At 68.9% G+C, this 56798-nt stretch carries 53 protein-coding genes and 1 pseudogene (1 of these 54 running past the window's edge); 37 read left to right on the top strand and 17 right to left on the bottom strand.

Going from position 1 to position 56798, the window contains the following annotated elements; all coding sequences use genetic code 11:
- The 3 genes from ABZX92_RS12905 to ABZX92_RS12915 form a co-directional block, all read left to right on the top strand.
- The coding region (locus ABZX92_RS12905) for a biotin/lipoyl-containing protein (RefSeq protein WP_355557524.1) at window positions 1-875 on the top strand (875 nt) is incomplete at its 5' end.
- Window positions 872-2011 (top strand): acyl-CoA dehydrogenase family protein, encoded by a 1140-nt coding sequence (locus ABZX92_RS12910; protein WP_355557527.1) that lies wholly within the window; start codon window positions 872-874, stop codon window positions 2009-2011. The genes ABZX92_RS12905 and ABZX92_RS12910, both read left to right, overlap by 4 nt.
- 12 nt (window positions 2012-2023) lie before the next feature.
- A complete protein-coding gene (locus ABZX92_RS12915; RefSeq protein ID WP_355557530.1) occupies window positions 2024-2839 on the top strand; it encodes an alpha/beta fold hydrolase in 816 nt (271 codons plus the stop codon).
- On the opposite strand, the gene ABZX92_RS12920 is transcribed toward ABZX92_RS12915, so the two are convergent.
- The gene (locus ABZX92_RS12920) at window positions 2779-3699 is read right to left on the bottom strand and encodes a hypothetical protein (protein WP_355557533.1); all 921 of its coding nucleotides are present in this window, start codon (window positions 3697-3699) and stop codon (window positions 2779-2781) included. The genes ABZX92_RS12915 and ABZX92_RS12920 overlap by 61 nt on opposite strands.
- 178 nt (window positions 3700-3877) lie before the next feature.
- On the opposite strand from ABZX92_RS12920, the gene ABZX92_RS12925 reads away from it, so the two are divergent.
- The 5 genes from ABZX92_RS12925 (at window position 3878) to ABZX92_RS12945 (ending at window position 9573) form a co-directional block, all read left to right on the top strand.
- Window positions 3878-5041 (top strand): S8 family peptidase, encoded by a 1164-nt coding sequence (locus ABZX92_RS12925; RefSeq protein ID WP_355557535.1) that lies wholly within the window; start codon window positions 3878-3880, stop codon window positions 5039-5041.
- 75 nt (window positions 5042-5116) lie between these two features.
- The gene (locus ABZX92_RS12930) at window positions 5117-6190 is read left to right on the top strand and encodes a S8 family peptidase (RefSeq protein ID WP_355557538.1); all 1074 of its coding nucleotides are present in this window, start codon (window positions 5117-5119) and stop codon (window positions 6188-6190) included.
- Window positions 6191-6299: 109 nt separating this feature from the next.
- Window positions 6300-7478 carry a S8 family peptidase gene (locus tag ABZX92_RS12935; RefSeq protein ID WP_355557541.1) on the top strand — a complete coding sequence of 393 codons (1179 nt, stop codon included), beginning with the start codon at window positions 6300-6302 and terminating at the stop codon, window positions 7476-7478.
- A gap of 60 nt (window positions 7479-7538) precedes the next feature.
- Window positions 7539-9203, top strand: a complete 1665-nt coding sequence (locus ABZX92_RS12940) for a hypothetical protein (protein ID WP_355557544.1) — start codon at window positions 7539-7541, stop codon at window positions 9201-9203.
- Between the two features lie 7 nt (window positions 9204-9210).
- Window positions 9211-9573: a hypothetical protein gene (locus tag ABZX92_RS12945; protein ID WP_355557547.1), complete on the top strand. Its 363-nt coding sequence runs from the start codon at window positions 9211-9213 to the stop codon at window positions 9571-9573.
- Here ABZX92_RS12945 and ABZX92_RS12950 read toward each other — a convergent pair.
- Window positions 9550-9837: a hypothetical protein gene (locus ABZX92_RS12950; RefSeq protein WP_355557550.1), complete on the bottom strand. Its 288-nt coding sequence runs from the start codon at window positions 9835-9837 to the stop codon at window positions 9550-9552. The genes ABZX92_RS12945 and ABZX92_RS12950 overlap by 24 nt on opposite strands.
- Before the next feature lie 118 nt (window positions 9838-9955).
- On the opposite strand from ABZX92_RS12950, the gene aspS reads away from it, so the two are divergent.
- From aspS to ABZX92_RS12970, 4 genes and pseudogenes are all read left to right on the top strand, one after another.
- On the top strand, window positions 9956-11743 hold the full coding sequence (gene aspS / locus ABZX92_RS12955) for an aspartate--tRNA ligase (protein WP_355557553.1): 1788 nt from the start codon (window positions 9956-9958) through the stop codon (window positions 11741-11743).
- Window positions 11744-12685 carry a DUF389 domain-containing protein gene (locus ABZX92_RS12960; protein ID WP_355557555.1) on the top strand — a complete coding sequence of 314 codons (942 nt, stop codon included), beginning with the start codon at window positions 11744-11746 and terminating at the stop codon, window positions 12683-12685.
- Window positions 12686-12787: 102 nt separating this feature from the next.
- Entirely contained in the window at window positions 12788-13960 is a 1173-nt protein-coding gene (locus ABZX92_RS12965) for a hypothetical protein (RefSeq protein WP_355557557.1), read from the top strand.
- 41 nt (window positions 13961-14001) lie between these two features.
- A pseudogene (locus tag ABZX92_RS12970) lies at window positions 14002-14544 on the top strand (SGNH/GDSL hydrolase family protein); the annotation flags it as partial.
- 180 nt (window positions 14545-14724) lie between these two features.
- Here ABZX92_RS12970 and ABZX92_RS12975 read toward each other — a convergent pair.
- On the bottom strand, window positions 14725-16074 hold the full coding sequence (locus tag ABZX92_RS12975; RefSeq protein WP_355557559.1) for an ATP-binding protein: 1350 nt from the start codon (window positions 16072-16074) through the stop codon (window positions 14725-14727).
- A complete protein-coding gene (locus ABZX92_RS12980) occupies window positions 16052-16777 on the bottom strand; it encodes a response regulator transcription factor (RefSeq protein ID WP_355557562.1) in 726 nt (241 codons plus the stop codon). The genes ABZX92_RS12975 and ABZX92_RS12980 overlap by 23 nt, the downstream gene beginning before the upstream one ends.
- A gap of 155 nt (window positions 16778-16932) precedes the next feature.
- On the opposite strand from ABZX92_RS12980, the gene ABZX92_RS12985 reads away from it, so the two are divergent.
- The 3 genes from ABZX92_RS12985 (at window position 16933) to ABZX92_RS12995 (ending at window position 19440) form a co-directional block, all read left to right on the top strand.
- Entirely contained in the window at window positions 16933-18582 is a 1650-nt protein-coding gene (locus ABZX92_RS12985) for a 5'-nucleotidase C-terminal domain-containing protein (protein WP_355557564.1), read from the top strand.
- 74 nt (window positions 18583-18656) lie between these two features.
- Window positions 18657-19112, top strand: coding sequence for a hypothetical protein (locus tag ABZX92_RS12990; RefSeq protein ID WP_355557567.1), 456 nt, complete (start codon window positions 18657-18659; stop codon window positions 19110-19112).
- 7 nt (window positions 19113-19119) lie between these two features.
- Window positions 19120-19440 (top strand): hypothetical protein, encoded by a 321-nt coding sequence (locus ABZX92_RS12995; RefSeq protein WP_355557569.1) that lies wholly within the window; start codon window positions 19120-19122, stop codon window positions 19438-19440.
- Here ABZX92_RS12995 and ABZX92_RS13000 read toward each other — a convergent pair.
- Window positions 19437-19880 (bottom strand): HAD domain-containing protein, encoded by a 444-nt coding sequence (locus ABZX92_RS13000; protein WP_355557572.1) that lies wholly within the window; start codon window positions 19878-19880, stop codon window positions 19437-19439. The genes ABZX92_RS12995 and ABZX92_RS13000 overlap by 4 nt on opposite strands.
- Before the next feature lie 23 nt (window positions 19881-19903).
- On the opposite strand from ABZX92_RS13000, the gene mug reads away from it, so the two are divergent.
- Both mug and ABZX92_RS13010 read left to right on the top strand, forming a co-directional pair.
- Window positions 19904-20398 (top strand): G/U mismatch-specific DNA glycosylase, encoded by a 495-nt coding sequence (gene mug, locus ABZX92_RS13005; protein ID WP_355557575.1) that lies wholly within the window; start codon window positions 19904-19906, stop codon window positions 20396-20398.
- A gap of 185 nt (window positions 20399-20583) precedes the next feature.
- Complete coding sequence (locus tag ABZX92_RS13010; protein WP_355557578.1) at window positions 20584-23424, top strand: BTAD domain-containing putative transcriptional regulator; 2841 nt, start codon at window positions 20584-20586, stop codon at window positions 23422-23424.
- A gap of 10 nt (window positions 23425-23434) precedes the next feature.
- On the opposite strand, the gene ABZX92_RS13015 is transcribed toward ABZX92_RS13010, so the two are convergent.
- On the bottom strand, window positions 23435-23989 hold the full coding sequence (locus ABZX92_RS13015) for a hypothetical protein (protein ID WP_355557581.1): 555 nt from the start codon (window positions 23987-23989) through the stop codon (window positions 23435-23437).
- 142 nt (window positions 23990-24131) lie between these two features.
- Here ABZX92_RS13015 and ABZX92_RS13020 point away from each other — a divergent pair, with 142 nt between their 5' ends.
- The 8 genes from ABZX92_RS13020 (at window position 24132) to ABZX92_RS13055 (ending at window position 29592) form a co-directional block, all read left to right on the top strand.
- The gene (locus tag ABZX92_RS13020) at window positions 24132-24602 is read left to right on the top strand and encodes a hypothetical protein (RefSeq protein ID WP_355557584.1); all 471 of its coding nucleotides are present in this window, start codon (window positions 24132-24134) and stop codon (window positions 24600-24602) included.
- A gap of 30 nt (window positions 24603-24632) precedes the next feature.
- A complete protein-coding gene (locus ABZX92_RS13025) occupies window positions 24633-25391 on the top strand; it encodes an LLM class flavin-dependent oxidoreductase (RefSeq protein WP_355557586.1) in 759 nt (252 codons plus the stop codon).
- A gap of 75 nt (window positions 25392-25466) precedes the next feature.
- Window positions 25467-26096 (top strand): DUF4041 domain-containing protein, encoded by a 630-nt coding sequence (locus ABZX92_RS13030; RefSeq protein WP_355557589.1) that lies wholly within the window; start codon window positions 25467-25469, stop codon window positions 26094-26096.
- A gap of 21 nt (window positions 26097-26117) precedes the next feature.
- Complete coding sequence (locus tag ABZX92_RS13035; RefSeq protein WP_355557592.1) at window positions 26118-26567, top strand: SRPBCC family protein; 450 nt, start codon at window positions 26118-26120, stop codon at window positions 26565-26567.
- A gap of 32 nt (window positions 26568-26599) precedes the next feature.
- A complete protein-coding gene (locus tag ABZX92_RS13040; protein WP_355557595.1) occupies window positions 26600-27331 on the top strand; it encodes an ABC transporter ATP-binding protein in 732 nt (243 codons plus the stop codon).
- Window positions 27328-28299, top strand: a complete 972-nt coding sequence (locus tag ABZX92_RS13045; protein ID WP_355557598.1) for a hypothetical protein — start codon at window positions 27328-27330, stop codon at window positions 28297-28299. Before ABZX92_RS13040 ends, ABZX92_RS13045 begins: the two co-directional genes overlap by 4 nt.
- A 26-nt stretch (window positions 28300-28325) precedes the next feature.
- Window positions 28326-28697, top strand: coding sequence for a GntR family transcriptional regulator (locus tag ABZX92_RS13050; RefSeq protein ID WP_355557602.1), 372 nt, complete (start codon window positions 28326-28328; stop codon window positions 28695-28697).
- 31 nt (window positions 28698-28728) lie between these two features.
- On the top strand, window positions 28729-29592 hold the full coding sequence (locus ABZX92_RS13055; RefSeq protein WP_355557605.1) for an ABC transporter ATP-binding protein: 864 nt from the start codon (window positions 28729-28731) through the stop codon (window positions 29590-29592).
- Here the strand turns inward: ABZX92_RS13055 and ABZX92_RS13060 are convergent.
- Genes ABZX92_RS13060 through ABZX92_RS13070 form a run of 3 tightly spaced genes read right to left on the bottom strand, consistent with a single transcriptional unit; the run spans window position 29586 to window position 32528 of the window.
- On the bottom strand, window positions 29586-31172 hold the full coding sequence (locus ABZX92_RS13060; RefSeq protein WP_355557608.1) for an NAD(P)/FAD-dependent oxidoreductase: 1587 nt from the start codon (window positions 31170-31172) through the stop codon (window positions 29586-29588). The two genes, ABZX92_RS13055 and ABZX92_RS13060, sit on opposite strands and share 7 nt — an antisense overlap.
- Complete coding sequence (locus ABZX92_RS13065; RefSeq protein WP_355557610.1) at window positions 31120-31992, bottom strand: NAD-dependent epimerase/dehydratase family protein; 873 nt, start codon at window positions 31990-31992, stop codon at window positions 31120-31122. The genes ABZX92_RS13060 and ABZX92_RS13065 overlap by 53 nt, the downstream gene beginning before the upstream one ends.
- Window positions 31989-32528, bottom strand: a complete 540-nt coding sequence (locus tag ABZX92_RS13070) for a hemerythrin domain-containing protein (RefSeq protein ID WP_355557612.1) — start codon at window positions 32526-32528, stop codon at window positions 31989-31991. Before ABZX92_RS13070 ends, ABZX92_RS13065 begins: the two co-directional genes overlap by 4 nt.
- A gap of 210 nt (window positions 32529-32738) precedes the next feature.
- Between ABZX92_RS13070 and ABZX92_RS13075 the strand changes: the two genes are divergently transcribed.
- Entirely contained in the window at window positions 32739-33977 is a 1239-nt protein-coding gene (locus ABZX92_RS13075) for an ABC transporter substrate-binding protein (RefSeq protein WP_355557614.1), read from the top strand.
- 51 nt (window positions 33978-34028) lie between these two features.
- On the opposite strand, the gene ABZX92_RS13080 is transcribed toward ABZX92_RS13075, so the two are convergent.
- A complete protein-coding gene (locus ABZX92_RS13080; RefSeq protein WP_355557617.1) occupies window positions 34029-36362 on the bottom strand; it encodes a Tex family protein in 2334 nt (777 codons plus the stop codon).
- A gap of 48 nt (window positions 36363-36410) precedes the next feature.
- Between ABZX92_RS13080 and ABZX92_RS13085 the strand changes: the two genes are divergently transcribed.
- The 4 genes from ABZX92_RS13085 (at window position 36411) to ABZX92_RS13100 (ending at window position 43782) form a co-directional block, all read left to right on the top strand.
- Window positions 36411-37499 (top strand): alkaline phosphatase family protein, encoded by a 1089-nt coding sequence (locus ABZX92_RS13085; RefSeq protein WP_355557620.1) that lies wholly within the window; start codon window positions 36411-36413, stop codon window positions 37497-37499.
- Between the two features lie 47 nt (window positions 37500-37546).
- The gene (locus ABZX92_RS13090) at window positions 37547-40615 is read left to right on the top strand and encodes a BTAD domain-containing putative transcriptional regulator (protein ID WP_355557623.1); all 3069 of its coding nucleotides are present in this window, start codon (window positions 37547-37549) and stop codon (window positions 40613-40615) included.
- Complete coding sequence (locus ABZX92_RS13095) at window positions 40606-41472, top strand: patatin-like phospholipase family protein (RefSeq protein ID WP_355557710.1); 867 nt, start codon at window positions 40606-40608, stop codon at window positions 41470-41472. The genes ABZX92_RS13090 and ABZX92_RS13095 overlap by 10 nt, the downstream gene beginning before the upstream one ends.
- Window positions 41473-41679: 207 nt before the next feature.
- On the top strand, window positions 41680-43782 hold the full coding sequence (locus ABZX92_RS13100; RefSeq protein WP_355557713.1) for a discoidin domain-containing protein: 2103 nt from the start codon (window positions 41680-41682) through the stop codon (window positions 43780-43782).
- 500 nt (window positions 43783-44282) lie between these two features.
- Here the strand turns inward: ABZX92_RS13100 and ABZX92_RS13105 are convergent, their stop codons facing one another.
- The gene (locus ABZX92_RS13105) at window positions 44283-44579 is read right to left on the bottom strand and encodes a hypothetical protein (RefSeq protein WP_355557626.1); all 297 of its coding nucleotides are present in this window, start codon (window positions 44577-44579) and stop codon (window positions 44283-44285) included.
- 158 nt (window positions 44580-44737) lie between these two features.
- On the opposite strand from ABZX92_RS13105, the gene ABZX92_RS13110 reads away from it, so the two are divergent.
- From ABZX92_RS13110 to ABZX92_RS13120, 3 genes are read left to right on the top strand one after another with little or no spacing between them, the layout of a single operon-like run.
- Window positions 44738-45319 (top strand): RNA polymerase sigma factor, encoded by a 582-nt coding sequence (locus ABZX92_RS13110; RefSeq protein ID WP_355557629.1) that lies wholly within the window; start codon window positions 44738-44740, stop codon window positions 45317-45319.
- Window positions 45316-46158, top strand: a complete 843-nt coding sequence (locus tag ABZX92_RS13115) for a hypothetical protein (protein ID WP_355557632.1) — start codon at window positions 45316-45318, stop codon at window positions 46156-46158. The genes ABZX92_RS13110 and ABZX92_RS13115 overlap by 4 nt, the downstream gene beginning before the upstream one ends.
- Before the next feature lie 52 nt (window positions 46159-46210).
- Entirely contained in the window at window positions 46211-47125 is a 915-nt protein-coding gene (locus tag ABZX92_RS13120; protein WP_355557634.1) for an alpha/beta hydrolase, read from the top strand.
- Here ABZX92_RS13120 and ABZX92_RS13125 read toward each other — a convergent pair.
- Together ABZX92_RS13125 and ABZX92_RS13130 are read right to left on the bottom strand one after the other, a co-directional pair.
- Window positions 47035-47460 carry a hypothetical protein gene (locus ABZX92_RS13125; RefSeq protein ID WP_355557637.1) on the bottom strand — a complete coding sequence of 142 codons (426 nt, stop codon included), beginning with the start codon at window positions 47458-47460 and terminating at the stop codon, window positions 47035-47037. The genes ABZX92_RS13120 and ABZX92_RS13125 overlap by 91 nt on opposite strands.
- A gap of 128 nt (window positions 47461-47588) precedes the next feature.
- A complete protein-coding gene (locus ABZX92_RS13130) occupies window positions 47589-49103 on the bottom strand; it encodes a wax ester/triacylglycerol synthase family O-acyltransferase (protein WP_355557716.1) in 1515 nt (504 codons plus the stop codon).
- Between the two features lie 221 nt (window positions 49104-49324).
- Here ABZX92_RS13130 and ABZX92_RS13135 point away from each other — a divergent pair, with 221 nt between their 5' ends.
- Window positions 49325-50146 (top strand): alpha/beta fold hydrolase, encoded by an 822-nt coding sequence (locus ABZX92_RS13135; protein ID WP_355557640.1) that lies wholly within the window; start codon window positions 49325-49327, stop codon window positions 50144-50146.
- A 68-nt stretch (window positions 50147-50214) separates the two neighbouring features.
- Here the strand turns inward: ABZX92_RS13135 and ABZX92_RS13140 are convergent, their stop codons facing one another.
- Both ABZX92_RS13140 and ABZX92_RS13145 read right to left on the bottom strand, forming a co-directional pair.
- Complete coding sequence (locus tag ABZX92_RS13140) at window positions 50215-51597, bottom strand: glycoside hydrolase family 28 protein (RefSeq protein WP_355557643.1); 1383 nt, start codon at window positions 51595-51597, stop codon at window positions 50215-50217.
- Between the two features lie 79 nt (window positions 51598-51676).
- Window positions 51677-52678, bottom strand: coding sequence for a helix-turn-helix domain-containing protein (locus tag ABZX92_RS13145; RefSeq protein WP_355557645.1), 1002 nt, complete (start codon window positions 52676-52678; stop codon window positions 51677-51679).
- Between the two features lie 95 nt (window positions 52679-52773).
- Between ABZX92_RS13145 and ABZX92_RS13150 the strand changes: the two genes are divergently transcribed.
- Both ABZX92_RS13150 and ABZX92_RS13155 read left to right on the top strand, forming a co-directional pair.
- Entirely contained in the window at window positions 52774-53643 is an 870-nt protein-coding gene (locus tag ABZX92_RS13150) for an alpha/beta hydrolase (RefSeq protein WP_355557647.1), read from the top strand.
- On the top strand, window positions 53640-54596 hold the full coding sequence (locus tag ABZX92_RS13155; RefSeq protein WP_355557650.1) for a serine hydrolase domain-containing protein: 957 nt from the start codon (window positions 53640-53642) through the stop codon (window positions 54594-54596). Before ABZX92_RS13150 ends, ABZX92_RS13155 begins: the two co-directional genes overlap by 4 nt.
- Here ABZX92_RS13155 and ABZX92_RS13160 read toward each other — a convergent pair.
- Together ABZX92_RS13160 and ABZX92_RS13165 are read right to left on the bottom strand one after the other, a co-directional pair.
- Window positions 54572-55483 carry a hypothetical protein gene (locus tag ABZX92_RS13160; RefSeq protein ID WP_355557653.1) on the bottom strand — a complete coding sequence of 304 codons (912 nt, stop codon included), beginning with the start codon at window positions 55481-55483 and terminating at the stop codon, window positions 54572-54574. The genes ABZX92_RS13155 and ABZX92_RS13160 overlap by 25 nt on opposite strands.
- Window positions 55484-55494: 11 nt before the next feature.
- Window positions 55495-56463: a DUF2332 family protein gene (locus ABZX92_RS13165; protein ID WP_355557656.1), complete on the bottom strand. Its 969-nt coding sequence runs from the start codon at window positions 56461-56463 to the stop codon at window positions 55495-55497.
- A 103-nt stretch (window positions 56464-56566) separates the two neighbouring features.
- Between ABZX92_RS13165 and ABZX92_RS13170 the strand changes: the two genes are divergently transcribed.
- Window positions 56567-56798: the beginning of an enoyl-CoA hydratase-related protein gene (locus tag ABZX92_RS13170; RefSeq protein WP_355557659.1), read on the top strand. The gene runs 527 nt beyond the window's last position; 232 of the gene's 759 nt are visible here — the first part of the coding sequence; the start codon lies at window positions 56567-56569; its stop codon lies beyond the right edge, outside the window.

A 56798-nucleotide genomic window follows, 5' to 3' on the forward strand; every position in this document is an offset into this window, starting at 1 on the left:
GCTCGCACAGGTCGTCGATCTCCTCCGCGACCGGCGCGTCCAGCCGCCAGGCCAGCGGCACGTTGCACCGGTTCGAGGTCCCCGGCGACATCAGGCTGGACAGCGGCGTCGAGGACGGCTCGGAGGTCTCGGTCTTCTACGACCCCATGCTGGCCAAGGTGATCGCCTGCGCACCAACGCGCGCAGCCGCCGCCCGCAAGCTCGCGACCGCACTGGAGAGCGCGCGGATCCACGGCCTGATCACGAACCGTCAGCTGCTCGTGGACATCCTGCGCAGCGACGCTTTCCTCAACGGCGACACGCACACCGGGTTCCTCGCCGAGCACGACTTCACCCGAACCGTTGACCCGCAACCGTTTGCGCTCGCCGCGGCGCTGGCTCAGGCGGCCACGCGCAAGGTCGGGCACCTGCCGCTCGGCTGGCGCAACGTCCGCTCGCAGCAGCCGAAGGCGAAGTTCCTGTTCGAGGACACCGAGATCGAGGTCGAGTACGACCCGAAGCTGGCCACCGAGAACACCGTCACGCTCGACCTGGACGGTGTCAGAACACCGTTCCAGGTAGCGAGGTACGGCGATCTCATCGAGGTCGACTCACCGCGCGGCTCGGTCAGCCTCAAGGCGGTGCCGCGCTTCCCCGAGCCGGAGACCAAGCTCGCACCGGGCGCGACCATCGCCCCGATGCCCGGCACGGTCGTGCGGGTGTCAGTCAGTCAGGGCGACCACGTCGAAGCCGGGGCCGAGCTCCTCGTGCTGGAAGCCATGAAGATGGAACACCGCGTGCTCGCGACCAACGCGGGCACCGTCACCGAACTGCTCGTCGAGAAGGCCCAGCAGGTCAACGCGGGCGATGTCCTGGCCGTAGTGGAGGAACAGTGAGCTTCGTCGAGTCCGAAGAGCGGATCGCGCTCCGCAAGGCCGTGTCCGAGCTGGGTGCCAAGTACGGCAACGAGTACTTCCTCGCCAAGGCCAAGTCGGGGGAGAAGGCCACCGAGCTGTGGGAAGAGGCCGGCAAGCTCGGCTACCTCGGCGTGGCCGTGCCCGAGGAGTACGGCGGCGGTGGCGGCGGCATCGGCGACCTCGCGGCGGTGTGCGAGGAGCTGGCCGCGGCGGGATGTCCGTTGCTGCTCATGGTGGTCTCCCCGGCGATCTGCGCCACGGTGATCGCGCGGTTCGGCACCGACGAGCAGAAGTCCAAGTGGCTGCCCGGTTTCGCGGACGGCACGCTGAAGATGGCGTTCGCGATCACCGAGCCGGACGCGGGATCCAACTCGCACCAGCTGAAGACGCACGTCCGCCGCGACGGGGACGACTGGATCCTCAAGGGCAGCAAGACCTTCATCTCCGGCATCGACGAGGTCGACGCCGTGCTCGTGGTCGCGATCCAGAAGACCGGGCCGGTGCTCGTGGTCGTGCCGACGAACACGGAGGGCTTCAGCTGGCACCAGATCGAGATGGACCTGGTCGTGCCGGAGAAGCAGTTCACGCTGTTCTTCGACGACGTCAGGCTGCCGTCCGACGCGGTCGTGGGCTCGCCGGACCAGGGCCTGCTGCAGGTGTTCGCGGGCCTCAACCCCGAACGGATCATGGGCGCGAGCATGGCCACCGGCTCGGCGCGGCTCGCGATGAACAAGGCCGTCACCTACGCCCAGCAGCGCAAGGTGTGGGAGAACCCGATCGGTTCGCACCAGGGCCTCGCACACCCGCTCGCGAAGATCCACATCGAGATCGAGCTGGCCAGGCTGATGACGCAGAAGGCCGCCGCGCTCTACGACTCCGGCCGTGACAGGGAAGCCGGCGAGTCCGCGAACATGGCCAAGTACGCGGCGGGCGAGGCCATCGCGGCGGCCGTCGACCAGGCGATCCAGACCCACGGCGGCAACGGGCTGACCACCGAGTTCGGGCTGGCGTCGATGCTCGGCATGTCCCGCCTGTCCCGCATCGCACCCGTCAGCCGGGAGATGGTCCTCAACTTCGTCGCCCAGAACTCGCTGAAGCTGCCCCGGTCCTACTGAGAGACTTCCCGCATGGGGACTTTCAGCTCGTACGACGGCACGAAACTCGCGTATCACGGCCCGTCCGGAGCAGATCCGCTGATCTGCCTGCCGGGCGGGCCGATGACCGCGTCGTCCTACCTCGCGGTGCTTCCGCTCGAGAACATGCTCAGGCTCGACCTGCGCGGCACCGGCGAGTCAGAGCAGGCGCCGCTGGAGACCTACCGGGTGGATCGCCAGGTCGAGGACGTGGAAGCGCTCCGGCGGCACCTCGGCCTCGACCGGATCAGGCTGCTCGGCCACTCCGCCGGCGGCACCCTCGCGATCCTCTACGCGACGCGTTATCCGCAGCACGTCGAGGAACTCGTGCTCGTCGCGCCGAGTGCGCGTGCCGTCGGCATCGACATCACGAACGACGACCGGCGCGTGATCGCGCACAGCCGCGGCGAAGAACCCTGGTACGCCGAGGCCATCACGTGGTTCGAGGAGATCTGGGCGGGCAACGAGACGCCAGAGGCGTGGGAGAAGGTCGCCCCGTTCTGGCACGGCCGCTGGGACGACGAGATCAGCAAGCTCGACGACGAGCACGCGAACAACGAAGCGGCGGCCGCGCAGTACTACGCCGAGGGCGCACTCGACCTCGAGGCCATCCGCGCGGCACTCGAAACCTTCGACGCGCCAACGCTTCTGCTCGTCGGTGAGGTGGACATCGCGCTCCCGCTCAACCGCGCGCGGGAGTACGCGGACCTGTTCCCCCACGCGCGGTTCGTCATCCAGGAGGCAGCCGGTCACGCCCCCTGGCTGGACGACTCCGAGGCGTTCGCCGCGGCCGTCCAGCGCATCCCGTAGATGCCCGGACCGAAGTCGATCGCGGCGGCGTGCGCGTAGCCCCAGGTGTCGACCGGGGCCGGGCGTCCGCCGCCGAACATTTCCGCGCCCGCCGGACCGGACGCGAATTGCTCGCAGGAAGCGGGCGGGGAGCCGGCCGGGAATTTGATCTCCAGCACGTAGTCGTGCACGCGTTCGGCGAACCGGCGGAAATGCGTGTGCTCGACCGTCGGATGTGGATAGATCAATTCGTACTCGATCGCGATCGAGTCGCCGGGGGAGAGCGGTTCCTCGAACAACAGCTCGGCGACGAGCACGCCGTTGGTGCGTTCCCGCGCGACCCTGCCGACCCGGCACGAGCGAACGGCGGTCAGTGCCGGCAGTGCTGATCCGTTCTGGGCGGATCCCGTCTCGTGACAAAGGATCCAGCGGTCCACGCCGGCCGACGTCGCCTGCATCACCTGACGCGACCGGATGCCGCGCACCCCGCCGCACGGCGCGACGTCCACCCGGTCGTGCTGAGCGGTGAGGATCAGCCCGGAGCCGTCCCACGGCGCCCGCGCCGACAGCTCCCGCCTGCGCGAACGCCCACGCGGCCGGGGTGGGCCGAGCAGCCGGGACAGCGAAGTTCCCGGCAGCCCGAGCACGTCCTCCAGATGGGCGAGCGCCATCAGCGACTCCGGCCGTTCGGGTCTGCGGCGACCCGACTGCCAGTAGCTCAGCGCCGTCACGCTGATCGGCGCGCCGCGCACTCGCAGGCGGTGCTGCAGCCGTTCCAGACTGAGACCCCGCACCTGGATCGCGACCCGCAAGGCGTCCGCGAACGGACCCGTCACCAACAGGTCGGCGAGCTCCTCGCGCGGTGGGTAAATCGTGAGCATGACACCTCCGTTCCCGGAGTCAAGTTCGGAAGGCTATCGGCAGCAAAGACAACGCGGTACAGCCGATCGGCGGTTTCGGGCCACTGGGAAACCCGGAAAGTTCAGATCTCGGGCCTATTAAGCCGCCAATAGTCCCGATTGGGTTCCTGAGCATCCCTGCGACGAACAGGACTACGCAATGCGCAAGACAGCAACCCTGCTGGGTGCGGCGGTCATGATCGCTGCCTTCGCGTCGCCCGCGCAGGCGGCCGTCGGTGAGATCCTCACCTTCCAAGGCGTCCAGAACATCCCCGGCAGCTTCGTCGTGAAGTTGAAGGACAACCGCGTCACCGCGAGCGCCGCGACTCTCGGTGCGCGCTTCGGCGGTCAGATCGGCTACGTGTACGACGCCGCCTTCAAGGGCTTCTCGGTCAAGATGAGCGACGCCCAGGCGCGCAGACTGGCCGCCGACCCCTCGGTCGAGTACGTGGAACGCGACCAGGTGCTGAGCATCCAGGCCACCCAGGTCAACCCGCCGTCGTGGGGCCTGGACCGGATCGACCAGCGCTACCTGCCGCTCGACCAGCGCTACAGCTACAACACCACCGGCGCCGGCGTGAACGCCTACGTCATCGACACCGGCGTCCGGATCAGCCACCAGACGTTCGGCGGTCGTGCGAAGAACGGCCGTGACTTCGTCGACAACGACGCGGTCGCGCAGGACGGCAACGGGCACGGCACGCACGTCGCGGGCACCATCGCGGGCTCGCAGTACGGTGTCGCGAAGGCCGCGAACATCATCGCGGTGCGCGTGCTCGACAACAACGGCTCCGGCACGCTCGCGGGCGTGAACGCGGGCATCAACTGGGTGGCCGCGAACCACGTCAAGCCCGCGGTGGCCAACATGTCGCTCGGTGGCGGCGCGAACGCCTCGCTCGACAGCGCCGTGCAGGGCGCGATCACGCGTGGTGTCACGTTCGCCGTGGCGGCGGGCAACTCGAACACCAACGCTGCCAACACCTCGCCCGCACGGGTGGCGGCGGCGATCACCGTCGGCTCGACCGACCGCAACGACGCGCGGTCGTCGTTCTCCAACTTCGGCCCGGTCGTGGACGTGTTCGCACCCGGCCGCGACATCACCTCCGCGTGGAACACCAGTGACACGGCCACGAACACCATCTCCGGCACCTCGATGGCGACCCCGCACGTCGTCGGCGTGGTGGCCCGTTACCTGCAGAGCAACTTCAACGTGACGCCCGCGCAGGTCTCGGCCGCGATCACCTCCAACGCCACCAACGGCAAGGTGACCAACCCCGGTGCCGGTACGACGACCAAGCTCCTGCACTGGCCTTCGACCAGCTGATCTCCTCTGATGTGCGGCCCCGGCTCCCTGCGAGCCGGGGCCGTTTTTCCCTGCCCTGCAACGAGAGGAAACCCTGTGAGAGCCCTGCTGGCAGTCGCCGCCCTGGCGGCAGCGGTCGTGGTCGCTCCGGCGTCCGCGGCCACCTCGTCCTACATCGTGGTTTACAAAGATGGCGCCGTGTCCTCGTTCGCGGGCGCGGTCGAGCATCGGTACACCAGTGTCTTCAACGGGTTCAGCGCTCGGCTGACGGCCGCGCAGCTGCGTTCGGTGCAGGCCGACCCGAACGTGTCGCATGTGGAGCGTGACGGGATCGTGCACGCGAACTCCACGCAGCTCAACCCGCCGTGGGGGCTGGACCGGATCGACCAGCGCGCGTTGCCGTTGGACCAGAAGTACTCCTACACGAGCGCCGGTCGGGGCGTGAACATCTACGTGATCGACACCGGGATTCGCGTGACGCACACGGACTTCGGCGGCCGGGCGCGCAACGGCTGGGACACCGTGGACAACGACGCGATCGCGCAGGACGACAACGGTCACGGCACGCACGTCGCAGGCATCGCGGCGGGCACGAAGTACGGTGTTGCCAAGCGGGCCACGGTCTGGGGCGTGCGGGTGTTGAACGGTTCCGGTTCCGGCACCATCTCCGGTGTCATCGCGGGGGTGGACTGGGTGACGGCGAACGCCGTGAAGCCGGCGGTGGCGAACATGTCGTTGGGTGGCAGCGTTTCCGCGGCTCTCGACACCGCGGTGAAGAAGTCGATCGACTCGGGTGTCTCGTACACGGTCGCGGCCGGTGGCAGCAACAGCGATCCGGTGAACTCGTCGCCACAACGGGTTTCGCAGGCGATCTGCGTGGGTGCGTTGACGCAGGCCGACACCAAGGCGTCGTCGTCGAACTTCGGCCCGCTGGTGGACATCTGGGCGCCGGGCGTGAACATTCCCTCTGCCTGGAACACCGACGACACGGCGACCGCGACGCTCAGCGGTTCGTCGATGGCCGCACCGCACGCGGCCGGTGTCGCGGCTCGTTATCTGGAGTACAACCGCGCCGCCACGCCCGCACAGGTGGAGCGCGCATTGGTTACCACCGGCACTCCGGGAACGCCACCCGTCACTCGTATCCTCTACTGGCCGCCATCTCTGTGAATCGTGAATTGTCCGGCAATCGAACGGCGTCCTAACCCTTAGGACACCCTTGGCAGGAACCGGATCTCTCCATAGCGTCGAAAGTGTTCGTTCCCCTGCAAAGAACGGAATGCACATCATGACGCGAAAGATCCGGTTCCTGGCCGGTGCCGGCGCGGCGACCCTCGCCCTGTCGGTTCTGATGGTTCCCTCGGCCTCCGCCGCCGAGGGTGAGGTGCTGTCGCTCGGCTCTCCCGAGAAGGTCGCGGGCAGCTTCATCGTGAAGCTCAAGGAGGGCAAGGCGAACTCGCACGCCCTGGCTTCGCGTTTCGGCGCGAAGGTGGAGCGCGACTACACGAGCTTCGGCGGCTTCAACGTGAAGCTGACCGAGAAGCAGGCCAAGCGCCTGGCCGCCGACCCGTCGGTCGAGTTCGTCGAGGCCGACCAGGTCGTGCACGTGGAGGCGACGCAGACGAACCCGCCGTCGTGGGGTCTCGACCGCATCGACCAGAAGAGCCTGCCGCTGGACCAGAAGTACAGCTACACCTCGACGGGCGCGGGCGTGACCGCGTACGTCATCGACACCGGTGTGCGCATCAGCCACTCGACGTTCGGTGGTCGCGCTTCCAACGGCTACGACTTCGTTGACAACGATGCCGTCGCGCAGGACGGCAACGGCCACGGCACGCACGTCGCGGGCACCATCGCGGGCTCGCAGTACGGCGTCGCCAAGGGCGCGAAGGTCGTCGGCGTCCGCGTGCTCGACAACAGCGGCTCCGGCACCCTCGCCGGTGTGGCGGCGGGCATCGACTGGGTCGGCGCGCACGCGGTCAAGCCGGCCGTGGCCAACCTGTCCCTGGGCGGCGGCGCGAACGCCACCCTCGACACGGCCGTGAAGAACGCCATCGCCAAGGGCGTCACGTTCGCGGTCGCCGCGGGCAACTCCAACGCCAACGCGTCCGGCTTCTCCCCGGCCCGGGTGGCCGAGGCGATCACCGTCGGCGCCACCGAGCGCACGGACGCCCGCGCGTCGTACTCGAACTTCGGCGCGGTGCTGGACATCTTCGCCCCTGGCAGCAACATCACCTCGGCGTGGAACACGTCCGACTCGGCCACCAACACCATCTCCGGCACCTCGATGGCGACCCCGCACGTGGCCGGTGCCGCGGCGCGCTACCTGTCGACGAACAAGACGGCGACTCCCGCCCAGGTGGCTTCCTACCTGGTCACGCAGTCGACGCCCAGCAAGGTGACCAACCCGGGTTCGGGCTCGCCGAACCGCCTGCTGTACCTCGCGCCGACCGCGTGAGCTGAGCTCTGACCGAAAAGGCCGCGACTCCGGTCGCGGTCTTTTCCTATGCTCACCGGCGTGCTGGAGGGTCTGGGGGACATCGCGTGGGATCAGCTTGAACACAACTGCGGGACCGCGGAGGAGATCCCGCACCTGTTGCGGGCCCGTCGGTGGTCGACCAAGCCGGACTGGGACCTGGGCGAGCTGCTGTGGGACAGCTACGGGCCGGACTCCGCCGCCAACGCCGCCCTGCCGTTCCTGGTCGACCTGGCGTCCTCTGTGGACACTCCGTGGCGGATCTGCGTCCTGATCAACCTGTCGCGGCTGGCCCGCGACGGTGTGGACGATCCGGACTGGCTTCGCGTGTGGGGACGGGAACGGCTTCGCGTGCTGGCGTTGGTGGAGGACGACGATCCGGCCGTCCGGCGGCACGCGTGGCGCACGTTCGGCGACGGGCGCGGATCGGCTTCCGGTGTGCTGGAGATGATTCGGCGGTGCTGGTCCGACGTGCCCTCGCGGCTCGACATCGTGGTGGCGGCGGGGAAGTTCGCGGCCGACGACGAGATCGCGGCGTGGTTGCGCGGGCTGCCGACGGACGATCCGCAGTTCCGCCTCGCGGTCGCGTACGCGCTGGAGCTCGGCGTCGAGGAGTTCCTGCCGGGGTTCAGCGGCGACATGGAGGTGTGGTGGGAGACGGCATCGTTCGGGATCGCGCCCGGCGCAGTGATCGGCGAGATGACCGAGGTGTTCGCGGACCGGCCCGCCGAGCACACGGCGTTGCTGCGAGAGCTCAGCGCGGTACCGCACCGGCGTCGTGCCGTGGTGCACAACGCGGGCACGCTGCTGGGCCGGTGGCGCTCTCCGGCCGCTGAGCTGCTGCCGATCGCGGCGTCCTGGCTCGAGGATCCGGATCCACACGTCCGGTACGAGGCCGTCTACCTGCTCGGTTGCGCACGGTCGGCAGAGCACGCCGATGCCATCGCCGCTTTGCTGGACGACGACGCGCTCATGTACGACAAGAAGATCAGCGACGCGGCCGCGTGGGCGCTGGCTCGCTGTGGCCGTCAGGTGCCGGGCCTCGTGCGTCGCTTGCGGCCGTATCCGCGCTCCAACCCGATCCGGCGCTACCTGACCTTGGTGCCGTCACTGGGACAGACGCTGGACTGGCTGGTCGCGGAGGCGTTGCCGGACGTGACGGAACTGGTGGCGTTGCTGGACACCGAGCACCGGTACTCGGCGCTGTCGGCTCTCGGTGAGATCGGGACGCCGGTGCCGGAGCTCACCCCCGCCGATCCGCTCGCCGCCTGGGCGTGGTGGAAGTGCGGCGGGGACCCGGTCGAGGCGGCCGACGTGATCGCGACCGACGTGACGGAGGACGGCGTGCTGCGCCGGCGGGCCGTGGAGCTGCTCCGACACATCGGACCTGCTGCGGCGCATCTGGCCGACCGGCTGCCGATGAGCGACGAGCGGCTGCCGATGCGGGTTCAGACCAGGTACGCCTACCTGCGGATGACCGGAGATCCGGGTGATCTCGTGGCGGTGTGCACCGAGGCGTTGGACGGTGTGGGCACCGGCCGCTTCGAGCACGTGATGATCGCTGCGGCAGAGGCGCTGGGGGAGGCGGGTGTACGGCTGGAGGCGGCAGCGCCGGCCCTGGCGTCGGACCGGCGACTTTGCTGCCACGCCGGGTGGCGCGCGTTCGATCAGGACGAGGAGATGCGCTCCGCGTTGCGGAACCTATGATCCGCGCATGCTGGAAGGTCTGGACTCCGTTGCGTGGCACGAGATCGACCACGCCTACGGACCTGCGCTGGACACGCCGGGCCATCTGCGGGCGTTGCTGTCCGACGATCCAGAGCTCGTCGCGCGGGCCGTGGCCGATCTCGACCGGACGGTCTGCGAGGAGGGCGGGTTCGTCTGCCCGGCCGCTACGGCCGTGCTGCCGTTCCTGGTCGAGGTGATGCCGGTGCTGGACGCGGGGAGCCGGGCCGCGCTGCGGGACATGATCGAGCGGATCGCCGACGACGGGGAGAACGCCGAGCAGGTCGACCGCGGCTGGCACACGGCCTGGGCCGAGGCCAAGCTGAAGTCAGAGGACCTGTTCCGCGACTGAGAGCGCCACGAGGTAGAGGCCGGCCATCAGCCCGGCACCGATCCACGGCCAGTAGGCCCGAGGCTCACGCAGCGCGCGGAACCACGTCGCGAAGGTCGCGGACAGCCCGATCACGATGGTGCCGACGGTCGCCATCAGGAACGGCGCGAAGCACATGCCGGTGCACGCGGAAACGGGCGTGAAGCCGAGAACGCCCAGGAACAGCACGCCGACGGCCACGACGAACATCACGAGCATGCCGAAGACGGCTACCGGGATCCGCATGCCGGAGAAGCTAGCCAACAGAGATCACCGGCGCCCGGCAAGACCTGCGTGAAAATACGAAGGCGGTCCCAGCTAGCCTTGACGGTAAAGCTGACTTCGTCTACAAGGAGCCACCACCGTGTTGCGCACGCACGAGGCCGGATCACTCCGGGCCGAGCACGCCGGGCAGTCCGTCACCCTCACCGGGTGGGTCGCTCGCCGGCGTGATCACGGCGGTGTCATCTTCATCGACCTGCGCGACGCGAGTGGCGTGGCCCAGGTCGTGTTCCGCGAGGGCGAGATGGCCGAGCGCGCGCACCGGCTGCGCAGCGAGTACGTCATCAAGGTCACCGGCGAGGTGAGCAAGCGGCCGGAGGGCAGCGAGAACCCCGACCTGGCCACGGGTGCCATCGAGGTCTACGTGAGCGACCTGGAGGTGCTCAACGAGGCCGCGCCGCTGCCGTTCCAGGTCGAGAGCGACACGGAGCCGGGCGAGGAGGCCCGCCTCAAGCACCGCTATCTCGACCTGCGCCGCGAGGGCCCGGCCAAGGCCATCCGGCTGCGCAGCGAGGTCAGCCGGATCGCGCGCGAGGTGCTGCACGGCGAGAAGTTCGTCGAGATCGAGACCCCGACCCTGACCCGCTCCACGCCCGAGGGCGCGCGCGACTTCCTGGTGCCCGCGCGGCTGCGTCCTGGCAGCTGGTACGCGCTGCCGCAGTCGCCGCAGCTGTTCAAGCAGCTGCTCATGGTCGGTGGCCTGGAGCGCTACTACCAGATCGCGCGCTGCTACCGCGACGAGGACTTCCGCGCCGACAGGCAGCCGGAGTTCACCCAGCTCGACATCGAGATGAGCTTCGTCGAGCAGGACGACGTCATCGCGCTCACCGAGAAGCTGCTCGCCGCCATCTGGAAGGAGACGAAGGACGTCGAGCTCCCGCTGCCGTTCCGCCGCATCTCCTACGCCGAGGCGATGGCGAAGTACGGCTCGGACAAGCCGGACCTGCGCTTCGACGTCGAGCTCACGGAGCTGACCGAGTACTTCAAGGACACGACGTTCCGCGTGTTCCAGGCGCCGTACGTCGGTGCCGTGGTCATGCCGGGTGGTGCGAGCCAGCCCCGCCGCACGCTCGACGCGTGGCAGGAGTTCGCCAAGCAGCGCGGCCACAAGGGCCTCGCGTACGTGCTCGTCCAGGAGGACGGCACGCTGGGCGGACCGGTCGCGAAGAACCTGACCGACGCCGAGCGCGACGGGCTCGCCAAGGCCGTCGGCGCCAACGCCGGTGACTGCATCTTCTTCGCCGCGGGCGAGGCACGGGACGCGCGCGCACTGCTCGGTGCGGCCCGCGTCGAGATCGCGCACCGCGTCGGCCTGGTCGACGAGAACGCGTGGGCGTTCGCGTGGGTCGTGGACTTCCCGATGTTCGAGGCGGTCGACAAGCTCGAGGCCGGTGACGTCGCGGTCGGTGGCGGCAAGTGGACGGCGCTGCACCACGCGTTCACCTCGCCGACGCCGGAGTGGATCGACAACTTCGAGACCGAGCCAGGCAACGCGCTGGCCTACGCCTACGACGTGATCCTCAACGGCAACGAGCTCGGCGGTGGCTCGATTCGTATCCACCGCGCGGACGTGCAACAGCGCGCGTTCAACGTCATGGGCATCGGGGCCGAGGAGGCGCAGGAGAAGTTCGGCTTCCTGCTCGACGCGTTCAAGTTCGGCGCGCCGCCGCACGGTGGCATCGCGCTCGGCTGGGACCGCCTCGTCATGCTGCTCGCGGGGGTCGACTCGATCCGCGAGGTGATCGCGTTCCCGAAGTCCGGCGGCGGCTACGACCCGCTGACCGCGGCCCCGGCCCCGATCACGCCGCAGCAGCGCAAGGAAGCCGGCGTCGACGCCAAGCCCGACCAGAAGTCCGAGCAGAAGCAGTAAATGCTGAGGCTGAGGGTGGTCTGCCCGGCAGACCAGACCGAAGCCGCGCTGAAGATCCTCCGCGACCACGCGGGCGCCACCCACCTGGTGGTCCTGCGTGGCGCGGCGATCGAGCCCGCCGGTGACCTGATCACGGCGGACGTGGCGCGGGAGGCGGTCGACGAGATCGTTGCCGCGCTCTGCGAACTCCACATCGACCACACCGGCGGCGTGACGATCGAGACGATCGACACCTCGCTGTCCGACAGCGCGGACCGCGCCGAGGAGAACGCGCCCGGCGAGGGTTCGGACGTGATCGTGTGGGAGGAGCTGATCGCGAAGTCGGGCGAGGAGTCCCGGCCGAGCGTGACGTTCCAGGCCTTCCTCACCATCGCGTGCCTGCTGGCGGCGGTGGGCGTCGCGACGAACTCGCCGGTGACGATCGTCGGCGCGATGGTGGTGGGGCCGGAGTTCGGACCGCTCGCCGCCATCGCGGTCGGCCTTGTCGCGCGGAGGTGGGACCTGGTCAAACGGGCATCGATCGCGCTCGGTGTCGGCTTCCCGCTGGCCATGGTGATCACGTCCGTGCTGACCTGGTGCGGTGAGCTCGGCGGGCTGTTCGCCAAGGACGCGTTGATCAACGGTCACCAGGTCGACTTCGTCTACCAGTTCGGGCCGTTCTCGCTGATCGTCGCACTGCTGGCGGGCGCGGCGGGCATGCTGTCGATGACGTCCGCGAAGTCCGCGGCACTCGTCGGCGTGTTCATCTCGGTCACCACGGTTCCGGCGGCCGGGTACGCGGCTCTGGCGGCAGTTCTCGGAGTGTGGGACAGAGTGGGGCCGGCAGTAGCCCAACTGGGGATCAACTTGATCGGTATTGTCGCCGCGGCCGCGTTCGTGCTGTTGATCCGCAGGCGGCGGGCAACGGATGGTGTTTCCACACGTCCACTGTCCAAGGGGTGATCCGGAAACAGCGCGAGCCGTTATCAACGAGTGGTGGTAGTCGCAGCCTGGCCGGATTAGCGTCGGTCCGGCTCACGGACATGGGGAGTAGGGTCGGAGGGGATGAGCGTGGAGATCACCGCGGGCCCTCCCGACACGACCTCACCTGAGATCGCGGAAGCTGTCGAAGCGGCCGAGCGGGTACTGACCAGGCGTTTGGGTGCACAGGTGCGCCTAGCTGACCCCGAGGCTCTCGGGGGTACCGGTCGTTCCGTCGTGATCCGGGTCAGAGTGGCGTCCTCGCCGTTCTCGATGCCGCGCACGCTGGTCGTGAAGCGCTATCCGGCCGGTACCGGTGACCGCGACCCGTGGGCGCACGAGGCCGTCAGCCACCAGCTCCTCACCGCGTTGCCCGCCGAAGAGCGCGCCACGCCAGAACTTTTCGCCCACGACGCGACGTCGCGTCTGGTCGTGCTGGAGGACCTGGGCCGGGCGCCGAGGTTGTCCGAGAAGCTGCACGCGAAGGACGCGCGCGCTGCCGAGCGCGGCTTGCTGTCGTGGGCACACGCGATGGGCCGCCTGCACGCCACGACGGCCGGTCGGGACGCGGACTTCGACGCGTTGATGCGCCGGGCCGGTGCGCAGTGCTGCCAGGACCCGATCGCGGTCGACGTGCACGCGGCCATCGCGGGGTTACCGGCGCTGCTGGGCACCACGCTGGGCGTCGAGACGTCCCCGCAGGCCACCGAGTTCGCCGCCGATGCCGCGCGGGCGTTCAGCACCTCGCGGCGCCGTGCGTTCAGCCCGTCGACGTCCTGTCCGGACAACCACCTGGTCACCTCGCGCGGGGTGCGGTTCGTCGACTTCGAGGGCGGCTGCGTCCGCGACATCGTGTTCGACGCGGCAGCGCTCAGGGTTCCTTTCCCTTCCTGCTGGTGCGGGTGGGGGCTGCCGCCGGGCATGTCCGAGGCCATGATCGCCGCGTGGCGGGCCGAGGTCGGGTCGGTGTGGCCCGAGATGGACGACGACGCGGTGCTCTTACCGCGTCTGCTGGAAGCCCAGCTGCTGTGGGTGTGGCTCGCGACCTGGCGGGCGTTGTCCAAGCCGATGCCGACGGTCGACAACGCACCACCGCGCAGCGTCGTGCTGGCGGGCCGCTGGGTGCGGCTGAGGTCCGACGCGCTGATCCTCGGCGAGAAGACGGTCGCCTCGCACGCCGACGCGGTGATCGGCGCACTGGCCGACCGCTACGGCGCTGAGGTGCTCGAACTCCCTCTTTACCCAGCATTTCGCTGAACCGTTCCCACACGGTCATTCCGAGATCACCGGGCACGCTGATGCTGAGCCGTGTGCTGGTGCTACTCGGTGACTCGACAGCGGTCGGGATCGGAGACCTCGTTCCCGGCGGGTGGCGCGGCTTCGGCCCGATCCTCTCGTCCGCCTACCCGGACAACGGTTATCGCAACTACGCCGTCTCCGGCGCGCGGCTGGCCGACGTCAGACGCGTTCAGTTGCCGCAGGCCCTGCGCGACAAGCCCAGCGCGGCCGTCGTCATCGCGGGCGTCAACGACACGCTCCGGTCCGACTTCTCCGCTCAGCGGATGCACGCCGACCTCGACGCGATCTGCCGTGAGCTGACCGCGGCCGGCGTCTCCGTCGTCACCGTGCGGTTCCACGACCAGGGCCGCGTGTTCAAGCTGCCCGGACGGTTGCGGCGAGTGCTGAAGGAACGCATCGACGAGTACAACCGCGTGGTCGACGTCGTGACCGCGCGGCACGGCGTGCGGTGCGTCGACCTGCACACGCTGCCCGGCGCGTACGAGCTGGAGACGTGGGCGGTCGACCGGCTGCACCCGTCCGAGCTGGGGCACCGGATGCTCGCGAAGGCGTTCGCCACCGAGCTGCGCGCGCTCGGGCACGCGATCGGCGACGTCAGCCTGGAGTGCTCCGGCGGGCGCGAGCTGACGGTGTGGCACCACGTCGCGTGGTTGCTGCTGAAGGGGATCCCGTGGCTGTTCCGGCGGGGCGCGGACCTGCTGCCGTTGCTGTGGAGCGAGACGTCAGAGCCGCAGCGAGACGGTGAATTCGGTCTTCCCTGGGACGCTCTGCACGGACACCTCGCCATCATGCGCGCCGACGACGGCGGCCACGATGGACAGCCCCAGCCCCGTGCTGCCGGCGGCGCGTGACCTGCTGCTGTCGCCGCGCGCGAACCGTTCGAACACCTCCAGGCCCGCCGGGATGCCCGGTCCGTCGTCGGTGACGGTGAGGTCGACGCGTCCATTGTGGACGTTCAGGCCGGTGGTGACCGTGGTGCCGGGCGGGGTGTGGGCGCGGGCGTTGGAGAGCAGGTTGCCCAGGACCTGGTGCAGGCGCTGGACATCACCCTCGACGGTGACGGGTTCCTCCGGCAGCTCGATCTTCCAGCTGTGGCCCGGCGCGGAGATGCGGGCGTCGCCGACCACGTCCAGCACGAGCCGGGAAAGATCCACCTCCTCGCGTTCCAGCGGGCGGCCGTCGTCGAGTCGCGCCAGCAGCAGCATGTCCTCGACCAGCGACGTCATCCGCACGGCCTCGGACTCGACGCGGCTCATGGCGTGCGCGATCTGGTCCGGAACTTCCTCCTCGGATCGTCTGGTCAGCTCGGCGTAACCGCGGATGGCGGCGAGCGGCGTGCGCAGCTCGTGCGAGGCGTCCGCGACGAACCGGCGGACGCGGGTTTCGCTGGCGTGCCTGGTCTTCAGCGCCTCGCCGACGTGGCCGAGCATCCGGTTGAGCGCGAGGCCGACCTTGCCGACCTCGGTGTCCGGGTCGGTGTCCGCGACCCGTTCGGCCAGCGCCACCTCGCCTTCGCCCAGGTTCAGCTCGGAGACGCGGGCGGCGGTCTCGGCGACCCGGTCGAGCGGCACCAGGCTCCGCCGGATGATCCGCTGGCCGACGAGCGCGGCCGCCGCCACGCCGGCCGCGGTGAGGGCGACGAGCAGCCAGATCATCTGCCAGACGACCCGGTCGACCGGGCCCGACGGCATGCCCTTGATCCGCGTCGGGTCGACGTGGACGCGGAAGAAGCCGACCTCCCTGCCGAAGTCGACGCTGTGGTTGCCTTCGCCGAGCTCCTTGAGCTCCTCGGCCTCGTGTGCGTTCAACGGGCGCGGCTGGTCCCAGTACGGCAGCTCGATCGTCCCCTCGACGGTGCCGTCGGGGTTGATCTTCGCGTTGATGCCCGGCGCGCGGCCGCCGACCGGTGGCTGCTTGATGTCGGTGATCTGGCGGTCGAGGTCGTGGGTCAGGAAGCCGTGCGCCGCCAGCGCCGTGACCACACCGGTGACCACGGACAACGCGATGATCACCGCGATCTGGCCGGCGATCAGCTTGGCGCGCAGGGTTTTAGGCCGAAGGCTTGAGGACATAGCCCGCGCCCCGCATCGTGTGGATCATCGGGGCGCGCCCGGCGTCGATCTTCTTGCGCAGGTAGGAGATGTACAGCTCGACGATGTTCGCCTGGCCGCCGAAGTCGTAGCTCCAGACGCGGTCGAGGATCTGCGCCTTGCTCAGCACGCGGCGCGGGTTGGCCATCAGGTAGCGCAGCAGCTCGAACTCCGTGGCGGTCAACGAGATCTGCTCGCCCGCGCGGCTCACCTCGCGCGTGTCCTCGTTCAGCTGGAGATCGCCGACGACGAGCCGTGCGCCCGCGTCCTCCTCCGTGACGCCCGTGCGCCGCATGAGTGCACGCAACCGCAGCACGACCTCTTCGAGTGAGAACGGCTTGGTCACGTAGTCGTCGCCGCCCGCGGTGAGGCCGGCGATGCGGTCCTCCACGGCGTCTTTCGCGGTCAGGAACAGCACCGGCAGGTTGGGCTGCTCCGCGCGCATCCGGCGCAGCACCTCGAAGCCGTCGAAGTCCGGCAGCATCACGTCGAGCACGACGGCGTCCGGTTTGAACTCGCGCGCGGTCCTGACCGCGGTGGAGCCGTCGAGCGCGGTGCGGACGTCCCACTTCTCCATGCGCAGCGCCATCGTCATCAGCTCGGCCAGAGTGGACTCGTCGTCCACCACGAGCACCCGCACGGGCTGCCCGTCAGGCCTGCGGAGTTCGGCTTTCATCGTGCGCATGGCTCCTATGGTGGCTGGAGAGTCTGTGTACCACCTGTGAGAACCGTCCACCGTTCGGGCGATTGGCGGTTACGTCAATTGTGAGCAGCTATGTTCGGTTTGAGGCCTGACGACTGACGGAGGTGAGCGGCCTGCGCACGTTCACGCTGACCGTCATGGGGTCCACGGACCTGCACGGCAACCTGTTCAACTGGGACTACTACCGCGACCGCGAGTTCGACGACTACGCGCACGACGACGTCGGCCTCGCGAAGATCTCGACGCTGGTGCACGAGGTGCGAGACGCCGTGGGGCGGCATCGGACGTTGCTGCTCGACGCCGGTGACACCATCCAGGGCACGCCGCTGGCCTACTACTACGCGCGCGTCGAACCGATCACGCGGACGTTGGTGCATCCGATGGCGGCCGCGATGAACGCGATCGGGTACACGGCCGCGGCTGTCGGGAACCACGAGTTCAACTACGGGCTCGAGGTGCTGCGGACGTTCGAGCGGCAGCTGGACTTCCCGCTGCTGGCGGCGAACGCGGTGGATGTCGCGACCGGGCTGCCGGCGTTCCAGCCGTACGTGATCAAGACCGTGTGGCGGACGGGCGGGCCGCCGTTGCGGGTCGGAATCCTGGGGCTGACCAACCCCGGGATCGCGGTGTGGGACCGGGCCGTCGTCGAGGGACTGCTGACGTTTCCCGGGCTGGTCGAGCAGGCGCTGCACTGGGTGCCGGAGGTGCGGTCGAAGTCCGACCTGGTGATCGTGGTGGCGCACTCCGGCGCGGATCTGTCGTCGTCGCTGGGTGATCAGGTGCCGTTCCCGGAGAACTGCGCGGAGCTGCTCGCGGAGACGGTGCCGGGCATCGACGCGGTGCTGGTCGGGCATGCGCACGTGGAGATCCCGCAGCGGTTCGTGCTGAACAAGGTGACCGGGCGGCCGGTGCTGCTGACCGAGCCGTTGTACTGGGGCAAGCGGTTGTCGGTGATGGAGTTCGACCTGGAGTTCGACGGCCGGTGGTCCGTGGTGTCGTCGCAGTCGTCGGTGCTGTCGTCCTCGTCGGTGGCCGAGGACCCGCGGATCGCGCGGCTGCTGCGCCACGACCACGCGAAGGTCATCAACTACGTCAACGCGCGGATCGGCACCTGTCTCGGTGCGATGTCGGCCGATCGGTCCCGGTTCGAGGACACCCCCGCGCTGGGGTTCATCAACCACGTGCAGGCGCTGGAGGTGGCCAAGTCGACGTCGCTGCCGGTGTTGTCGTTGTGCGCGCCTTTCAACCGCGGGGCGGCGATTCCGGCCGGGGAAGTGTCCATACGGGACGTCGCCGGGCTGTACCCGTTCGACAACACCCTCGTCGGGGTGCGGCTGACCGGCGGGCAGCTGCGGGACTTCCTGGAGGAGTCGGCCCGGTACTTCCGGCAGGTTTCTTCTGGTGGGCCGTTTTCGGCGGCTGAGGTGTCGGCTGATGTGCCGGACTACAACTTCGACATCGCGTACGGGTTGGCCGCGCCCTTGACGTACGACATCGACATCGCCGCGCCGGTCGGGTCGCGGATCGTGGGGCTGGCCTACGACGGGGTGCCGGTGGACGACTCCGTCGAGTTCGCGGTGGCGGTGAACAACTACCGGCAGGGCGGTGGGGGCGACTTCCCGCACATCGCGTCGGCGCCCGTGCTGCACAACCAGCGGCAGGAGATCCGGCAGCTGCTGATCGAGTGGGTGAAGGCCGCGGGGGTGCTGGATCCCGCTGCTTTCGTGCGGTCCGACTGGCGGCTGGTCGCTTCGGGTGAGCCCGTGATCATCTCCACGAACGAGTGAATTCGGGCGTGTTGTCCTGCTGATTCTGCTCCAGGTGGTGGCATGGAGTCGGCCGAATGAGATAGGTCAGGCGCGTGCAGTTACCGCAGCGCGTCTTCCTCGGCGCTCTAGTCGTGCCGATGCTGCTCGCCTCGGTGGGCACGGCGTTCCGTCCCGCCGCCGAGATCGAGCCCGGCCACCTGGTGTTCGCCGTGCGCTCGTCCGAGATCGTGCTGGCCGGCACCGCGGGCACCGCCGCCGAACGCCAGGAGGTGGTCGACGCCGTGCGCGGGCTGACCGCCTCCTACCGCATCACCGACATGATCACCCCGAACGCCGGCGAGCGCATGCCGGTTTCCTCCGGCGTCGTCTCCGGATTGCTCGGGGTGGTGCTCGACCAGGGCGTCACCGAGTTCACCGGCGTCGTCCACAAAGGCCACCTGACCGCCTCTGCCCGCGTGGCGGACCCCGAGCGCGCGGGCGCGCTGAGCGACGCCCTGCGTGCCGCCGCCCCGGACCTGCGGGTCGACGAGGACTTCACTTCTGCCTAGGAGCTTCGTGTTGTTCGGCTTCTTCATCCAGATGTTCCTGCTGTGCGCGGGCGCGTTCCTGGCTGGCGTGCTCCTGACCTGGCTGACCATGCGCTCCCGCGCGGTGCACGAGGTGCCGGTCGTCGGCCGCCTGTCGATCATGGAGGAACCGGTGCCGGTGCCTCCCGCGATCAAGGCGAACTCGCGGACGATGATGTTCCACACCCCGGAGTCGCCGTACTACAAGCGGATGAAGGGGGACGCGTTCTTCCACTCGCCGGAGGACGCGCGCCGAGCCGGCTACACGATGTGGACGCCGCGCCCCCGCATCCCGGCCACCGCGTCCTAGTTCGCGCGCAGCCAGGCGTCGAGCGCGAGGTAGTCGGCGTCGGTCAGGCCGTGGCGCGGGTCGACGCGGTGGAGCAGGGCGTTGGGGTGGTGCTCGGCGACCCAGGCGCGGTCCTTCCCGGTGATCTCGTCGTCGACCCAGGCGAACGGCCTGGTTCCCGCCAGCTCGACCAGGCCGCGCGTCTTCCAGTGCAGGCCGTCGCGTGGTTCATCGTCCACCCAGGTGGCCACCGGTAGCCGCGGCAGGCCGAGCAACGGGGCGATGTGCTCGTTCGCGTCGTCCATCCACGTCGTGGCCCAGACGAGTTCGCACGGCAGGGCTTTGAGCCACGGGCCGTGCAGCGGGTCGAGCCGGGCGAGGCCTGGGGTGCCGGGAACGCCGTCGCCGAACGGGAGCAGCGGGCCGTCGACGTCGAGGAACAGCAGCGGAAGAACGGTCACCGCGACACCGTAGGCTTGATCGCGTGATTCCCGACGTGATCAAGCCCGGGCTCGACGTGCTCTTCTGCGGCATCAACCCCGGCCTCGTGTCGGAGGCGACCGGGCACCACTTCGCCCGGCCGGGAAACCGGTTCTGGCCCGCCCTGCATTTGTCCGGGTTCACGCCGCGGCAGTTCGCGCCCGCGGAGCAGGAGCAGCTGCTCGACCTCAACCTCGGCATCACGAACGTCGTCGCGCGGCCATCCGCCAAAGCCGACGAATTAACAATTGACGAACTGAAGGCCGGTGGCATTGAGCTCGCCGAAAAGGTCGAGCGGTATTCACCGAAGGTTCTCGCGGTGCTCGGTGTGACGGTGTACCGGGCGGCGTTCAACCGCAAGAAAGCGCAGGTCGGGCCACAGACGGACCTGGTGGGCGGGGTGCGGGTGTGGGTGCTGCCCAATCCGAGCGGGTTGAACGCGCACTGGCAGTTGCCCGCGCTGGCGGAGGAGTTCGCGCGGGTCAAAGCGAGTCTGTGAACGAAAGTTCACATTCATGCCCACTGAAAGTGGGCGAGACGGGACAAACTCTGGTCTGGTTGCCTCGACATCTGCGTCCATTCGAGTGGCGTCACCCAGAAGTGGAACCGGGGATTGCCGGGCTGCGTCAGAATTTGGCAATGCCGCGCAGAACTTGGTGAATCTTCAACGCTGGTGGGGGCGCAGTGGAGGTCAGGATTCTCGGGCCGGTCGAGCCGTCGGTGCCGCCCAAGCCCGCACAGATCCTAGCGGTCTTGGCGGTCGAATGCGGACGGATCGTGCCCGTCGACCGGCTCATCGACCTCATCTGGGGTGAGGAGCCGCCGCCGCAGGCCCGCAAGTCGCTGCAGGTGCACATCAGCAGCCTTCGAAGGGCAGGGCTGCCGGTCGAGCACCGGGCCGCGGGGTACGTGCTGAGCGCCGAACCCGAGAACGTCGATCTGCATCTGTTCCGCAAGCTCGTGAGCCAGGCGAACGACGAGCCCGACCTCAAGGTCAAGGCCGAGACGCTGAACCGGGCGCTCAAGCTCTGGCGCGGCACGCCGGTCGTGTTCGCGCAGACGCTCGACGTGCAGAGGCTCGCGGCCGCGGAGCAGTGGGTCGACGCCGAGCTCGCGCTGGGGCGGCACGCCGAGCTGATCGACCCGGTCGGTGTCTTCGTCGCCGAGTACCCGCTGGCCGAGAAACTGCGTGGGCAGCTCATGACCGCGCTCGCGAGGGCCGGCCGCCGGGCCGACGCGATGCGGGTGTTCCGGGAGACGCGCAAGATCCTGGTCGACGAGCTGGGCGTCGAGCCGGGCGAGCAGCTGCAGCAGCTCTACCGCGACGTGCTCGAAGGCGCGCGCGAGAGCAGGCGCAACTACCTGCCGCGCGACGCCGGCGACTTCACCGGGCGCGACCGGGAACTGGGCAGGCTGCTCGACAGCGACGGCGGCGTCTGGTGGATCGAGGGGCCTGCCGGTGTCGGCAAGAGCGCGCTCGCGGTGCACGCGGCACACCGGCTCGCGGACCGGTACCCGGACGGGCAGCTGTTCGTGGATCTGCACTCGCCGTCCGGGGCGCTGGACTCGCTGCTGCGCGCCATGGACGTGCCCAGCGAGCGGATTCCCGAGTCAGCCGAGGAACGCGCGGCGCTGTGGCGGGCCACGGTCAGCGGCCGGCGCGTGGTGATCGTGCTGGACGGCGTGACGAGCGTGTCGCAGGTCCGGCCGCTCCTCCCCGGCAGTCCGGGCTGCCTCACGCTGATCACGAGCCGCAGCCGGTTGTGCGGACTGGAAGGCGTCCGGAGGATCCCCCTCGACGTCCTCAGCAGCGACGAAGCCGTCACGCTGCTCAAGCGCATCCTCGGCGACGACCGCGTCTCCGACGAACCCGACCAGGCGCAGGAAGTCGCGCGGCTGTGCGGATATCTGCCGCTCGCCGTGCGGATCACCGGTGCGCGGCTGGCCGGACGCGCGCACTGGCCGGTGTCGAAGCTGGTCAGACGACTGTCCGACGAGCGCAGCAGGCTCGACGAGCTCGTGGCGGACGACTTGGCGGTGCGGTCGAGTCTGGAACTGACCTACCGGGCGCTCGACGAGAACGTCCGGCAGGCGTACCGGATCTTCGGGTTCCTGGGACTGCCGGAGGTGCCGAGCTTCCTGTGGGTGCACCTGCTCGACGAGGACGTGCTCGACCAGCTCGTCGACGCACGGCTGCTCGACGTCATCGGCAGCGCGCGGTACCGGATGCACGAGCTGGTCCGGCTGCACGCCCGCGAGCTCGCGGAAGCCGAAGACCCGCAACGCGAACGCGAAGACGTTGTGCGCAGAGCGGTCGTCGCCGCATTGTCTACTGTGGACGGACTGACCGAGCAGCTCTTCCTCGCCGTGCCGCGCATGCAGGACTCGTTGGGCATAGTCGCCACCGCGGCGCGCCCCACCGACAAGGACGCCTGGTTCGCGCGCGAGGAGAACCTGCTGACGAGGCTCGTCGAACGCGCGGCGGAGCTCGGTCTCGCGGAGATCGCCTCGCAGCTCGCCGAGGTGCTGGTGTTCGCCTGGTTCGGGCTCAGAAACCGTTACGAGGCCTGGGAACGAACACACACAGCGGCGCTGGAAGCCGTGTGGAAGACCGGGGACGTGCGGCTGGAAGCGGTGCTGCGCTGCAGCCTCGGCCAGATGCACTACAAGCGGGACAACCTGAGCGAGGCGCGCGAGTGGTTCGACACCGCGCAGACGCTGTTCGTGAACCTGGGTGACAAGCGCGGCGAGGCCGTCGCGATGAACGGCATCGGCATGGTGTGCCGGGATCTCGGCGAGTACCCGTGCGCGTTGGAAGCCCTCAACAGGGCACGCGAGCTGCTGGAGTCGCACGATCCGGAAGGCGTCGCGCACGCCCTCTACGGAATCGGCTCCGTCAAAAGAGAACTCGGCGACGACGAGGGAGCGCAGGCCACCCTCGTGCTCGCTGAAACGACCTACCGCGCGGCGAAGAGCAGGAGAGGTGAAGCACTCGCGGCGCGCGGCATCGGGCTGATCCACCGTGCCCGTGGCGAGCTGGACCTCGCCGAGGAGCACATCGTGCGCGCCCACGAGCTGGTCGCGGGCACCGGAGACGAGCTGCTCGGCTGCTACACCGCCCAGGCCTGGGCGAAGGTGTTGATCCGCAAGGGTTTGTTCGACCCGGCCGAGGAGCTGATCGCCACCGCGCTGGACGGCTGCCGCGACGTCGGCGACCGGTTCGGCGAGGCGCTCGTCCGCCGCACGCTGGGGGAGTGGCGGCTCGCGGCCGGTGACCACGCCGGTGCGCGGGTGGTGCTGGCCGAGGCCCTGGCGTCGTGGACCGACTTGGGGCTGCCGTTGTGGCGGGCGCGAACGCTCAGGGACCTCGGTGCGGCCCACGCCTGCCTGGGGGACGTGCCAGGCGCGGACCGCTGCTGGGACGAGGCCGCCGGCCTGTTCACGCGACTGGGCACCCGTGAACTGGGGGAGGTGCACCAGTGGCGTGAACGGTGGCATTTCTCGAAAGCCCTCGCTACCAGCTGAACCAGCTAGATCAGCCGGTGATCTTGTTGTACTTCCACGGCGCGTAACCGCCGCTCTTCAGCGTCGCGATCGTCGTGGTCTCGTGGTCCATGTCGGTCGCGGTGCTGCCCTCCTCGTAGATCCAGACGGAGGTGTGCGCCGTGTTGGCCCACTTCTCGAACAGCTTCACGTGGCCGTTGCGCAGGATCATGTCGCCCGGCTTGAGGTTCGCCCACGCGATCTTCGTGGCGACCTCGTCCAAAGTGGACGTGTTGCGGCTCGTGGTGAGCTTCCACGCCATGGACACGAAGCCGGAGCAGTCCGTGCGGTACTGCTTGCCGTGGTTGACGTCCCACGCGTAGGCCGTCTGGCTGTACGGAACCTTGCGGTCCCACCAGTTCTTCGCCCGGCTGATGACCTCGGTGCGGCTGATCGAGCCGCCGTAGCTCGCGGCTGCGGCGTCGACCTGCTGGATGCCGACGGGCTCCTGCTCGCTGCCCTCCGGCGACGCCTGGGCGATGCCGGTGATGCCGGACAGCAGTCCGAGCGAGAGTGCGGTCGCCGCGACGGCGTGGCGAATGCGCATCTTTGTTGCTCCGATCCCCTGATGGATGACGACCGGGACTGTCCACGACCGCGCCAAAGAACGGCCAAAGGCCGATTTAGGCGTCTCTTTACCGCCTCTTCCTAGCTTCGGCCGCACCTTGGTTTGGGCATAAGGAGAGAGCATGTTCGTTCGCACGATCGCCGCTCTGATCGCGATGTTCGCGGCTCTGATCATCGGCGCGTCCGTCGCCTCGGCGGCGCCGGCCAAGTACACCCACGCACAGGCGACCGCGCAGCTGCGCGCGGCCGGCATCACCTGGTCGTCCAGCGGTGGCTGCAGCGACCGCAACCGCTCGAACTGCACGTCGTTCGAGCAGATCAACCAGACGACCATCGCGGGGATCAAGACGTTCAAGAGCGCTTCCGGCTGCGCGGTGAACATCTCCGGCGGCACCGAGACCGGTCACGCGTCGGGCACCTACTCGCACTGGAACGGGTACAAGGTGGACATCTCGTTGTCCAGCTGCGTCACCAACTACATCAAGAGCAAGTTCGCGTCCATCGGCGGCAACAAGTGGAAGTCGAACGCGGGCAACATCTACTACCTCGAGTCGAACCACTGGGACATCACGTACTTCAACTGCGGTTGCTGACGTGAGGTGCGGGCCGGTAGTAGTGGACGGGTGACCACACTCGGCGCTGTCTACCGGCCCCAGCTCCCGCCTGAGAACCTGCGTTCCGTCGTCCTCGCCGCGGAGGAGTCCGGTGTGGACTCGTTGTGGTTGTGGGAGGACTGCTTCCTGGAGAGCGGCATCGCGGCCGCGTCCGCCGCGCTCGCCTGGACCGAGCGCCTGAAGGTCGGTGTCGGACTGCTGCCGGTGCCGTTGCGCAACGTCGCGCTGACCGCGATGGAGGCCGCGACGCTGGACCGGCTCTTCGCCGGACGCGTCACGATCGGCGTCGGCCACGGCGTCCAGGACTGGATGGGCCAGGTCGGCGCGCGGGTCTCGTCGCCGCTGACTCTCCTGCGCGAGTACACGAACGCGTTGAAGGCACTGCTGGCCGGCGAGCGCGTCACCACGGATGGCCGCTACATCAAGCTGGCCGGCGTTGCGTTGGACTGGCCGCCGCACCAGCCGATGCCGATCTACGTGGGCGGACTCGGCGGGAAGACCTTGGACCTCGCCGGTGAGGTCGGCGACGGCACGATCCTCGACGCGTCAGCGGATCTCGACCGGGTCCGCACGATCAGCGCCTCCCGTGAGCACCCCGTGATCGTCTACGTCGAGACCGACTCGCGGGACCGCGCGTTCGTCGCGGACCTGGTCGCGCAGGTCGCCGAGGCGGGCGCTACCAGCGTGATCCTGCAGCAGTCGGCCACGAGTGAGGACCCCGAAGGGTTCGTGCGATTCGTGGGTTCACTCGATGGAGTGAGTGCATAGCGCGATAGATAACGGCGGATACCTCCTTGCGATGGAACGGTCATGGGCCTTTCGTCGCCGTTCGGGGAGGTAAGCATGTTCGGGCGCAAGAACCGCCGGGTCGCTGAGCTGGAGCGGGTCGTGGAAGGCCTGCAGGAGCTGCTCGCTCGAATCGGTGACGCCCGAACAGCGCAGACCTCCGCGCTGGAGGAGGTCGACCGCGCCGGAGCCGAGCTGGTGGCGTTGCGCCACCGGATCAAGAACGCGCGCGCCGAGCTGCAGCCGTTGAAGGAAGAGCTCACCTTCCAGCGCGCCGGGGTGTTCCGCGCCGAGGCGGCCCTGGACCACCAGGCGCAGCTCGACCTGATCCACGACGAGATGAAGACGCTGATCAAGACCGGTGCCGCGATCGACGGCGGCGCGCAGGTCACCTACAACGGGTCGGACGCCACCGGGCGCCGGCTCGTCGAGGACTGGTCGGCGCTGATGCTCCGCTCGTACAACTGCGAGGCCGAGAACTGCCTGCGCATGTTGCGAGCCGGTGGCCTGGACGCCGCCCGCAGGCGGCTCGATCGCGCGGCGTCGGCGATCGAGCGGCTCAGCGGCACGTTCGCCCTCCGGATCTCGCCGCGCTACCAGGCTCTTCGGTCCTACGAGCTGGAGCTCACCGCCGACCACCTGCAGCGCAAGGCGGAAAGCCGCCGAACGCGCCGGATTGCCTCCTGACACAACGGGTATCTCCCCTGGGTGGCTGAGGTCTCCCTGAACGTAGAAGCGCCCATCGACGACGTGTGGGCAGTGCTCGCCGACGGCTGGTCCTACGCGGGCTGGGTGGTGGGCGCGTCGCACATCCGCGACGTCGACAGCGGCTGGCCGAAACCCGGCACGCGCATCCACCACAGCGTCGGACTGTGGCCGCTGGTCGTCCAGGACACCACCGAGGTGGTGCGTTGCGAGCCCCCTCTCCTTCTCGAGCTCGACGCACGGCTGTGGCCCGTGGGCGCCGCACGGATCACTTTCACCCTGCACGCGCGGTCCCAGTCGCTCACCGAAGTGCGGATGGCAGAGCAGGTGGTGCGCGGCCCGTCGGCGTTCCTGCCGAAGTTTGCGCAGGACATCGTGCTGATTCCACGCAACAAGGAAACTTTGGGACGGCTGGACGCCCTGGCCCGCGGCCGCTCAGTGCCCTTTCACTAGTTAAGTAGTGAAAGGGTGATACGGTTGCCCCCATGAGCCAGAGGGAGCAACCGCCGGTGATGGCGGAGAACCTGGGGAAGAAGTACTCGCGGGGCTGGGCGTTGCGGGACTGCACGCTGCGGATCCCGGCAGGACGGATCGTCGCGCTCGTCGGGCCGAACGGCGCCGGCAAGAGCACGCTGATGGGCATGATCACCGGACTGCTCCGCCCGACGACGGGCCGGCTCTCGGTGTTCGGCGACGTGCCGAACGGGCGCGGGATGCACGCCTCGGTGGCGTTCCTGACGCAGGCCAAGCCGCTGTACCCGCAGTTCACCGTGGCCGAGACGCTCCGGTACGGCCGCAACGCCAACCCGGGGTGGGACCAGGAGTACGCGGAGGAGCTCGTCGAGAAGGCGAAGGTGCCGTTCGGCGCGAGGGTCGGGACGCTGTCGGGCGGTCAGCGCACTCGGGTGGCGCTGGCGCTGGCGCTGGGGAAGCGGCCGCGGCTGCTGATGCTGGACGAGCCGCTCGCCGACCTCGACCCGCTGGCTCGCGAGACCGTGCTGCAGACGTTGGTGGACGAGGCCAAGACGCAGGGCATCACCGTGTTGTTGTCGTCGCACGTGCTGGCGGAGCTGGAGGACGTGTGCGACCACCTGGTGCTGCTGACGTCCGGACGGGTCCGCCTGGCCGGTGACGTCGACGAGCTGCTGCGCGAACACCCGCAGACGAGCCTCAGCCAGCTCGCGTTGGCGCACATGCGCGAGGAGGTGGCGGCGTGACCTGGATCGTGTGGCGGCAGCAGCGGCCGGTGTTCATCACGCTCGCGATCGGACTGGTCGTGGCGGTGGGGGCCGTCCTGTTGCTGCGGGCGGGGATGGTCGCGGATCTGAGCGCCCGCAACCTCCTGGACTGCGTGAGCAAGGGCCTGGAAGCGTGTCGTGGCAACGCGGCGAACGAGTTCCAGAACACCTGGTTCGACAGGATGCACCTCGCGGAGGCCGCCGTGATCGCGGCTCCCGCGCTGATGGGCGTCTTCGTCGGTGCGCCGTTGTTCGCGCGTGAGTTCGAGCAGGGCACCCACGCGCTGGCGTTCACCCAGTCGGTCAGCCGGACGCGCTGGATGGCCACCAAGTTCCTCGTCGCCGTGGTACCCGCGCTGGTGTTCGTGGTCGTGTTCCAGCTCGTCGTGCACAGCTGGCTGGACGCGGCCGGTCAGCTCGGGCCGTTGGCGACGGGGCCGTTCTACTTCACGACCTTCGAGGCTCAAGGCGTGTCGCCGATCGCGTACACGTTGTTCGCCTACACGCTCGGCATGTTCGCGGGCGCGCTCTTCAAGCGGACGCTCGTGGCGATGTCGTTGACGCTCGGCGTCTTCGTCGTCGCGCGGTTCGTGCTCACCGGCGTGCGGGAGTTCCTGATCACGCCGACCCGCCTGGTGTCGGACGATCCGACCCTGTCCGCCTTCCCCGAACGAGGTCCGCTGATCGTGGAATCGGGTTTCCTCGACGCCAAGGGCGCGGTGATCGCGGATCCGGCGCCGCTGATGAACTGCGGTTCCAAGGGCGACGCGCCCGTGGTGACGGACTACGCCACCTGCTACAAGCAGAACGGTCTCGCGCAGAGGTACGCGGACGTCATCCCGGTCGACCAGGTGGGAACGCTGCACCTGCTGGAGGCGTCGATCTTCATCGGGCTCGCGGTGCTGTTCGTGCTGGGCGCGGTGTGGGCCGTGCGCAGGCAGGTATGAGCGGGTGGACACCTATGCTGAGCGGCGTGATCGAGTTTCGCATCGATCGGCACTCCGGGGTGTCCACCTATCTCCAGATCGCCGCGCAGGTCAAGCAGGCCATGCGGATGGGGTTGCTGGGACCCGGGGACAAGCTGCCGACGGCACGGGAGGTGGTGGAGGCCACCAGGGTCAACCCCAACACCGTGCTGAAGGCGTACCGCGAGCTGGAGCACGAGGGTCTCGTCGAGGGCAGGCGGGGGATGGGCACGTTCATCACCGCGTCGTTGGCTTCCGATGCCGCTCAAGGGCCCTTGCGGCAGGACCTGGACCAGTGGATGGGCCGCGCGGCCGGCGAGGGCTTGTCCGGCGACGAGGTCGACGCGATCTACACGGACGTGCGGTCGGCGCACTACTGAAGTCCCCAAGAATGTCCACTGTGGAGTTGGGATGAACGTCAGCCCGGTGCACGCTGAGGGCGTGGCCAAGCACTTCGGCCGCGTGCGCGCGCTCGACGACTGCTCGTTCTCGTTGCCTCCCGGCAGCGTGACCGGGCTCGTGGGGCCGAACGGGGCGGGCAAGTCGACGTTGCTCTCGCTGATCGCGGGGCTGGCGCGGCCTTCTCGTGGTTCGGTGAGCGTGCACGGGACGCCCGTGCGTGGCCGCATGCACCCTGATGTGTCTTTGCTGACCCAGAAACGGCCGTTGTACGAGCAGTTCACCGTGCGCGAGATGATGCGTGCCGGTGCGGCCATGAACGACCGCTGGTCTGCTGATCGCGCGTTCGAGGTGCTCGATCTCCTTGCGGGCGTGGACAAAGACGCTCAGGTGCGCACGCTGTCCGCCGGTGCGCGCACACAGGTCGCCATCGCGTTTGCGTTGGGACGGCTGCCGAAGGTGTTGCTATTGGACGAGCCGTTGTCCGACCTCGACCCGTTGGCGCGCGACGAGACGTTGCGGATCGTCATGACCGATGTCGCCGAGCGGGGCACGACGGTGCTGTTGTCGTCGCACCTCTTGACCGACCTCGGCGACGTGTGCGACCACCTGTTGCTGCTCGACGAGGGCCGCGTGCAGGTCTCCGGCGACATCGACGACATCCTGGCCGCGCACCAGGTCGTCGTCGGGCCGGCTGACGTGTCGTTGGAGACCGACGGTGTCGTGGTCGACTCCTCACACGCGGCGCGGCAGACGACGGCGTTGGTGCGCGGTGGATCGGTGCCTTCCGGTTGGGAGAGCACGCATCCCGACCTGGAGGGCCTGGTGATGGGGTATCTGCGGGCGTCGCGAACCCGTCGGTCGGTCCGTCAGTAGAGCGCTTTGTGGGCGCCCTGGATCAGGGTTTTGTAGAGCTCGCCCGCGATGCCCCAGCGGGTGAGCGCCGCCCGTGCCGCGTTCGCTCCCGCCGCGCCGTGCACGCCGCCGCCCGGCCACGCCGAGCAGCCCGCGAGGTAGAGGCGGTCGAACGGGGTGTCCGCGCGGCCCAGGCCAGGTACCGGGCGGAAGATCAGCTGCTGGTGGATCGCGGACGTGCCGCCGTTGACCGAGCCGATGTCCTGCGGGCCCAGGACGGAGCGCTGCAGGATGCGGGTGCGGAAGCCCGGGGCGCGTTCCTCGATCATCAGCTCGATGCGGTCGGCGCGGCGCTTCAGGCGGTCCGGGGTCCAGTTTCCGTTCAGGGGTACGTGGGTGTAGGCCCAGGCGGCTTCGGTGCCGGCGGGGGAGCGTGACGGGTCGGTCGTCGTCATCTGGCCGATGAGCATGAACGGGTTGCGCGGGACCTTGCCGCACGCGAGTTCGTGGGCGACGGTGGCGAGGCCGTTGACGTCGCCGCCGAGGTGGATGGTGCCTGCCTGGGCGGCTTCCGGGTTGGTCCACGGGATCGGGCCGGACAGCGCCCAGTCGACCTTGATCGTGTCGCCGTCCCACTGGAACTTCCTGAGGTCGTCGGCGAGCTTGCCGGGCAGTGCGTCCCCGCCGATGAGGTCCAGATAGAGGTTCGGGGCCGGGATGTCGGCGATGACGGCTCGTCGTGCGCGCACGACCGAACCATCTGCCAGACGCACACCCACGGCGACACCGCGCGCGTGCAGAACGGAAGCCACCCGCGTGTCCGTCTCGATGCGGCCGCCGTAACGACGTACGAGAGAGGCGGTCAGCTCGCGCGCGCCGCCGTGGGGGACCGGGTTGCCGACGTCCTGCGCGAGCATGGTGAGCAGCCAGCCGAAGCCCGCGCCGCCGGCCTGGTCGGGGCCGAGGTCCGTGTGCATCGTGTTACCCGCCAGCAACACACGTGCGCCCTCGCCCTCGAACAACTCCTCGCCCAGACGCCGCACCGGCATCGTCAACCGGCGCGCCAGTCGCAGGGCGTCACCGAGACCTGCGGCCTTCAAGAGAGAAAGGCCGCCACGCACCGGTGGGAACGGGCGCAGCAGCGACTCCAGCACGGCGTCACGAACGGAGAGCCAGCGCGCGTACTCGGACTCCCAGCGGTCGGCGTCGGCATGCGCGAACGTGCCGACGGACTTCGCGGTGGCCTCGACCTCGCGAGAGAGGAGAGCGACCCGGTCGTCCGGCAGCACGTGGGCGAGCACGGCCGGTGCGTGCTGCCACTGCACGTCGAGGTTCAACGCGCCGAGGACGGGCGAGCCGAGGCCGAGGGGGTAGAACGCGCTGTAGACGTCGTTCGTGAAGCCGGGCGCGGTGATCTCGGCCGACGCGACGGCGCCGCCGGGCTTGGCGCGCTGCTCCAGCACCAGCACGTCCCAGCCCGCGTCCGCCAGCAGAGTCGCCGCGACCAGGCCGTTCGGGCCGGAGCCGATGACGACCGCGTCCACAGTGTCAGTTTTGGCCACGCAGCCCTCCCATTGCTGTGATGACCTCGCGCAGCACATCACGCGCGTCGTGTTCGGGCCACCATTCCAGATCTTGGTGCGCTCGGGTGGTCCTCACCAGAGGTGCCTGGTCGGCCATCCGGACCCATTCGGGCGTGAGCGGCTGGATCCCGAGCCGTGCCGTCGCGCCCGCCAGCTTCTCGATCACCGGGTACGGGACGGCGAGCTTTCCCGCCCCGACGCGGTCAGCGATCATCGGCGCGGTCAGCACCGGTTCGGAGGCGAGGTTGAACGCGCCCAACGCACGTCGGTGCACTATCTGCACGATCGCGCGCGCCACGTCGTCGGAGTGCACGAGCTGTAGGCGCAGGTCGTTCCACAACGGGATCGGCAGCAACGGCAGCAGGCGCGGGGAGAGCCAACGGCTGAGGATCCACCGTCGCAGCTGCTGCGCCGACGACGCCTGCGCGATCCCGCACGGCCTGATGACCGTGCACGGCAACGGATAGCGGCTGATCATCTCCTCCAACCGCACCTTGTGCGCGCTGTACGTGCTGCCGGGAATGCCCGTCACGGGCCATGACTCGTCCACACGGCTGTAGCGCGCTGTCGGTGCGTATGCGGCCACCGACGACGCGCAGATCAGATGCCCGACCTCTTCTTTGATGCAGGCAGCGAGCACGTGCTCGCTGCCGTCGACGTTCGTCTGGCGATCAGTCGGTTTGATCGCCCACGCCAGGTGCACGACTACGTCGGCACCGCGGATGGCGTCCCTTAACGACGAGAGGGTGCGCACGTCCACACCGATGTCGTCGAAATCGAGGTGACGCCGTAGCGCGGTGCCGACGTTGCCGCTGCCGCCGGTGACGGCGATCCTCACCCGAGCACCTTGCGGATCGCGTCCCGGGCCTTGTCCACCACGGCGACGATCGGGCCGAGCGCCAGGTTCGCGATCGGGCTCTCGACGCCGGGATGCGGGCGGGTCGGCGCGATGGCTTCGGCGGCCTCGACCGCGCGCGCCATCCGTTCGAGTCGCTCTTGGTCGTGCACCTTGCGCAGCAGCGGGAACTCGGCCTGCTCCTCGTGGTCCGCATGAGCGAGCACGTCGTCGCGAAGCTGCACGAGCAGAGTGTCGAAGCCTTCGGCCTCGGGCCCCATGTCGTTCATCGTGCTGAGGAGTTCCTTGGCACGTCGCTCCTCCGCGACCCGTGCGTCCACGACGGGTTCGCCACCGCTCACGCGCCTGATCGCGGGGTGGACGATCTCCTCCTCCGCCGTCTCATGGACCGAAAGCAGACGTACGAGCCGATGCCACGCGTCTGTGCGTTCGTCCCCAACGGCGGTCTCGACTTCGGCGAACAGCGTCCGGATGGTCGCGTGCTGGCGGTGCAGCAAGGTGATCACGTCATCAGCCATGCCGCTCGGGTACCCGAAATGTGATCGACAACGCCGTATCTCATTTCGTTCGGCGCCGAAGAACTAGCACACTGTGTAGTCGAACGGTAGTCACATGAACCTAACAATCCTGTGTCACGTACCACATAGAGAGGCAATATGTGACTGCTCAACGAATACTGAGCTACCGCTTAGTATGTTCGACTCTGATCTTTTGACAAGGACTGCTGCATGCCCTTCCGCCGCCGTGCACTGCCCACCGCCTTAGCGCTCGCCGTCCTCGTGGCCGGCTGTGGCGCGAAGGAGGAGGAGAAACCCCAGGTCAAGACCGGGCCGGGCGTAACAGCGGACACGATCTCGCTCGGCATCCTCACCGACATGACGGGTCCGTTCAAAGCGTCCGCGATGACCCGCATGAAGGGCTACGAGCTGTACCTGAAGCAGGTCAACGACCGCGGGGGCATCTGCGGCCGGCGGGTCGAGCTCAAGGTGAAGGACCACGCGTACGACGTGCAGAAGGCGCTCGACGCCTACTTCGACCTGGAACCGCAGGTCCTGGGCCTGCTGGAGCTCGCGGGCACGCCGATGACCGCGGCGATCGAACCCGACATCATGCAGACCCGCACGCTGACCGCGCCCGCGAGCTGGGCCGCGTCGCTGCTCGGCAACCCGCACATGATGATCGTGGGCACGACCTACGACCTCGACGTCATCAACGGACTTGATCACTACAAGCGGCGTGGCGTGATCAAGGAAGGCGACACGATCGGCCACGTGTACGTGACGGGCAGCTACGGCGACAACGCCGTCGAGGGCAGCCGGTTCGTCGGGCAGCAGTGGAACATGAAGATCGCCGAGCAGCCGATCGACGAGACCAGGGCCGACCTGTCGCAGCAGATCGCCGCGCTGAAGGCCCAGGGTGCCAAGGCGATCGTGCTGAGCACCGCGCCCGCGCAGACCGCCGCCGCCGTGGGTGTCGCCGCGGCGATGAAGTGGGACGTGCCGTTCATGGTCAACGTCGTGGGCTACGACCCCGCGCTGCTGGACTCGCCGGTCGCGGCCGCCGTGGAGAAGCAGGTGTCCGTGGTGACGTCCGTGGCGCCGTACACCAGCACCCAGCCCGGCCCGCGCGAGGTTGCGGCGGCGTTCAGCAAGAACTACCCGAACGACAAGCCCGCGCTGTACGTCGACCACGGCTACACGGTCGCGAAGGTGTTCCTCTCGGTCGTGGAGAAGGCCTGCAAGAGCGGCGACCTGACGCGTGACGGCGTGCTGAGGGCGTTCCACGACACCAACGGCCTGGACACGCAGGGCCTCACGGGCACGCTGCACTACTCGCTGGTCGGCCGGCCCTCGTCCACGCAGTCGTACATCACCAAGGTCGACAGGTCGGCGCCCGGTGGTCTGACGACCGTCGAGGAGCTCTTCGAGTCCGAGCTGGTGAAGGCCAAGGGCACGCGAGCCAAGTAGCCACACGAAAAAGGCCCCTCCCGACGCTGGGAGGGGCCTTTTCTCGTTGGACTACTTGCCGAAGCCGGCCTTGCGGAGCGCGTCCGCCATCGAGCCGCTCGCGGGCGGGGGCGAGTTGCGCTGCTGGCCGCCACGCTGCTGCTGCCCGCCACGCTGCTGCGGACGGCCGCCGCGGTCACGACCACCGCCACCACCGCCCTGCTGCTTCGGCGCCGGCTTGCCCGGCTCGTCGGTCAGCCGCAGCGTCAGGCCGATGCGCTTGCGGGCCTCGTCGACCTCCAGCACCTTCACCCGCACCACGTCGCCGGACTTCACGACGTCGCGCGGGTCCTTCACGTAGGTGTTGGACAGGGCCGAGATGTGCACGAGGCCGTCCTGGTGCACGCCGATGTCCACGAACGCGCCGAACGCGGCCACGTTCGTCACGACGCCCTCCAGCACCATGCCGGGCTTGAGGTCGGCGATCTTCTCGACGCCGTCGGCGAAGGTCGCGGTCTTGAAGGCCGGACGCGGGTCGCGGCCGGGCTTCTCCAGTTCGCGCAGGATGTCCGTGACCGTCGGCAGACCGAACTGCTCGTCCACGAACTGCTCAGGACGCAGCTTCGTGAGCACCGCGGTGTTGCCGATGAGCTCGGCGCCGGCCGCGGACTGCATCTTCCGCACCACCGGGTACGCCTCGGGGTGCACGGAGGAGGCGTCGAGCGGCTCGTCACCGCCGCGGATCTTGAGGAAGCCCGCGCACTGCTCGAACGCCTTGGGGCCGAGCCGGGCGACCTCCATGAGCGACTTGCGGGTCTTGAACGGACCGTTCGTGTCGCGGTGCAGCACGATGTTCTCCGCGAGCCCGGCGGTGATGCCGGAGACGCGGGTCAGCAGCGGTACCGACGCCGTGTTCAGGTCGACGCCGACCGCGTTCACGCAGTCCTCGACCACCGCGTCGAGCGACCGCGACAGCTTCGCCTCTGCCAGGTCGTGCTGGTACTGGCCGACACCGATGGACTTCGGGTCGATCTTCACCAGCTCGGCCAGCGGGTCCTGCAGACGGCGAGCGATCGAGACCGCGCCGCGGATCGACACGTCGAGACCCGGCAGCTCGGACGACGCGTACGCGGAAGCCGAGTAGACCGACGCGCCCGCCTCGGAGACGACGATCTTGGTGAGGTTCAGCTCCGGGTGACGCTTGATCAGGTCGGCGGCCAGCTTGTCGGTCTCCCGGGAAGCCGTGCCGTTGCCGATCGCGATCAGGTCGACGTTGTGCTGCTTGGCCAGCACCGCGAGCTTGGCGATCGACTCGTCCCAGCGGTTCGCGGGCACGTGCGGCTGGATGACGCCGTGCGCGACGACCTTGCCGGTGGCGTCGACGACCGCGACCTTCACGCCGGTGCGGTAGCCGGGGTCGAGACCCATCGTGGCGCGCGTGCCGGCCGGGGCGGCCAGCAGCAGGTCGCGCAGGTTCGACGCGAACACCTTCACGGCCTCGTCCTCGGCGAACGAGCGCAGGCGTCCGCGCAGGTCGATGCCCAGGTGGACCAAAATCCTGGTCCGCCACGCCCAGCGCACGGTGTCGGTGAGCCACTTGTCGCCGGGGCGGCCGCGGTCGTCGATGCCGAACTTCGAAGCGATCCGGACCTCGAACGTCGACGGACCTTCCTCGCGCGGCTCCTCCGGCTCCAGGACGAGGTCGAGGACCTCCTCCTTCTCGCCGCGGAACAGCGCCAGGATGCGGTGCGACGGGAGCTTCGCGAACGGCTCGTCGAACTCGAAGTAGTCCGCGAACTTGGCGCCCTCGGTCTCCTTGCCCTCGCGGACCTTGGAGACGACGCGGCCGCGGGTCCACATCTGCTCGCGCAGCTCGCCGATCAGGTCGCCGTCCTCGCCGAACCGCTCGACCAGGATGGCCCGCGCGCCCTGCAGAGCGGCCGCGGCGTCCGCGACCTCCTTCGCCGGATCGACGAACTTCGCGGCTTCTTCCTGCGGGTTCAGGTTCGGGTCGCCCAGCAGCGCGTCGGCCAGCGGTTCGAGCCCGGCCTCCTTCGCGATCTGGGCCTTCGTGCGGCGCTTCTGCTTGTACGGCAGGTAGAGGTCCTCGAGCCGCGCCTTGGAGTCGGCGGCGAGGATCTGCGCTTCCAGGGCGTCGTTCAGCTTGCCCTGCTCGCGGATCGAGTTGAGGACGGCCGCGCGGCGCTCCTCCAGTTCGCGCAGGTAGCCGAGCCGCTCCTCGAGCGTGCGCAGCTGGGCGTCGTCGAGACCGCCGGTCGCCTCCTTGCGGTAGCGGGCGACGAACGGGACGGTCGCGCCACCGTCGAGCAGTTCGACAGCAGAGCTGACCTGGCCGCTGGCCACGCCGAGCTCGTCAGCGATCTTCTGGTGGATGAGCGTTGTCACAGCGCGCCATTCTGCCCGTTGTCCGATTCGACGTGACACCGTGTCCTCATGACCATCGCCGAGGTCGTTCCGTCATTGCTCTCCGGCCTGGACGTTCCGGGTGCCGACAACACCCTGGACCTGCCGTCCGCCCGGCGTGTCGTGCTGCTGCTCGTCGACGGCCTGGGCCACGAGCTGCTGCGCTCGTACGCCGATCACGCGCCGTTCCTCACGAGCCTCTCCGGCCGGGAGACCAACGCCGGGTTCCCGTCGACCACCGCCACCAGCCTCGCCTCGATCGGCACCGGGCTGCTGGCCGGCGAGCACGGCGTCGTCGGGATGTCGTTCGCGGTCGGTGACGAGGTCCTCAACGCGCTGACCTGGTCGCGTGCCGGTGACCACCACCACGACCTGCGCAACGCGCTCGTGCCCGAGGTCGTCCAGCCGCACCCGACGGTGTTCGAGCGGGCCGCGGCGGCCGGCGTGGCGGTCAGCACGGTCGCTCCGCTGAACCAGCGAGCCAGCGGGCTGACCCGGGCCGTGCTGCGCGGATCTTGGTTCCGCGGCGTGGCCGGTTTCGGCGACCTCGCGCTGGGCGCTGTCGCGGCGGTCCAGCAGGACCGCTCGTTCTGCTACGCCTACCACGCGGATCTCGACATGATCGGGCACCTCTACGGGCCGGGTTCGGACGAGTGGCTGCTGCAGCTGGAGTTCGTGGACGCGCTGGCTTCCCGCATCGCTGCCCGAATGCCGGCTGATTCGATGCTCGTGGTGACGGCGGACCACGGCATGATCACCGCGGACGACCGGATCGACTTCGACACCGAACCCCTGTTGTGGGAAGGAGTCCGGGTGATCACCGGTGAACCGCGGGTGCGCTATCTGCACACCGAAAGTGATGAGGTGCTCGCGGTTTGGCGTGATTTCCTGGGGGATCGCGCGGATGTGGTGCGGCGTGAGGAAGCCGTCGACGCGGGCTGGTTCGGCCCGGTCAGCCCGCTGGCGCTCGACCGCATCGGGAATGTTGTCGTGGCAATGAAAAACTCGGCGGTGCTCGTGCGCGGCCAGGCGGAACCCTTGTTCAGCAAGATGAACGGGTTCCACGGGTCCAGAACGAGACAGGAATTGGCGATTCCACTGCTGATTCACGCCTCCTGACGGTCTCAAATGGGCGGTCGCGGGGATTCCGTCGTTATCTTCTGACCGTGACGGAAATCCGGCTGCTCGGACCTCTGGAGGTCTTCGCGGCCAGCGGTGAGCGGGTGCGGATCGGCAGCACGCGGGACCAGAAGGTGCTGGCGGCACTGGCGCTCGCGGGTGGGCGGCTGGTCGCGCTCGACCACCTGGTGGCCGTCGCGTGGGACGTCGATCCTCCTTCCACGGCACGGCATCAGGTGCAGAAGTCGATCGCGTCGCTGCGCGCGCTGCTCGGTGCCGCAGTGATCATCACGGACGGCACGGCCTACCGCGTCGTTGCCGCGGCGGACGTCGCGGCGTTCGACGAACGGGTGCGGTCGGCCGCTGCCCTCGAACCCTCGCAGGCGGCCCGGGAGTTGCGTGCGGCGCTGGAGCTGTGGCGCGGACCGGCGCTCGCCGGACTGGTGAGCTCGGAGCTGCGGGTCGACGCCGACCGGTGGAACGAGCGGCGGATCTCCGTCACCGAGCAGTGTTGTGCCTTGGAGCTCGGGCTGGGGCGGCATCGCGAGCTGGTGCCGGAGATGACGGCTCTGGTGGCCGAGCACCCGTTCCGCGAGGGTCTCGTCGCGTTGCTGATGACCGCGCTGTACCGGTCGGATCGGCAAGCAGATGCGTTGGAGCTGTACCGGGTCACGCACCGGCGGCTGGTCGACGAGCTGGGCGTGGAGCCCGGTCCGGTGCTGCGCGAGGCGCACGACGCGGTTCTCGCGCAGGACGCCGGCGTGGTCCCCGCCGGGCAGGTCGTGCCCCGGCAGCTGCCCGCCGACCTGGTGCGGTTCACCGGCCGGGACGAGCACCTGGTGTCGCTGGACGCGTTGCTGGAGTCCAGCTCGACGGTGGTGATCACGTCGATCGCGGGTGTGGCGGGCGTGGGCAAGACCGCGTTGGCCGTGCATTGGGCGCATCGGGTGAGTGAGTCCTTTCCGGACGGTCAGCTGTACGTGAACCTGCGCGGGTTCGACGACGCGCCGCCGATCACGTCTGCCGAGGCGCTGACGGGGTTTCTGCGGTCGCTGGGCGTCACTCAGGTGCCTGGCGACGAGCTGGAGCAGGCCGCGTTGTACCGGTCGGTGCTGGCGCAGCGGCGGATGCTCGTGCTGCTCGACAACGCTGTCAGCGAGGATCAGGTGCGGCCGTTGCTGCCCGGCAGTCCCGGTTGTGTCGTCGTCGTGACCAGCCGCAACGACCTGCGCGGGCTGATGGCCGTCGACGACGCGCATCGGCTGGAGCTGGATGTCCTGACACCGTCCGAGTCCGCCGCGTTGATCGGGCGGATGCTGGGACCGGCGCGCGCGTCGGCCGAGCCGGAAGCGGTGGCGTCGCTGGCGCGGCTGTGCGGGCATCTTCCGCTGGCGTTGCGGGTCGCGGCGGCGAACCTGGCGGCGTCACGGGACCGCGTGGCCGATGCCGTGGCAGCGCTGGCAGGGGAGGACCGGCTGGCGAAGCTGGCGATCCGCGGTGATCGGCGCGGCGTGGTGTCGGCGGCTTTCGACCTCTCCTACCGCGAGCTGGCGACGGGGCCCGCGCGGTTGTTCCGGCTGCTGGGGTTGTTGCCGCGCACCGACTTCACCGTGCACGCGGCGGCGGCGTTGCTCGGCGAGTCGCTGGCGTCCGCGGGTGCCTGCGTGGCCGCCCTGGAGATCGCGAACCTGGTCGAGCCGCACACGGCGGGCCGCTACCGGTTGCACGACCTGCTGCACCTCTACGCACGTGGTCTCGGCGCGGACTCCGAGGCGAAGCAACGGTTGTACGACTTCTACGTGCTCACCGCCGACGCCGCGCTGGACGTGCTGATGCCGCGGATGCTGCACGCCGAGCGCCCGTCCCGTTCGGTCGAGGCGCAGTCGTTCGGCTGCCGCGAGTCCGCACTGTCCTGGTTGGACAGTGAGCGGGACAGCATGGTGGCGCTGGCGTTGAGCGGGTGCTGGCACCTGGCCGACGCGCTGCGCCGCTATCTGTGGATGCGCAGCGACCATCAGACGGCCGAGATGGTGTCGACGGCGGCCCTGCGCAAGGCCGAGCTGGACGGCGACCTGCTCGGCCAGGCGACGATGGAGTCCGCGATCGGCACCGCGATCATGGGGAACGACGCCGGAATCGCGCTCGGGCACTTCGAGCGGGCGGTCTCGTTGTTCCGCTCGGCCGGCGACCTGGTCGGCGCGCACCGGGCGTTGCACAACCTGGGTGCGTGCCACGTCGTGCGGGGCTACCCGGTGAAGGCGCTGGAGGTCTACCGCGAGGCGTCCGGGCACGAGGTCGGCACCCCGGAGTTCGCGCTGATGATGGTCGTGGTCGGCCCGGCGTTCGTGGCGATCGGCGACCTGCACGAGGCGATGGCGCACTACGACGAGGCGCTCAAGCTCATGCCCGACGACATTCCCGCACTGGGCTGGACGGCCGAGATCGCCCTGGCCCTGGGCGACGTGCCGCGGGCCCGCGAGCTGATCGCCCGCGCCGCCGCCGGGGCCGCGGGCGTCCCGCACTGGGAGCTGTGCGCGCTGCACGACGAATCCCTGCTGCACCTGGACACGGGCGCGTCGGCCGAGGCGATGGCGGTTGCGTTGCGGCTGCGCGACCAGGCTCTGCGCGCGTCCGCGAACTCGCACTACCTGCTGCGCGCGCTCGACGTCATCGGCAACGTGCAGCGCCACGTGGGCCGGCACGACCTGGCGATCGCCTCGCTGACCCGCGCGGTGTCGGTGGCCGTGGACCGCTCACTCGCCTACCAGGAGGCGTGGTCGAGGGTCTCGCTCGCGCGCGCCTTCATCGCCGCCGGGGACTCCGTGGAGGCCGCCCGGCACGCGTACCTGGCGCTGGAACTGGCGGTGGCGCGCGGCTTCCGGGTGATCCACGCCCGCGCGTTGACGACGTTGTCCGTGCTGGGCCAGGAGTCGTTGCTGGCAGAGGCTTTGGAGATCGCGCTGGCCACCGGGCACGTGCTGGCGCAGGCCGAGGCCTGGTTCTTTTCGGGCGAACACGGGCGGGCCGCCCAGATCTTCCAGCGCTGCACCGGATCGGCCGCGCACGCTCCGGCCGGCGTGCTGTCCCTGGAACCTTCTTGTAGTTTCTGCTCGTGACGATCTCCTTGCCCGGTCCCGTCGCCTTCGTGCTCGGCGGCGGAGGAAGCCTCGGCGCGTCGCAGGTCGGGATGCTGCGCGCGTTGCAGGAACACGGCGTGCGCCCCGATCTCGTCGTCGGCACCTCGGTCGGGTCGGTGAACGGGTCGTTGCTCGCGCTGGATCCGGACAAAGCCCCGTCGCGGCTGGCCGTGCTGTGGGAGGGGATGACCCGGCAGCGGGTGTTCCCCGGCGGGCCGATCGCGCAGCTGCGGTCGTTGCGGACCCACAAGACCTACCTGTTCCCGAACACGGGTCTGGCGGACGTGCTGGCCGAGGGACTGGACGGGTGTGCTGACTTCGGGGATCTGGCGCTGCCGTTCGGCGCGGTGTCGGTGGACTGCGTGACGGGGGAGGCCGTCAACATCACCTCGGGTTCGCTGGTCCCGGCGATTCTGGCGAGCGCGGCGATTCCGGGCGTGTACCCGCCGGTCCGGATCGGTGACCGCGTGCTCTACGACGGTGGCGTGCTGGCGAACGTGCCGATCCGGCAGGCGCTGGCGATGGGCGCGCAGTCGTTGGTGGTGCTGGATTGCGCGTTCCCCGGGCATCTGCCGACGGTGCCGGAGACGCTGGCCGAGACGTTGCTGTTCTGGGCGACCCTGGGCATGCGGAACCAGGCCGTGCTGGAGGTGGAGCTGGCGTCGCAGCACGCGCCCGTGCTGTACCTGCCTGGGCCGCCGGTGCAGGCCGTGACGCCGCTGGACTTCTCGCACACCGCCGAGCTGGTCGAGGCCTCGTACGTGGCGTCGGAGGCGTTCCTGACGTCCGTGGAGATCGCCGGGGCTGGTTTGTACGGCCATCCGTCCCACGGCTGAACCAAAGGAGACATCGGCTCATTTGGAGCCTTTTTCGATTCAGTCGAGCGTGTAACTCGGTCATACCTCCGAGGACCTATTGAATTTGGGCGTCTGAGTGGCGTAGACCTTTGCGCGGTAACACCGAGCACGTCTTCCTACCGCCGCAGGAGGCGTCCACCAGGAGGCTGGCTCGTGCGCAAAACACTGCGTCGTCTCGGCGTGTTGATGACCGCCGCTCTACTCGTTGCCGGCGTGAGCACTCCGGCCCAGGCCGAGGTGCTGCATCCGCGGCAGGACTGGCTGCGGGCGTCGACGTCCGGCCTGTTCCTGCACTGGGGGATGCGGACCTCGCCGGGCTACACCAGTTGCAGCGCCTGGGAAGCCGCCGTCACCGGTGGTGGCTGGTCGGCCAAGTACTGGGTGGACGAGGCGAAGAAGCTGCACGCGCAGTACCTGGTGCTGGCGTCGTTCCACTCGCGGCTCGGCTACGCGCGTGCCTGGCCGTCGTCGATTCCGGGCTCCTGCTCGACGAAGCGCGACTTCCTCGGCGAGCTGATCGACGCCGCGTCCGCCGAAGGCCTCAAGGTCATCAACTACATGACCGACGACCCGCAGTGGCACAACGAGGGCGGGCACGAGTGGCTCGACTCGGCCGCGTACTCGAAGTACAAGGGCAAGACGGTCAACCTGCAGGAACGGCCCGGCTTCGGGCAGTTCAGCTACGACAACTTCGTCGAGGTCATGCAGCGGTACCCGAAGCTCGCCGGGTTCTGGATCGACAACGACAACTCCTACTGGGAGCAGAACGGTCTGTACGAGCGGATCCGCAAGGACCGCCCGGACATGGTCCTCAGCAACAACAACGAGGACACGCCGATCATGGACACGATCAGCAACGAGCAGAAGACCGGCATGACGCCCTCGTACGACTACCCGCAGGCGGTCTACACGGCGGCGCCGCGGCTGATCGAGGCGTGCTTCAAGCTGCCTTCCGGCGGTGCGTGGTGGTACTCGGGGTCGAACTCCACCGTCGACTACAAGCTGACTCTGGGCCGGCTGCTCACGAACGCCGGGTCGGACGTCAAGGCGCTGATGGCCGAGACCGCGATGGTCAACGGCAAGTTCCCCTCGAACCAGGCCACGTTCAACAACTTCACCGATTCGTACCTGCGCGACATCTGGGAGTCGATCGGCGGCACGGCCGGCGGCGGGTACCTGAACGGCGGCCTGAAGCCCGGGTTCTGGAACGACGGCGCGCACGGCGTGATGACCGTGTCCAAGGCCAACCCGAACCTCAACTACATCCACGTGATCACCAAGCCGTCCGGGTCCACGCTGAAGGTGCGGGACAACGGCTACAAGGTCTCGCGCGTCACGAACCTGCGCACCGGCGCGGCGGTGTCGTGGGCGCAGTCCGGTGGCACGCTGACGCTTTCCGGTGTGTCGTCGTGGGACCAGTACGACACGGTGTTCAAGGTCGAGACGGCCGGGCGTGAGGGGATCATTCCTCCGTCGTCCTACACGATGAGCGCGTCGGCTTCGGCTTCCGGCCACCCGGCTTCCGCTGCGGCGGACGGCAACTACCAGACCTACTGGGACGCAACGGGTGCGGGCACGGTGTCGCTGCGCTTCGACCTCGGCTCGGCCAAGAAGGTCTCGTACGTGGCGCTGAACCAGCGCGAGGACTCGACGACCTACCCGGCCTCGGGATCCGCGCGCATCAAGAACTACAACGTCTACACGTCCAACGACGGTTCCAACTGGACTTCCGTCAAGTCCGGCTCGTTGCCGAACCACCGCGGCGTGCAGTTCATCGACCTGCCGGCCGGGACCACCGCGCGGCACATCCGCGTCGAGAAGACCTCGACGCAGGGCAAGGCGCAGCTGCGAATCGACGAGGCGTGGCTCGGGTCCTCGTATGCCGGTGGTGGCGGTGGTGAGCCCACGCCCGAGACCCGGTACGAGGCGGAGAACGGCGTCGTCACTCAGGGTGTCGTGGAGTCGAACCACGAAGGCTTCTCCGGCACCGGCTTCGTGAACTACGACAACGTCGCGGGCTCCGCGGTCGAGTTCAAGGTCGTGGCCGAGTCGGCGGGCCCGCGCACCGTGACGCTGCGGTTCGCCAACGGCACCACGGCGAACCGGCCGCTGGACATCTCGGTCAACGGCCAGCTGGCGGTGGACGAGCAGGCGTTCGCGGGCACCGGCGCCTGGACGACCTGGCAGTCGGTGACGGTGACGCTGGATCTGGCGGCGGGGGAGAACACGGTCAGGGCTGTCGCCACGACGGCGAACGGCGGACCGAATCTGGACTACCTGGAGATCTAGCAGCTCAGCGCGCGTTCGATGTTCTGCTCGGCGATTTCCCGCATTGCGTCGCGGTGCGGGAAATCGCCGTCCAGCAAGCGAAGTGGACCTTCCACAAGGGACAGTGTGCGGCCCGTTGGCAGAGGCTCATGCGGTGTGGGCCAAGCCTGAGGCGGACCGGTGTCCGGACCGAGCCGCGGTTCCAGGCGTGTGCGTGTTCACTCGACGCCGAAGGACGTGACGCCCTGGATGTCGTCGAGTTTCGGGCGGGTCGGCGGCGGGCCGGGTGCGCGGGCGTGGTTTGTTGTGGATCATGCCGCTCCTCGCGCGGGCGCGGTCCGTGCATTGCGTTGTGGCACCTCGTTTCGGGCGGTCGTGCTCGGCGGCGTGGGCTCCCGTTGCCGCAGGCTCAGGGCGTTCCTTCCGTTCTCGCTCGTTCCGGTTGTCCGGTGGCGTCCCCTCGCGCCTTCCTTTCGTCGCGGCGAAGACGACCATGATTTCGTGACACGTACTAGACGATGTCAGGGGTGGTTCGGGACGAGGTTCACTCGGCCGAGTGACTCGCCGCCCAGGTCCTCGACGACGATCGTGTCGCGGTCGACCAGCACGAGGCGCGGCACGCACGCTCCGGCCTCGGACAGCGCGGTGTGCGCGGTCAGGAAGAGGTCGCGCCCGCTCGGGTTGCCGAACAACGGGTCGTGCTCGTGCGTCGGCCAATAGTCCTCGGACGCGCGCCACACATAGGCGATGCCCGTGGTGCCGTTGGAGAGCGTCAGCCGGTAGACGCCCTTCTTGCTGCCGCCGTGCAGGCGAGCCACGTCGCGCAGTTCATGTCCGTATGCCGCTCATGTCCGTACGCCGCCTGTGCGATACCGGCGAGGTCGGCGACCCCCCAGATGTGCCACGCTCCGGAACGTTGGCGAGGGGCGCATGAAGACAGTGCCAACACTCGACGGGCGGGCGGACACGAACAGGTATGACGACCGAAGACGACCGCGCGCTGTGGTCGCAGGCCGCTGGGGGTAGTGCCCACGCCTTCGGAGTGCTGTTCGATCGGCACGCGAAGGCGGTCTACAACCACTGCTTCCGGCTGACCGCGTCCTGGGCCGAGGCCGAGGACCACCTGCAGGCCACCTTTCTGCTCGCCTGGCGCAAGCGGGCTGACGTGCGGCTGGAGCGCGAGTCGGCGTTGCCGTGGCTGTTCACGGTGGCGACGAACGTGGTGCGCAACGAGCAGCGTTCCCTGACCAGGCGGCTCAAGAACCTGCGGCGGGTGGGGGAGGAGCGACCGATGCCGGATCACGCCGACCAGGTCGCGGAACGACTCGACGACCAGCAGCGGATGAAGGAGCTGCTCGAAGCCGTGGAGGGGTTGCCGCGCAACGAACGTGAGGCGCTCGCGCTGTGCGTGTGGTCGGAGGTGTCGTACGCCGATGCCGCCGCGGTGCTGGGCATCACCGAGGGCAGCGTCCGGGCGCGGGTCAGCAAGGCCAAGTCGAAGCTCCAGCAGCACCGCGAGCTCGTGCACACCGTCGCGCATTCCGGGGAGGACCGATGACCAGCATGCTTCCGCCCACTCGCGACCTGCCGCCGGGCCGCCGGCCGCAGATCCGCGCCGAGCTCGAACGCGCGGTCACCCGTCGCAGGTTCAGCAAGCTCACCGTCCCGATCCTCGCCGCGACCGCCGCGGTGCTCGCCGTGGTCGCGGGCGTGGTGGTCCTGCGGCCGGGACCGACGGATCCGACGCCGCTCGTCCAGATCACGTCGCCGGCTCCGGCCTCCGCCTCGGTGGACTTCGGGGTGCCGCCGGAGACCGTCGCGGCGATCGAGGAAGGGTGTGCGAAGGGGGGTGGGGTCGCCAAGGCGACGCTCCGCCTATTGGTGCTCGAAGAGCCCCAGTGGGCGTTGCTCTACACCGACCGCGAGGGACTGAACTGCCGCATCGGTGCCGGACGCGACGGGTACAGCGTCGGCATGGTGAAGGGTGACATGGGGTGGCTGGCGGGGCACTTCTCGGTCGACGAGATGAGCTCCACCGCGGGCAGCGACGCTCCGGGCGCCCAGCACAGCGAGGTGGGGAAGCGCGGTTTCCACCAGGTCGGCGGGCGCGTCAGCGAGAGGGTCGCGCGGGTGACGCTCAGCGCCGACAACTTCGTCGTTGACGCCAAGGTCGTCAACGGCACCTATGCCGCGCGGATCTACTACCCGTCGACGTGGCGTTTCCCGGAGAACGGCCCGTCGCCCGTCGTCCGGGCCTACGACGCGGCGGGGAACCTGCTCGGCAGCAGCGACACGTCGTGGCAGACGTGCTACGAGAACCCGCGGACCGGCGAGCTCGTCGGCAGCGTCCGGCAGCATCCGACGGACCAGTGCCAGCCCGCCCTGCCCTGGAAGTGACACCGCCAACGGACGCTACCGACCGGTTGGTCCAACCGACATACTGGTTGGTATGACGACTGTGGCGAACTTCGGCGGCACCAGCCACTACGCGGACCTCGACGGGCCCGTGCACTGGGTCGACTTCGGCGGACCGGACGACGGACCGAGGATGGTCCTGGTGCACGGGCTCGGCGGCTCGCACCTCAACTGGGCGTTGCTGGCGCCGTTGCTCGCCCAGCGGGCACGGGTCGTGGCGGTCGACCTGGCCGGGCACGGGCTGACGAACCCCGAGGGCCGCAAGACCACGGTCCAGGCCAACGCGGGGCTGCTCGGGCGGTTCCTCAAGGAGGTCGTGAAGGAGCCGGTCGTCCTGGTCGGCAACTCGATGGGCGGGATGATCTCCCTGTTCCACACCGCCTACCAGCCCGAGCTGGTCAGGGGCCTGGTGCTGGTGGATCCCGCGCTGCCGATGGTGTTCGGGACGCGGCCGGACCCGACGATGCTGAGCACGTTCTTCATGTACTCGGTGCCGGGCCTGGGCGAGCGGTTCCTGGCCAAGGCCAAGACCGTCCCGGCCCGCCGCCAGGTCGAACGCCTGCTGGAGCTGGTGTGCGCGGACCCGTCCGGCATCCCCGAGGAGCTCAAGCAGGCGAGCGAGCACCTCATCGGCGAGCGGGCCAAGGTCGACGGGCTGGACGCGGCGTTCCTCGCGGCCGCGCGCAGCACCGTGTTCACGACGTCGAAGCGCGGCGCCTACTACGCGGCGATGGCGAAGCTGCGGGTGCCGGTGTTCCTGATGAGCGGCGACCGGGACCGGCTGGTCAACGTGGCCGCCGCCCGGTACGTGGCCAGGAGGCACCCGCACTGGCGCTACGACGAGTACGCGGGCGTCGGTCACGTGCCCCAGATGGAGATCCCCGAGGTCGTGTCCGAGCGGGTCCTGGCCTGGATGGACGCCAACCGCTTGAGCACCGACGCCAGCTGACCGAGCGTGAGCCGCTCCCGCAGCACGGGGGCGGCTCCGGTCAGCACGAAATGGTCAGAATGCTGCTCCACGCCGGTCAGCTGGATGCCGCGCGGCAGCTCCGGCACGGCGAACACCCGAGCGGGCAGCCACTTGTGCAGCTTGACGTGCAGCTCGGAACCGACCAACCGGACGGTCAACGGGAACCAACTGACCGGTTGTAACTCCGGAATGTCGGAAAGGTTCACTTCGACGCGGAACTCGACCGGCGACGACACCAGCGTCGCCGGCGGGTTCACGTGGACGTCCCGGCACACGACGGTCGCGCGGCGAGCACGCCAGCGCGACCACCGCACGTTCTCCAGCTCGATGCGGACGTCGTCGACCTGGCCGAGCGCCAGTCCGAGGGCGCCCAGCCGTGCGTCGAGTCCTACTACGGTCAGGTGCAGGTCGTGCGCACCCGCCTGAACCGTCAGATCGTGTCTCAGGCCTTGGTCTCCGGCTTCACACCGTTGGTCGCCGCCTTGGCAGGAGCCTTCACGGCACGTGGCTTGGGAGCGGGCTTCGAAGCAGCCTTCACAGCAGCGGGCTTCGGAGCGGCTGCTTCAGCCTTCTCCTCGGCTTCCGCGGCCAGCGCGACCATCTCGTCGAACCCGGCGCGGATGCCGTCGGCGAGCAGCTGCACGTCCGGCACGCCGTCGAAGTCCGCGTTGATGCCGAACGTGAACTTGTCCAGGTAGGAGAAGATGCCGACGGTGATCCGGATCGTCGACGCGATCGGCACGTACGGGAACATCTCCACCAGCGGGCGGCCGAGCATGTAGAGCGGGATCCGCGGGCCGGGCACGTTCGTGGTGACCGTCTGCAGGATCTGCTGCGGGAACCGCATCGCGGTGCGCGAACCCAGCGCCATCAACGTCGGCGCGGCGAAGTTCGACAGGTTCGTGATCACGTCCGCACCGGCGGCCTGACGCGAGCTCTTCAGGTCGTCCATCTGCGCGCGGATCGACGCGAGGCGCTTCACCGGGTCGGACTCGCCCACTGGCAGGTTCACCAGAACAGCGCTGACGCGGTTGTTCAGCTCGTTGTGCTGGTCGGCCTTGCGCATCGACACCGGCACCATGGTCCGCACGACCATGCCCTCGGTCAGCTCGCCGCGCTTCTCCAGCAGATCCCGGAAACCACGCGTGATGGCGGTGAGGATGACGTCGTTGACCGTGCCACCGGCGGCAGACCGCACCTTCTTGATCTCGGCCAGGTTCGCGCGCGCCCACACCCAGCGGCGGTGTGGCCCGATAGGACCGTTCAACGAGGTCGCCGCACGCGTGACCAGACGCCGCGCGGTACCGGGAAGAGAACTGAGAACGGTCTTGCCGAAGTCGAGGATCTCGTTGAGCGACCGCATGTTGCGCGCGATGGCGGGCAACGCGGAGAGGTGCTGCACGGGCGTCACGACGGCGTCGCGCACCCCGTCGACCACGAGGTCGAGCGTCGAGGGCGTCGGCGTGGGCTTCCACTCCTTCGGCTCGGGCAGCGCGGTCTCCTGCTTGAAGTCCAGCAGGAGCTGCAACATGTCCGATCCGGACACTCCGTCGATCATGCAGTGGTGGACCTTGGAGATGATGGCCCAGCGGCCGCCTTCGAGGCCTTCGACGAGCCAGGCCTCCCACAGCGGCTTCTTGTCGTCGAGCTTCTGCGCGAAGATCCGGCCCGCGAGGTTGCGCAGCTGGTCCTCACCGCCCGGCGACGGCACCGCGGTGTGCCGCACGTGGTAGAGGATGTTGAAGTGGTCGTCGTCGACCCAGACCGGACGCCCCACGTGGAACGGCAGGGCCTTCACCTTCTGCCGATAGCGCGGCACCTGGTCCAGCCGTGACACGAAGAGGCGGATCACGTCGCCGTATGACGGCGCCGGGCCGTCGAAAACCAGGACCGAGCCCACGTGCATCGGCACGTTCTCGTCCTCGATGAAGTAGAAGCCTGCGTCCAGTGAGCTCATCCGATCCACTTGAAAAATGGTAGAGGAGCTTTCCTTCTGAATCGACGTCCATGCAGGTGAGAGGCACTGCACACGTGTGAGGTTGCCAACGTGTTACCTGGACGTGGCGAATCGAGACTCGAAAGTACTGGCGAAAAGATCGTTCACGAAACATCATGGACTCACTGGGCAACGTGGCCCAGGGCGCCGGCTCGGGGTTGTCGACGTGTGGGGAGGCTCCTATGTCTGCCGTACCTTCAGACGAAGTCTTCGACTTTGCTGCTCCTGCTTCTCCCCTGCACCTCGTCAGAGGAAGCGCGCCGGGACTGTTCTGGTACCTCACCGAGCCCACCCGCTGCGCCCTGGACGTCGGCGAGTTCGTCGCCACCCGGTCGATGCTGCGCGGTGCGCCGGCGGGTGACGGTCACCCGGTTCTGGTGTTTCCCGGCCTCGGAGCCGCTGACTCGTCCACGGTGATGTTGCGCCGCTTTCTGTCCGGTTTGGGCTATCAGGTCAACCCGTGGGGCCTGGGCCGCAACATCGGCCCGACGCGCAAGGCCGTCGACGGCATGCACGCGTTGGTGAAGAAGGTTTCTGACGCTTACGGCGGCCCGGTATCCATCGTGGGCTGGTCGCTCGGCGGGATCTTCGCGCGCGAGATGGCGCGCGACCACCCGCACCGCGTGCGTCAGGTGATCACCATGGGTTCGCCGTACAACATGTCGGATCCCGTGCAGTCACGGGCGATGCCGGCGTTCGCGTTGTTCTCGCGCCTGCACATCCCGAAGGACGAGTTCCCGCCGGTGGAGTCGACGCGGCCGCCGATCCCGGTGCCCGCCACGTCGATCTACTCCAAGACGGACGGCATCGTCTCGTGGGAGTCGTGCGTCGAGGAACCCGGAGCGCGGCGGGAGAACGTCCAGGTGTCGTCGTCACACCTGGGATATGGCTTCAACTCCAGCGTTCTGTGGGTCGTGGCTGACCGGCTGGCGCAGGCGGAGGGCACGTGGGCACCCTTCGCCGCGCCGCCCGGGATGGCGCGCCTGTACCCGCGGGCTGCCTGATCTTGAGGAAGGGAGCTTTCCCGAACCCCAGGTTCGGGAAAGCTCCCTTCCTCAAGCACTCGAACGGGTTACTTGGTCATCGGTTTGCCGTTCGCGGTGACGTTGGTGAACTTCAGGCCGTCGACGTTCTTGACGGTGTTGGTGGTGGAGCTGACGGTGAACTTGGAGTCCTTCAGCTCCAGCCCCTTCACGTGTTCCTGCGAGAGGCCGGACACGTCGAGCACCTTGGACGCCTTGGTGCTGCTGCAGTTCGAGATGGAGAACGGGCCGAACTTCGGCACGTTGTTGCCCGTCTGCGAGTTGTAGGTCGTTGTGACGTAGACGAACGAGCGCTCGAACACGCCGGACACGCTGTCCAGGTTGATGTTCTGGCTGAAGCCGCCGCGCTTGGTGTTCGACTTGACGTACAGCGCGAACTTGGTGGCGCCGACGCAGTTCAGCTTGTAGCCGTAGACGTTGCGGATGCCGCCGGTCTGCTCGGAGCCGCACGTGATGGCGCCCCAGTTGCCGTTCATGCGGCAGTTGACGACGACGAGGTTCTGGCACGGCACGTTGACGCGGCGGCCGTCCTCGTCGCGGCCCGACTTGATGGCCACGTTGTCGTCGTGCGCACCCAGGTCGCTGTTGGCGATCACGATGTGGTCGCACGACTCCGGGTCGCACGCGTCGGTGTTGCTGGACGCGGTCGACGGGTCGGTGTGCACGTCGTCGACCGTGACGTTCTTGCAGAGCGTGGGGTGGAGCTGCCAGAACTTGGGGTTCTTCAGCGTGACGCCCTGGATCAGCACGGTGTCGCACGAGTACGGCTCGATGAACGTCGAGCGCATGTTCTTGCCGGAACCGGGAACCACGCGCTTCTCGGGCGGGGTTCCCTTGGCCACCAACGACTCCAGGTACGCGCGGTCGCTGCCCTTGTTCCACGAGCCGGTGGCGCCCGCGTCGAGCGTGCCCTTGCCGGTGAGTGCGATGTTGTTCTGCTGGTGGGCGTAGACCATGGGGGAGCGGTTCATGCACTCGATGCCCTCGTAGCGCGTCAGCACCGTCGGGAACTTCGAGGCGTCGCCGGAGAACTTGATGAGCACGCCGTCTTCCAGGTGGAAGTCGACGTTGCTCAGCAGGTGGATCGCGCCCGTCACGTAGGTGCCCTTGGGGACGATCACGTGGCCGCCGCCGGCCGCGTTGCAGGCGGCGATGGCCTTCTTGAAGGCTTCGGTGTTGTCGGTCTTGTTGTCGCCCTTGGCGCCGTACGCGGTCGCGTCGAAGTTCTTGTCGGGGAACGACGGGAGCTTCGTGTTCCGCACGATCTCGTTGGCCGCGGGCCAGGGCAGTTCCGGGATCGCAGCTGAGTGTGCGATCGGGGCCGCGAGTGCCGTTCGGGCCAGTACCGGCGTGGCGATGGCGGCCACGACGGAGGCTTTCATCAGCAGTCGGCGGTTGATCCTGCCGTCCATTCGACGTCCTCTTCCACAGTGAAGGCAACGTTGAGCGGCGGCGTGTTACTGAAAAGACTGTAAACGTTTGCGGTCTGGGTCACAACAGCCGGAAGGCGGCGAGCGCCAGGCGGATCCGTCCGACGTCCGACACGTCGAGGACCTTGCCGATCTGGTCGAGGCGGCGGGACACGCTGCTGTGGTGCAGGTGGAGGAGGTCGGCGGCTTTGCGGAGCGAGCCGGTGGCGGAGTAGGCGTCCAACGTTTCGAGGTCTTCCGCCGGCAGATCGGAGATGGCTGCGACGTCGGCGTTCGCACGCAGGACGGCTTCGGGGAGGTGGGCGAGCAGCGCCAGCGCTCCCAAATCGAGGTAGTGGACGACCGGGGCGCGCGGCGTGGTGAAGCGGAGCGCGGTCTGGGCTTCGCGCCATGACTGGGCGGGACAGCTCGCGGTGCCGATGCCCGCGCGGACGCCGTCGGGGAAGTCGCCGAGCTTGGTGGCCAGGATGGCGCCGACACCTGCGATCTCCGCCGCTTTGACCAGGCGGGAGGGGCAGGCGAGGGCGGCCAGGCGGTCCAGGGGGAGGGAGGAGCGGACGGCGGCGACCTGGACGGGTTGATCGGGTGGGAAACCCAGCAGGCGCAAGGCTCGGGCGCGACCGGCTTCGTCGCTGTCTGAGCTGAGGACGAGCTCGACCAGGGCGGGGTCGGCCATGGTGGTGCGGGCGGGGCCATAGCGCTCGACGACGGCAGCGGTGGCGATGGCGAGGCGGTCGAGCAGCACCTCATCGAGGTGGTGCGGCAGGTCAGGGCGTTCCAGCCAGACCAGGCCGATCTCTTCTTCGTCGAGCGTGATCGTGGCGGTCGACGAGGGTGTGGTCGCGGGCTCGGGCGCGGGGGTGCCGGCGGGCGACATGCGGATCACGCGACCCGTGCTGTGCAGGCGGATGCCCGCGACGCACTCCGCGAGGCCCGCCGAAGCCCGTGCCAGCGCGGGGAGATCGACGCGGCGGCGCATCAGGGTGTCGTAGAACATGACGACGCGGATCGCGCCCTCGACGTGCGAGTCGAGGTTCGACAGCCGGGTCGCGAGCGCCTCCATGCCGACGACGATAGCGACGATCGGCGCGCCACCGGGCCGGATTGCGCGACGCGCGTCGGCTGAACGACGCCCCGAACCCCGCGAGGATCTACGGCATGGATCCCGAGTTGGAAGCGTTCGTACCGTTCTTCCCGAAGGCCGACCTGACCGACGTCGAGCAGGAACGCCAGATTCTCGCCGAGCTGGCCGCGGGCATCCCGGCTGAGACCGAGGGCATGGAGGTCGAGGACCTGCTGGTGTCCGGCGTGCCCGTCCGGATCTACCGGCCGCACGCCGCGCACGGCACGGTCGTCTGGATGCACGGCGGCGGCTGGTGCATGGGCGATGTCGTGACCGAGCATCCGTGGGCGTCCCGGGTCGCCGCGCGAAGCAATGCGACGGTGATCTCGGTGGGCTATCGGCTCGCGCCCGAGCACCCGTTCCCGGCCGCGCTGGACGACGCCTGGACGGTGCTGCGGTGGGCGCACGAGAACTGCGCCGACCCGGACCTGATCGCGGTCGCCGGGCACAGCGCGGGCGGTGGGCTGGCGGCGGCGCTGGCGTTGAGGAGCCGCGACGAGCAGGGACCACCGATCCGGTTCCAGCTGCTGCATCAGCCGGGGCTCGACGACCGGCTGACCACGTGGTCGGCGCGGCACTTCACCGAGACGCCCTGGTACAACCGCGCCAAGGCCGGTCAGGCGTGGGCGCATTACCTGGGTGGGCAGCCCGCGACGCCGTATGCGGCACCAGCGCGTGCCGAGGACCTGTCGGATCTGCCGCCCGCCTACATCGCGAGCGCCGAGTTCTGCCCGAACCGCGACGAGGACATCGCCTACGCGGTGCGGCTCATGCAGTCGGACGTCCAGGTCGAGCTGCACCAGTGGCCGGGCACGTTCCACGGTTCACAGGCGCTGCTGTCGGCGGACGTGTCGCAACGCCAGTTCGCGGAGATCGGTGACGTGCTGCGGAGGGCGCTGACATGAGAGCCGAGCTGGAGGCGATTCACCGGGCCGGAGTTCCTGGTGTGTGGGCGGAAGTGCGGGACGAGCGCGGGGTGTGGCAGGGCGCCGCGGGGGACGCGTCGCCGGGCATGCGGCACCGGATCGGCAGTGTCACCAAGACGTTCACGGCCGCCGCGATCATGTTGCTGGTGGAACGCGGGAAGATCGAGCTGGACACGCCGGTGCACGGCGATGCCACGGTCCGGATGCTGCTGAACATGACCAGCGGGCTCGCGGACTACCGGTTCCTCGCGTTCCCGTCGCTGCTGGAGGGTTCGGCGCGAAGCCTGGACGACAACCAGTTCCGGCACTTCTACCCGCGCGAGCTGATCAAACTGGGCGTCGACGCACCGCGGGTGGAGCCGGGCGTCTACTCCAACACCGGATATCTGTTGCTGGGGCGGCTGATCGAGCGGGTCACGTCGATGACGGCCGAGCGGTGGATCACGCGGAACGTCGTCGAACGGGCCGGGCTGCGCAACACGATGTTCCCGACCGGCTCGCGGATCGAGGGACCGCACGCGCCGATGTACGAGGCTCTGTTCGGGCTGCTCGACCCGCCGCGCGACTACAGCGTCTACGACATGTCGTGGGTCGGCGTGTCGGCGTCGCTGATCTCGACGATGGAGGACCTCAACACGTTCTTCGCGGCTCTGCTCGACGGCAAGATCGTGTCGCGGGAGTCGCTGGGCGAGATGCGGAGGACCGGCCCGGTGGTGGCTTTCGACGGCTCGACGGTCGAGTACGGGCTGGGCCTGCACCGGCACGGCGACTTCTGGGGCCACGACGGGTCCGTGTGGGGCGCGGGCACGTGGTCGTTCCACCGTGCGGACGGCAAGCGACAGGTGTCGCTCGCCGTCAACCTTCAACGCTGGCAAAACCCCGCGATCGACGAGGCTCTCCAGGCCTTTCAGCGGAAGGCGTTGCGCGTGTAGGTCAGGCTGAAGCTGCCCTTGTTGGAGAAGTACTTGTCGACCAGCAACGCCGGGTCGGTCGCCATGAAGCCCCGGTAGATCGCCCCGTCGTCGTGGTCGTCCCAGCCCCACGCCGTGTTGGCCGCGTTGTCCTTGCCGTTGTCGCCGCGGAACGTGCCGAACGACGCGTACGTCTCGGAGTTGTTGCGGCGGGCCCACATCCCGTTCGCCGCGAGCGTGTCCACCAGGCGGTAGTTGACGTTCCGGTCGTTGCCGCCCGACGGGACCTCGCCGGTGGCGGCGGGGTAGTAGACGACACCGTCGCCGCCGGGGAAGTTGTTGCCGTCCCAGCGGTAGAGGCCGTGGCCCTTGGCTTCCTGGCGGGTGGTGGGACGGCCGTTCTGCAGGAGCAGTGTGCCGTCGATGGTCTCGGCGCCGTTCTGGAACGTCGACCCGGCCGGTACGTAGGAGTAGAAGTCGCTGTGCGCCACCGTGACCGCGGCTTCGAGCCGGCCGAACCCGCTGTCCTTGCGGACGGTCAGCAGCACGCCCTCCATGTCGTTCTCGTGGGTGGTGGTGCCGGACGGGTCTGGCTGGTCGTCCCAGTCGCGCGGGTGGAAGAAGCTGTAGACGAGGAACCAGTGCGTCGACGTCTCCACGACCGAGTAGTAGGCGGCGCCGGTGAGCTTGCTGAGCTGGGTCTGGTTCTCCCAGTTGTTCAGGGTGTTCCAGTCGCCGTCGAAGTCCACAGTGGACAGGTAGTCGGCGTCGTAGTCGGAGGAGTCGGTGTCCTGGTAGTGGACCGGCGCCCAGTGGAACGCCAGGTCGTAGTCCGTCACGGCATGGGCGGGTGCGGCGGTCGCGGTGATGAGAGCGATGGCCAGCAGGGTGGCGCGGATCGTTTTCACGGCGCCGGAGGCTAGCTGTAGATGGTGACCGTCAGCCTGGGGTTTGAGCGAAAATCAATCGACTCGTAGGCAACGCGCGCGAGTGGCATCGACCCCGCCGCGGCCGTCAGGGTCGTCTCGATCTCGTTGCGCTCGTCCTCGGTCAGGTACGCCCAGAACGAGCTGTGCCAGATCACCGTGTACGTGCCGCGCTCGTCGGGCGGGACGAGGTTCTCCCTGAGCCACCGTCCGGCCGGCGACCGGGCGACCTTCACGCCCACCTTCGCGGCCAGCTCGATGGCGTCGTCGAGGTCCCACCGCAGCGAGTCGTGCTCGGGCGGGATGAACGAGTGCAGGATCATCGCGTGCTTGGGATCGGACGGGTCGCGTGGTTGCAGGTCGCAGCCCGCGCGGTCGACGATCTCCAGCTCGGGCGGCTGCGGACCGACAGCGGCGAGCCTGACGGGCGAGTCCTTCTCACCCCACTCCCAGCCGAGGCCGAACCAGCGGTAGCGGTCGAGGATGAGGTTCAGTCCCGCGCAGGCGCCCAGTTCGAGGAGTCTCACCTTCGGCGCGCCGATCATGGTGAGGCCCCTCAGGAGGAAGCCCGCGGTCTTGGGCTGGTGCTGCTGGACCGTCCGGTCGAGCGCGGCCAGGATCTCGCCGGCGTTCTCGACGATCGCTCTTCTCGCCGCCAGCCACGCGAGCAGCGCCGTGGAGTCGGACTCGCCGGCCATCGCGGCGGCGTGCGCGCTCGCGAACCGCTGACTCAGCTCGGGAGCTTTTCCTGACAGCATCAGCAACCGCACACCCGCGAGCGCCTGGATGCCGAACAGCGGGCTGTGCACGGCGCTGTGCGAACAGAGCAGGTCGGCCACCGGTCCGCCCCGGTCGAGCTCGCTCGCCAGTTCCGAGAGGATGCGCGCCGAGACGGGCGCACTGGTGCGCAACCGCACCGCGAACGTGCGGAGGGTGGAGGCACCGATGCCGGCCGCGGTCACACTTCCCTCCCTTCTTCGGCAAGGGACTTTACAAGGGCGTGAACGCATTGTTCCCATCTGAGACCGGGCGTGGCGCCAGAAGGCTCTGGGTATCGTGCGGCCTGTGAGCGAGTTCCTGGAGCTGTCCGCGGCCGGTCCGGTCGCCACGTTGACGATCAACCGCCCGGCCAAGCGCAACGCGATGAGCTACGACATGTGGTCGGCCCTGCCTGGCCTCATGGAACGCGTTTCCGCTGATGAGAGCATCCGCGTGCTGGTCATCCGGGGCGGTGGGCACTTCTCGGCCGGTGCCGACATCGCCGAGTTCTCGACGCTGCGCAGGGGTGCCGCCGGTG

It is taken from the genome of Lentzea sp. NPDC006480, assembly GCF_040611995.1.
Classification (GTDB): Bacteria; Actinomycetota; Actinomycetes; order Mycobacteriales; family Pseudonocardiaceae; genus Lentzea.

What these genes read in the sequence shown, in the direction of transcription:
- ABZX92_RS13150 (WP_355557647.1), top strand. Translation starts at nt 52,774, where the DNA reads ATGGATCCCGAGTTGGAAGCGTTCGTACCGTTCTTCCCGAAGGCCGAC.
- ABZX92_RS12980 (WP_355557562.1), bottom strand. Translation starts at nt 16,777, where the DNA reads ATGCGCACGATGAAAGCCGAACTCCGCAGGCCTGACGGGCAGCCCGTG.
- ABZX92_RS12915 (WP_355557530.1), top strand. Translation starts at nt 2,024, where the DNA reads ATGGGGACTTTCAGCTCGTACGACGGCACGAAACTCGCGTATCACGGC.
- ABZX92_RS13145 (WP_355557645.1), bottom strand. Translation starts at nt 52,678, where the DNA reads ATGGAGGCGCTCGCGACCCGGCTGTCGAACCTCGACTCGCACGTCGAG.
- ABZX92_RS13135 (WP_355557640.1), top strand. Translation starts at nt 49,325, where the DNA reads ATGTCTGCCGTACCTTCAGACGAAGTCTTCGACTTTGCTGCTCCTGCT.
- ABZX92_RS12975 (WP_355557559.1), bottom strand. Translation starts at nt 16,074, where the DNA reads ATGTCCTCAAGCCTTCGGCCTAAAACCCTGCGCGCCAAGCTGATCGCC.
- ABZX92_RS13155 (WP_355557650.1), top strand. Translation starts at nt 53,640, where the DNA reads ATGAGAGCCGAGCTGGAGGCGATTCACCGGGCCGGAGTTCCTGGTGTG.
- ABZX92_RS13110 (WP_355557629.1), top strand. Translation starts at nt 44,738, where the DNA reads ATGACGACCGAAGACGACCGCGCGCTGTGGTCGCAGGCCGCTGGGGGT.
- ABZX92_RS13040 (WP_355557595.1), top strand. Translation starts at nt 26,600, where the DNA reads ATGAGCCAGAGGGAGCAACCGCCGGTGATGGCGGAGAACCTGGGGAAG.
- ABZX92_RS12950 (WP_355557550.1), bottom strand. Translation starts at nt 9,837, where the DNA reads ATGCGGATCCCGGTAGCCGTCTTCGGCATGCTCGTGATGTTCGTCGTG.
- ABZX92_RS12935 (WP_355557541.1), top strand. Translation starts at nt 6,300, where the DNA reads ATGCACATCATGACGCGAAAGATCCGGTTCCTGGCCGGTGCCGGCGCG.
- ABZX92_RS13085 (WP_355557620.1), top strand. Translation starts at nt 36,411, where the DNA reads ATGACCATCGCCGAGGTCGTTCCGTCATTGCTCTCCGGCCTGGACGTT.
- ABZX92_RS13115 (WP_355557632.1), top strand. Translation starts at nt 45,316, where the DNA reads ATGACCAGCATGCTTCCGCCCACTCGCGACCTGCCGCCGGGCCGCCGG.
- ABZX92_RS13020 (WP_355557584.1), top strand. Translation starts at nt 24,132, where the DNA reads ATGTTCGTTCGCACGATCGCCGCTCTGATCGCGATGTTCGCGGCTCTG.
- ABZX92_RS13070 (WP_355557612.1), bottom strand. Translation starts at nt 32,528, where the DNA reads ATGGCTGATGACGTGATCACCTTGCTGCACCGCCAGCACGCGACCATC.
- ABZX92_RS13015 (WP_355557581.1), bottom strand. Translation starts at nt 23,989, where the DNA reads ATGCGCATTCGCCACGCCGTCGCGGCGACCGCACTCTCGCTCGGACTG.
- ABZX92_RS12985 (WP_355557564.1), top strand. Translation starts at nt 16,933, where the DNA reads ATGGGGTCCACGGACCTGCACGGCAACCTGTTCAACTGGGACTACTAC.
- ABZX92_RS13030 (WP_355557589.1), top strand. Translation starts at nt 25,467, where the DNA reads ATGTTCGGGCGCAAGAACCGCCGGGTCGCTGAGCTGGAGCGGGTCGTG.
- ABZX92_RS13120 (WP_355557634.1), top strand. Translation starts at nt 46,211, where the DNA reads ATGACGACTGTGGCGAACTTCGGCGGCACCAGCCACTACGCGGACCTC.
- ABZX92_RS13140 (WP_355557643.1), bottom strand. Translation starts at nt 51,597, where the DNA reads ATGGACGGCAGGATCAACCGCCGACTGCTGATGAAAGCCTCCGTCGTG.
- ABZX92_RS12925 (WP_355557535.1), top strand. Translation starts at nt 3,878, where the DNA reads ATGCGCAAGACAGCAACCCTGCTGGGTGCGGCGGTCATGATCGCTGCC.
- ABZX92_RS12965 (WP_355557557.1), top strand. Translation starts at nt 12,788, where the DNA reads ATGAGCGTGGAGATCACCGCGGGCCCTCCCGACACGACCTCACCTGAG.
- ABZX92_RS13130 (WP_355557716.1), bottom strand. Translation starts at nt 49,103, where the DNA reads ATGAGCTCACTGGACGCAGGCTTCTACTTCATCGAGGACGAGAACGTG.
- ABZX92_RS13100 (WP_355557713.1), top strand. Translation starts at nt 41,680, where the DNA reads ATGACCGCCGCTCTACTCGTTGCCGGCGTGAGCACTCCGGCCCAGGCC.
- ABZX92_RS12960 (WP_355557555.1), top strand. Translation starts at nt 11,744, where the DNA reads ATGCTGAGGCTGAGGGTGGTCTGCCCGGCAGACCAGACCGAAGCCGCG.
- ABZX92_RS12945 (WP_355557547.1), top strand. Translation starts at nt 9,211, where the DNA reads ATGCTGGAAGGTCTGGACTCCGTTGCGTGGCACGAGATCGACCACGCC.
- ABZX92_RS12920 (WP_355557533.1), bottom strand. Translation starts at nt 3,699, where the DNA reads ATGCTCACGATTTACCCACCGCGCGAGGAGCTCGCCGACCTGTTGGTG.
- ABZX92_RS13055 (WP_355557605.1), top strand. Translation starts at nt 28,729, where the DNA reads ATGAACGTCAGCCCGGTGCACGCTGAGGGCGTGGCCAAGCACTTCGGC.
- ABZX92_RS13060 (WP_355557608.1), bottom strand. Translation starts at nt 31,172, where the DNA reads ATGTGCTGCGCGAGGTCATCACAGCAATGGGAGGGCTGCGTGGCCAAA.
- ABZX92_RS13075 (WP_355557614.1), top strand. Translation starts at nt 32,739, where the DNA reads ATGCCCTTCCGCCGCCGTGCACTGCCCACCGCCTTAGCGCTCGCCGTC.